Below are 57,671 nucleotides of genomic sequence, written 5' to 3' on the forward strand. Positions count from 1 at the left end.
GTGACGCTCAACGTGCCGGGCGATCAGGGCGTCGCGTTCCCGTCGGTGGCCGGCTGGGCAGGCAGCACGGATTTCTCGTTCGTGAGCCTGAACTGGTCGGATTCGAGCGATACGTTCTTCACCGAGTCCTTCGAGTACGACCGGTAACGGACAGCCGGGCCGATGCGTCCGGCGAACACGCGGCCGGCGGGACTTCGCCATCCCGTCGGCGCTTTCCGGCTCGCCGGCTTGGCGTGACGGCGACGCCCGTCCTTGCGCACGCTTGGCAGGGACGGGCATCGAGACGTTGGCGGATGAGTCGTGCTCCGACGCATGCTACCCGCGCCCCCCAACCCACCCCTTCAAACACTTGACCCACAGCCTCACCGCCCCGACTCCGCCCGCCACCGGAACCCGCGGCAGCAGAAACGGATCGTCGGCCGCACCGGCACATCCGCGCCGGGTCGTCGTCGCATTGCCGTACCCGGCCGCGATGACCTGGTCGCGCACGCGAGCGTCGAGATCACCGTATGGATAGCAGAACGATTCGACGCGCTGGCCACTGAGCATTTCGAGTTGCCGCTTCGATTCGGTCAATTGAAAGTCCGATACGGGCGCTGGCACATACGACAGCGCCACGTGATCGAGCGTATGCGAGCCGATTTCATGGCCGTGATCGCGCCACGCGAGCATGTCCTCGCACGTCATCAGCGGCGAGCGCGCGGTCGGGGCGCCCGCGTCCCAGTCGTTCGCGCCGCCGAACCGGCCGGCGACGAAGTAGCAGGTCGCGGTGAACCCGAGCGCGTCCAGCACGGGCATCGCATGCGTCAGCACGTTGAGAAAGCCGTCGTCGAACGAAATGCCGAAGACCTTGCCCCGCCGCTCCCCTCGCAGGTACGGCTGCAGTTCGCGCACGCTCAGGCCGCGGTAGCCGAGCCGCTTGAACAGCGTCATCTGGCGGCGGAATGCGTCGGGCGCGACGCTCAGGCCGCGCAGCCGGTCGGTCGGCGGTGGCAGCGGGCGGATCTGGTGATACATCAGGATCGGATAGCGTGAAGTGCGCGCAAGCATCGGCGGATCGCGGGAAAGCAGAAAAGCGGAATTACGCGGCCTTGCGGAAAATCCGCAGGGTCTTGAAGTCGCCGACTTCGGCGAAATCGGCATGCGCGGCCCACTGCGCGATGATCGGCTCGGCCTTCCGGTAGGCCGACGATCCCTTGTAGAGCAGCAGGTGACCGTTGGGCGCGGTATGGCGCGCGAACAGGTCGAGCACCGCTTCATCGGTCTTCGCGCCGTAGCGGCTGTTCGCTTCGTCGCGGAACTCGCATAGATCAAACAGCGTGACGGCGTCGAACGTCGGCAGCAGGCCCGAATTGCTCGTGTAGATATCGCCGAAATACGCGAGGTAGGTCTTGCTCACCTCGGGCTGGCGCGTGACGAGATCGAAATACGACTTATATTCCTTCGGCGACGCCGTCACGCCGAAGACGGCGTTGTTCAGGTGCGGCCGCGCGCATTCGACACCGACATGGTGGTGGCCGCCGGTGCCGAAGTGATAGATGCGGATGCCCTTGAGGCGCACGGATTCCAGCCATTCGACGAAGTGCACGTCGCACGGACATTCCTGCGTGCGCAGGTCCCAATACTTCTTCCAGATATTCATTGCCATTTAGTGGGTCTCAAGGCGGTCACCCAGCGGGAGGGGTTATGTCGAACCGATTTCTGATAGACGGACAAGGTCGCGTCGACGAACGCGTCGAACGAGAATTCGCGCTTGCCTTTCAATCGCGCGCTGCGTCCCATCGCACGGACGCAGCCGGGTTCCCTCACGATCGTGCGCAGGATCGCTTCGATCGCCGCGGGCTCGCGCGGCGGGACGACCCAGCCGTCCACGCCGGGCTCGACGTTCTCGGGCAGGCCGCCTACCCGTGTGACGATCGCGGGACAGCCGAGCGACATCGCTTCGCGGCACGCATACGACAGGCTCTCGTGGTACGACAGCACGAACGACACGTCGATGATCGAGAACGGTGCCCGCACATCGTCGAGCCGTCCGGTGAACGCGGTGCGTGATGCCATGCCGTGCCGCACGAGCTGCTCGCGCTGCTCGCCGGACGGCTGCGCGCCGACCAGCAGCACGCGAAACCGCTCGCGCTCGGTTTCGGGCAGGCGGCCGAGCGCCGCGATCAGGTCCATCCAGCCTTTTTCCGGCGCGGTGCCGGCGCTGCTGCCGAGCACGATCGCATCCGCGCCGGCCGCTCCGAACAGCGCGATCTTGCGGCGGCGGATCTCGTCGCCCGCAAGTCGTTCGGCAGCCGGCCGGCGCACGCCGTGCTTGACCACCGTGACGTTTCCGTACGGCGAGCGCAGCGCGAGCATGCTCGCGACGTAGTCGCTGACCGCGATCGTATGGTCGGTGGCCAGCCGGGCGCGCAACTGGTTGCCGAAGCTGTCGGCGCGATAGGTGTTGTGCTTGGTCAGCACGACCGCGGGCCGATGCCGGCACCCGAGCAGCGCCAGCATCACCTGCCGGTGATCGGCGGACCCGTTCACGTGGATCACGTCGAAGCGCTCGGTGACGATCCGCTGACGCAGCCGCAGGATCTCCCGGCACAGCCGGTTCCAGCGCGGCTTGAATTCCATGTCGAAGATGCCCACGCCGGGGCTGTCCTGCAGCAGTCGCGACAGGCGGCTCCCTTGCGGCGACGCCACGGTCACTCGATGATGGCGGCTCATCGCGACGGCCAGATCGCGAACGTAGGTGTCCTGGCCGCCGCCATAATCGCCGTGGAAGTTGGTGTACAGAATGTTCATCACGATGCCGCTTTTTCTCCGTCCTTCATTTCAAAGGAATACTGATGAAGTGAAGGACTCGACCTGATGGAAGGGAAGCAATGACGCGAACGCGGTGCCGCGTTTCCGGCTCGAGATTGCGAGTTGCCGTCAAGACATGGCGTCAGCGCGAATCATTTCCAAATATTACAGACCGGTTACGTGCCGTAGTGTCGAGGTCTGCGCATCTTTGTGCGAATGTGTCGCGATCACTGGATCGTGTCGCCTCGTGCGTGACGATCTCCCGCGATCGTGACCGGTACGGCGGAACCGGATTTGATCCCGACTGGTCTCTTACCTGCAACGCGAAATTCCCCGGTATCCGGCCGCGCGGGGAACAGGCCGGACTGCGACACAGCCCCTTCGCGGCGACACCAGGACGCAAATCAACCGATGTCGCTTTCAGATTTGTAAGCCGGCGCACCATTTGCGTTAGAATGCCCCCCTGTCCGCCCTGGCGACCGCCGAAGCGGACAGGTCGCCCGCATGGCGACACGGGTTTCGATTCGCAGCCGGACGCGAATGATTGGCCAGCCGTTGGCAACACATGCTTTGTAATTTGGATCACTAATGAAAAAGAAGCACAACATTACCAAGTACATCGTTGTCGCGATGATTTTTGGTATCGCCGTGGGGTACGCCTGCCATAGCGCGTTTCCCGACCCGAAGATGGCGAAGGAGGTCGCCGGTTACGTGTCGCTGCTGTCCGACGTGTTCCTGCGCCTGATCAAGATGATCATCGCGCCGCTGGTATTCGCGACGCTGACCGTCGGCATCGCGCAGATGGGCGACGGCGGCGCGGTGGGTCGCGTGGGCGTGAAGGCGTTCGGCTGGTTCTTCATCGCGTCGTTCACGTCGCTGCTGCTCGGTCTGCTGACCGCGACGCTCCTGCAGCCGGGCAGCCACCTGAGCCTGCCGTTGCCGGCCGCCGATGCGGCGCTCAACCTGAAGACGGGCGCATTCACGCTGAAGGACTTCGTGGTGCATCTGGTGCCGAAGTCGATCGCCGAGGCGATGGCGAACAACGAAATCCTGCAGATCGTGGTGTTCTCGATCTTCTTCGGCACCGCGCTGTCGGCGCTGGGCGAAGCGGGCAAGCGCCTGACCGCCGTGATCGACGATCTCGCACAGGTCATGCTGAAGGTGACGGGCGCCGTGATGGGGTTCGCGCCGGTCGCGGTGTTCGCGGCGCTGGCGTCGACGATCACGACCGAAGGGCTCGGCATCCTGCTCACGTTCGCGAAGTTCATGGCGAGCTTCTATCTGGCGCTCGCGCTGCTGTGGGCCGTGCTGACGCTGGCCGGCGTGACGTTCCTCGGCAAGCGCGCGTTCACGCTGATCCGGCTGATTCGCGAGCCGTTCCTGCTGTCGTTCGCGACGGCCAGCTCCGAGGCCGCGTATCCGAAGCTGCTGGACGCGCTCGACCGCTTCGGCGTGAACCGCAAGATCTCGAGCTTCGTGCTGCCGATCGGCTATTCGTTCAACCTCGACGGCTCGATGATGTACTGCACGTTCGCGGTGCTGTTCATCGCGCAGGTGTACGGCATCCATCTGCCGCTCGGCACGCAGATCACGATGCTGCTGATGCTGATGGTGACGTCGAAGGGGATGGCGGGCGTGCCGCGCGCGTCGCTGGTCGTGATCGCGGCGACGCTCAACCAGTTCAACCTGCCCGAAGCCGGGTTGCTGCTGATCATGGGCGTCGACATGTTCCTCGACATGGGGCGCTCGGCCACCAACGCCGTCGGCAACTCGATCGCGGCGGCCGTGGTCGCGAAGTGGGAAGGGCAGCTCGGCGACCCGCGCGACGACGCGGATTCGGATGGCGACGCCGGGATCAAGCAGGTGGAAGTGCGGGAGACGGCGACGTCCGCGTGATGTCCTCGTCCTGGTAAATGATGTAACCCGGCCGGGATTCGACATGAATTCTGGCCGGCGCGATACGCTCCGCTGGTCATTCCCCTGACCGCATCCGGCGATTTACCCGATTCGCCGAATCAACTCTCCGTTATCTCCGCCTTTGCCCTATCGATACGTCGCACCCGAATCAGCGGCGTTATTCCCGAACGCTAAAAGCATGGTTTTCCTGATATCGAATCGTGCCGTAAGTGAACATTCACTGCTTCGGAGACACGCGCGTGCGCGGCCGGTCCGCAATTTTTTTCGATTTATATGAAGTTATGCTCGGCGTGGCCAAGTATCGAATGCGCGCCCGATGTAATACCGACCGGGCCGGATGATTCAGCGGAAGTATTTACGCGTGACCGATTTTCAAACCATCCGGCCGCCCCTTCATGTGAATGACGCCACCATTCAGGAGAGCATCCGCCATGGTCGCCCGACAACCGATTCAGGCCGTGCTGCTCGCCGCCGCGATTGCTACGATCGCGCCGGCCGGATACGCGGGCAATACCACCGACTGGATCGCCAATACCTACGGCACGCTCGCCGCCCACGTCGGTAACGTCGCGCGTTCGATGTGGGTCGCGCCCGAAGGTGTGATCTACACGGCGTCGATGTGGGACGAATATGAGGGCGGCGTCGCGATCTACCAGAACGGCAAGAGCGTCGGCTCGATCGGCACGCATTCCGAGTTCCAGGGCAGCGCGATCACGGGCAACGCGACGTCGCTGTTCGTCGCGCTGCAGCCCGGCAGCGGATACGGCAGCGGCGCGGTCGGGCGCTACAGCCGCGCGACCCATTACCGCGACAAACTCATCCAGGTCACGGCGGCGACCAACCAGCCGCGCATCGACGTCGTCACCGGGCTCGCGACGGCCGGCTCTTTACTCTATGCGAGCGACTTCTACGGCAATCGCGTGCGCGTGTTCACCACCGATGGCGTGTGGCAGCGGGACATCGGCGTGTCGGCGCCGGGCGAGCTCGCGGTGGACGGCGCAGGCAACGTGTGGGTCGCGCAGAAGAGTGCGGGCTCGATCGTCGGCTTCAGCCCGTCCGGCGCGCTGCTGAATACGATTCGGATGCCGGCCGGCTCGCACCCGTCGGCGCTGTATGTCGATGCGGCGGCCGGGCAACTGCTGGTGGGCGACGAAGGCCCCGACCAGAACATCAAGCGTTATTCGATATCGGGCCGGCCCGCGCTGGCCGGCACGTTCGGCGTCCGCGGCGGCTATCTCGACACGACGACGGGCATCAAGGGACAGGTCGGCCCGCAACGCTTCACGCGCATCGTCGGGATCGGCAAGGACACCGGCGGCAATCTCTATGTGCTCAACAACCCGTGGGGCGGGAGCTGGGACCTCGGCCGCAACGGCGCGACCGACATTCATGCGTACGGCAGCAGCGGCAACCTGCGCTGGACGCTGCAGTCGCTGAACTTCGAAGGCATCGCCGCGCCGGACCCGGTCACGGACGGCGCGCTGTTCTACGGCGGCACGCACGTCTACAGCGGCAGCGCGGGCGGCAAGTTCGTCGCGAACACCGTCGACCCGTTCGCGTATCCGTCGGACCCGCGCATCAACATGAGCGACACGCAGCGCGACGAACATTTCGGGTTGCTCACGTCGGTCGGCGCGAACCGGATCCTCGTCGCGGCCGGCCAGAATCCGCCGGTCTTCTACTTCTATCACTTCAACGCGGCGAACGGCTACATCGCGATTCCGGATGGATCGATCCCGGGCGCCGCGTTCAACACGACGCGGCGCGTGTCGGCCGGCTTCAGCCTCGACAGCCGGGGCGGCGTATGGGCCGGCCTCGACAAGACCGGCGCCATTTATCACTATCCGCTGACCGGTTTCGACGCGAGCGGCAAGCCGTCGTGGGGGCCGGGCGTGCCGACGCCGATTCCGGCGAGCATCCAGCCGCTCACGCGGATCGTCTATCTCGCGGACAGCGACACGATGGTGCTCGCGCAGGGCGCCGTCGGCAGCAACGACTGGACGTCGATCGGCACGCGCATCGAGGTGTATCACGGCTGGCTCGCGGGCAACACGACGAAACCGAATCCGGTGATCACGCTGCCGCACAGCGGCGCGAAATCGATCGACGCGGCCGGCAACCACCTGTTCGTCGGCTACTGGTTCAGCAGCAGCGGGCCGCTGTGGCCGAACATCGATGCGTTCAACCTCGACACCGGGAATCTCGACACGACGCTCGTCAACGCGAGCCCGGCGACCGTGGATACGAGCAGCGCGATCGATGCGATGTACAGCGTGCGCGCGTATCGGCGCACGAACGGCGAATACGTGGTGACGAAGAACAACGTGAAGGGGAACAGCATTACCGTGTATCGGTGGACGCCGTGACGGGGAAGCGTCGATCCCGGCGATGACAGTACGAAGGCTGTCATCGAAACGCCTTCGCTGTAACGATGTGTAATTGTCCGGTCCGCAATGGAACCGGTCACGTGCTTGACATTGGGCGGCGATGTAATGCCGGCACGTCGGCGCTCGCCGACGCAACGTATTTCGATCGATTGGCACAGGCTCCCGCCGCCGTGCGATACGGCCAGACGACGCCAGGATCATGCCGGATACGTCAGACGATACTCGCCCCCACTAGTACAGAGGATTCCTATGAGAAATGTCCAGGTCAAGCGCGCGCTCCGGCTCGGCGCCATCATGTCGGCCGTGCTGCTCGCATTGCAGGCATACGCGGACGGGTTCAACGCCGCCGATGCCGCCCGCGTGCCGAGCGGCCAGTACGTCACGCCGCTGGCCGTGCGCGGCGCGGTCCAGCAGTTCCTGAATCCCGGGTTGCCGGCCTATCCGCATTTCGTCGCGGGCGAGGCCGTGCGCTCGCAACTGAGCCCGGACGGCAAGACGCTGGCGATCATCACGGCCGGCCAGAACTCGCTGTACAAGCCGGACGGTTCGGTCGATACCGCCGCGTCGACGCAATTCATCTTCCTGTATGACGTCGCGGGCGCGAACAAGACGCGTCCGGTGCTCAAGCAAGTGCTCCAGCAGACCAACGCGTTCGTCGGCCTGGTGTTTTCGCACGACGGCAGCACGCTCTATGCGACCGGCGGCAGCGACGATGCGGTCTACGTGTATGCGCAGCACGGCGGCGCGTGGGCGCTGTCCACCACGATCGCGCTCGGTCACGGCGGCAAGGGCGTCGGCATCCGCGTGCAGCCGAACGCAGCCGGGCTCGCGCTGTCGGCCGACGGCAAGACGCTCGTCGTCGCGAACAACTACAACGATTCGATCAGCGTGATCGATACCGCGACGGGCAGCGTGCGCTACGAGCACGACTTGCGCCCGTTCTTCTCCGGCAACGAAGGCCGCAGCGGCGATGCGGGCGGCACGTTCCCGTTCGCGGTCGTCATGAAGGGCAACGGCGTCGCATACGTATCGTCGGATCGCGATCGTGAAATCGTCGCGGTCGACGTATCGTCGCCGTCGCATGGCCGCCTCGTGAAACGCATCAAGCTGGATGGCAACGCACTCGGCATGACGCTCGACGCGTCGCAGTCGATGCTGTTCGTCGCGGAGGACAACGCCGACCAGGTCGCGGTGATCGACACCAACAGCAACGCGGTCGTGAACCGGATCGATGCACGCGCGCCGGCCGGCGTGCTTGCGCACGGCCAGGCACATACGGGCGCGGCAACGTACGCGGTGACCCTGTCGCGCGACGGCCGCACGCTGTATGCGACCAACGCCGGCGCGAACGAAATCGCCGTCATTCCGCTCGTCGGCGAGCGCGCGTATCGTGTCACGGGCTTGATCCCGACCGCGTTCGAGCCGCACGACGTGACGTTCAGTGCCGACGGCACGTGGATGTACGTCGTGAACGGCAAGAGTACGACCGGCCCGAACCCGGATCACCTGTTCGGCGCAACAGCGGCGCAGGCAGCCGCGTCGCGCGCATCGAACGAATACCAGTTCCAGCTCGAGCGGGCGTCGCTCGTGAGCGCGCCGGTGCCGGCGGCCCGTGAACTGCCGATGCTCACGCAGCAGGCCGCGCGCAACAACTTCTATCGTCCGGAAGACAACGACCGCGACAACGAAGTGATGGGCTTTTTGCGCCGTCACATCAAGCACGTGATCTACGTCGTCAAGGAAAACCGCACGTTCGACCAGGTGCTCGGCGACATCGGCAACGGCGCCGACGGCGATCCGCGGCTGGCCCAGTTCGGCCGCAACATCACGCCGAACTTCCATCGTCTCGCGAGCCAGTTCGTGACGCTCGACAATTTCATGAACCCGGGCGACGGCAGCATGGACGGCTGGTCGTGGGCGCTGCAGGGGCGCGTCACCAACACGGAGACGATCACCCAGCAGATCAATTACGCGGCGGTCAATCGCGGCCTGTCGTACGAGAGCGAAGGCACCAACCGCAGCGTGCCGGTCAACTGGGACACGGTTCAGCAGCGCGACGCGGCGGCCGGCCCGGCCGGCACGACGAACTACAGCAACGCGGCGGCGGCCCTGCCGGGCGGCGCGGCGAACCTGCTGCCCGGCACCGGCAACCATGCGTCGTCCGATGCGCCGTTCGGCCGCCAGCGCGGCTATATCTTCGACGCGGTGCTGGCCGGCGGCGGCACCGTCCGCAACTACGGCTTCCTGGTGAACAACATCGGCAGCATCGGCACGGCCGCGAACCCGATCGTCGATCCGCACGCGGCCGGCGTCGTGCAGGCCGCCGCGCTCGACCCGCGGCTCGCGCCGATGACCGACGTGTACTTCCGCGGCTTCGACCAGACGTATCCGGATCAGTGGCGTCTCAACGAGTGGAAACGCGAGTTCGACCAGTACGTCGCGAGCGGCAACCTGCCGACGCTGTCGCTGGTGCGCCTGTCGCACGATCACATGGGCGCGTTCGGCACGGCGTTCGCCGGCGTGAATACGCCGGAAACGCAGCAGGCGGACAACGACCTGGCCGTCGGCCGGCTCGTCGAGGCCGTGGCGAAGAGCCCGTATGCGAACGACACGCTGATCGTCGTGACCGAGGACGACGTGCAGGATGGTCCCGATCACGTGGATTCGCACCGCGGGCCCGCGTACATCGTCGGGCCGTATGTGAAGCAGGGCGCGGTGATCCGTACGCGCTACAGCCAGGTCAATGCGCTGCGGACCATCGAGGACGTGCTCGGCACGCAGCACATGAACCTGAATACCGCGTACCAGCGGCCGATGACCGACGTGTTCGACGTGCATGGCCCTGCATCGTGGAGCTATACGGCCGTCGCGTCGACGGCGCTGAAGGGCACCGGGCTGCGCGTGGCCGAAGAGGCGGGCGAGAACCCGCTGCGATACGCGGCCGGCCCGGACGTCACGCCGACGCATGACGCCGCGTACTGGGCGAAGGTGACGGCGAAGTTCGACTTCGACGATGCCGACGAGGTACCGGCGGATCAGTTCAACCGCGTGTTGTGGAAGGGGATGATGGGCGCGCGGCCGTATCCGAAGCTGCGCGGTGTGACGCAGAAGGTCGCGAGCCGCGACGACGACTGATCGTTCGAGCGGGCGATGTGGAAGCGGGCCCTTCCGGCGGGAGGGCCCGTGTTTTTTGCGGCGCGGGTGGCAACCGCAGGTATCGCCGACCGCTGACGGGGCCGCGCAACGTCATGCGCTCCCTATCAGCGTCGCACTGCGTTCCGTTTCCGCCGCAAGCCGGAAGCCGTGCCGTTCGTAGAGCCGCCGTGCGGGATTGCCGTGCAGCACGCCGAGCGATACGGGTACGTGCTCGCGTGCGGCTTCGACCGGCAGGTCGCGCAGCACGGCTTCGCCGATGCCGTGCCCTTGCCGCGACGGGAGGATCTGAATCCCGAACCTCCCGACGCACGAACGCGGTTCCGTGCACAATGACAGCGACCCCCGCGGATGCTACGCGGGCGTGCCCGATGAACGGGCGCGGCTGCCTCCTGCCGCGTTTCTCATGCTCGAAGTGACAACCCGATGAAAATGAAAACGACACCGAACCGCCTGTTGACGATCGTCGCGCTGGCCGGCGCGCTGAGCGGCCCCGTCCACGCACAGACGGCCGCGACCGTCGCGACCGTCAACGGCACGCCGATCACGCAGACCGACGTCGATACGTTGCTGCGCGCGTCCGGGCAGCCCGATTCGCCGCAGATCCGCCAGGCGATCAAGAATCAGTTGATCACGCGCGTGCTGGTTCAGCAGGCGGCCGAGAAGGCGAACTACGCGGACAAGCCCGAGGTCAAGGCGGCGATGCAGCAGGCGAAGGTGACGGCCGAGGTGCAACTGTATCTGCGCGACAACGTGAAGCCGGAGCCGGTGACCGACGAGCAGGTCAAGGCGCGCTACGACGAACTCGTCGCCGCGCTCGGCAAGAACGAATACAAACCGCGCGTGATCGTCGTCAAGGATCCGGTCGCGGCGGCGACCGTGCTGAGCGAGCTGAAAGCGGGCAAGTCGTTCGACGGGCTCGCGCGCCAGTACAGCGTGGCGCCGAGCCGCGATACCGGCGGCGAGCTGCCGTGGGTGAGCTTCAACACGCCGGCGGCGGAAGGCAAGACGGCCGGGTTGCCGCTGCCCGTCGCGCAGGCACTCGAGAAACTGACGGTCGGCGCGGTGACGAAGGATTCGATTCCGGTCGATGGCGTGCGGGCGATCGTGAAGCTGGATGCGAAGCGGCCGACGCAGGTGCCGGCTTTCGAAACCGTGAAGCCGACGCTTCAGCAGCAGTTGCAGGCGATCGCGGCCGAGAAGGCGAGTGCGCAGATGATCGGCAATCTGCTGAAGGACGCGAAGATCACGCAGTAACGCGACGGCGACCAATCGCCGGGCGTCACGCGTGCCAGATCATGTTCGCGCTCGTGTCGGTGTCCGACACGACGCGAAAGCCGAGTCGCTCGTAGAGCCGCCGCGCGGGGTTGCCGTGCAGCACGCTGAGCGATACCGGTACGTGCTCGCGCGCCGCGTCGGTCAGCAGTGCGCGCAGCACGGCTTCGCCGATTCCCTGCCCCTGGCGCGCGGGGAGGATCTGGATCTGATGGACGTGCCATTCGCCGACGGCGCGCGTCGCCTTCAGCAGGCCGATGGCGTCGGCGCCTTCGCAGACGATCATCGCGTCGTCGAAGTTCGCGCGGATACGCCGGTCGTGCGCTTCATCGTCGGTCGGCGCGCCGACGCGCTGCAGGTGCTCGGTCATCGTGAGCTGACGGAGCGTCAGCAGGAACGGGAGATCTTCCTGAGACGCAGCACGCAGATGGATCGCGGGTTTCATGAGTGGTGAGCGGTTGCGTCGGGCGCGAGGCTTCGACGTGGATCACAGGCCCGGCAACGGAATCTGCAGGCCGGCCGGGCGATGTTCGAGGACATTCGTGACCTCGTACTCGGTTTTTGCGCCGTCCGAAGTTTGCCACTGCTGCATACGGACATTGCACAACAGCACGTCCCCCTTGCTGAAACTGATCTGGCTGTTGTTCACGCGCGACAGGAAGCCGGCATCGGTGATCGTCGCGTGAATCGTCGACGTGCCGTCGTACAGGCGCCACTTGTTGTCGTCCTTGAACGCGAGCGACACGATCGAGAACGCCATCTTGCGATGCTCGTCGAGCAGGAGCGCATCGGTTGGCTCCGGCGCGTGAAACCATGCGATCTCGTTGCGGGCGACCGTCTCGTACACCTCGGTATCGGTGCCGGCCGCGAAAATCTCGATGCCTTCGCGCGCGAGCGGCGCAAGCACTTGCGCGGTTGCATGGCGAACGCGGACGTCGCGCAGCAGCGTGAGCACGGGCAGGTCGATTTCGAGTGCGTCGCCGTCGACGTGCAGCACCGCGGTGTGGTCCTGCATCCTCACGTGCGTGATCTCGCGCCCGCGCAGCCATTTGAGGACCGCGAAAAGCCCGTTCTTTGCTCTGGGCGCGGCGATGCCGAGCGCGGTCAGGATCGTGACCGCATTGGCGAGCGCCGCGCCTTCGTTGCCGCTCCGCATGTCGCGCATGCGGCCGAGCAGCGAGGTCGCGAGCGTGAAGTCGATGCCGAAGCTGCCGGTCTTGAAGCTGCCGCGCACATTCACTTGCGGCCGAACCTGATCGCCGCACAACGCGCGCGTGGACGCGTCGAGCAAATCGCCGAAGGCGAGCAGCGCGGGCGCGAGTTCGCGTACGTCCATCTCGGACGATTCGAGCGCGGGCCCGTCGTACGTGACGCGAAATCGGCTCATCGCGTCGCAGGGGCCGATATCGGCCGGGCCGGTACTGATTCCATTTGCGGTCATGTGGCGTGCTGGCAGAAGAGGTGGACGATACCCGAAACGAACGCTTTCGGATGTCCTTCATGTTGCACGTGAATGACCGTCTGCGCGCGATTTTGGCCATCCGGACAAGACGACTTGCCGACGTGTCCCGGTAGCGCCCGGCAGGCAACGAACTTGTCTGATCGCGTCGATCCGGATGCGAATCCATGTCAGGTTCCGGCGACGTCGAGGTCGATTTCTACCCGTTTGTCGCGTGCCATCATGTTCTCCGACGGACAGGTCGCGACAGGTTCATTTCCCGCTCCGCACGAAGCATGACGGCGCGCGCTTCCGGCCGCCGCGCAATTCGCTCCCGGACCTCCGGCGCCGCGAGGCATGTGGCCACCGCTTCATACCCCGGCGCGCCCGGGCAAGGCGCCACGCGCGCGGGCGGGCTGTGATTGGCCGGGCACAACAGGATGGTTTCGTCGGGGCCGACCGCTGCCAGATCGAGGATCGCCGTCGAGCGCGTCAGCAGGAACAGCGGCCGCATGCCGGCGGCCGCACATTCGCGCAGATGCGCGATCAATGCCAACTGCGTGGCGCGGTCGAGGCCCTGCTCGATCATGTCGACGATCCGCACGCGCGGGCCTTCCGCTTCGAGGCTGACGAGCAGGGCGGTCAGCGCCGCCGACGGTGTCGCGCCCTTGCCGGCGAGCAGCGCCGACGTGCGGTCGACGCGCGACTTCAGTGCCGGATCGGCACGCAATGCAGCGGATGCCGCCGCACGATCGTCGTCCAGCCGATCGAGGCCCACGAACACGGCGCCGGGCAGTGCGTCGGCCAGCCGAAGCGCGAGCCGCGTCTTGCCGCTCCCCAGCGAACCGATGATGTAGTTCAACGGCCGGATATCGCGACACTCGAACCGTTCCCCGCCCCACGGCCACGGCAGGTCGAACGCGACGCCCGTGCTGCCAGGGTCGACCAGCCGCGTCAGTTCGCCGTCGGCCGGCATCCGGCCGCGCGCGAGGCCGGCGCGCATCGCACGCACGCCGTCGAGCTTGCTCACGAGCGCCTGAATTCCGTGATCGAGCGCGGCTTCGTGAGCGGCCAGCGCGGCATCGAGACCGCGCGCGTCGCCGTCGAGCACGCTCGCCACCTGCGCGAGACCGAGGCCGAGCTTGCGCAGCGCCGCGATGTCGGCGGCACGCGCGAGGTCTTCCGGGCCATACGCGCGGTACCCGGCCGGCGTGCGCGCCGGCGTGACGAGGCCGTGCCGCTCGTACAGCCGCAGCGCCTTGATCGAGACGCCGAGCCGCGCGGCGGCGGTCGATGCGTTCAAACGGGGTGTGTCCGTACCCATCCGTCACCTCTTTGCCGTCGATTCGTTGCGGTCAGCATAAAGGCGATCCCAAGGGCCGGGTCAAGCGCGATCGCGCTGGCGCTCAGTCGGCGGCCGCGAACTCGTCCCGCAGCGCGCGATACAACCGTCGATAGCGCGCGAGCCGCCCCGCCAGCAGATCGACCGACGCGGCATCGGGCGCGACCGTCTCCGTGACGGGTGGCGCGACACAGACTTCCGCCAGGGTGTCGCCCGTCGCCGCGAGGCGCGCAAGCCGCGCGGCACCGAGTGCTGCGCCGACCGCGCCGTCCGCATGCCGCTGCATCGCGAGCCCGGTCGCATTTGCGCACAGCCGCGCCCAGAACGCGCTCTTCGAGCCGCCGCCGATGAACGACACCGCGTCGAGCGCCGTGCCGGCCGCGCGCAGCGCGTCGTAGCCGTCGGCCATCGCGAACGCGACGCCCTCCATCACCGCATACGCGAGATCGTCGGCGTCGTGTTCGTTCGACAGCCCGAAGAACACGCCGCGCGCATGCGCGTCGTTGTGCGGCGTGCGCTCGCCGCCGAGATACGGCAGGAACAGCGGCGCGCGGGCCGGATCGGCGCGTTCGGCGCGCGCCGCCAGCGCGCCGGCGGTCGTGCCCTGCGCGCGCGCGAGCCAGTCGAGGCTCGCGGCCGCCGACAGGATCACGCTCATCTGGTGCCAGCGCCCTTCGACGCAGTGACAGAACGCGTGCACGGCGGCGTCCGGGTTCGGCGCGAAGCGATCGTTGCCGGCGAACAGCACGCCCGACGTGCCGAGCGACAGGAAGCCGCTGCCGGCGCCCGTGACGCCCATGCCGATCGCGGACGCCGCGTTGTCGCCGGCGCCGCCGGCGATCGTCACGGGCCCGGCGATGCCCCATTCGCGCCGCAGCGCGTCGCGCAACTGCGCGGCGGCCGCGTTGCCTTCGACGAGCCGTGGCATCTGCGCGCGCGACAGCTCGGTCGCGGCGAGCATCCTGTCGGACCAGTCGCGGCGCGCACAGTCGAGCCACAGCGTGCCCGACGCGTCGGACAGGTCGGACACGAATTCGCCGGACAGGCGCCAGATCAGGTAGTCCTTCGGCAGCAGCACCTTGTGCACCGCGCGAAACACGGCCGGCTCGTATTTCGCGAGCCACAGCAGCTTCGGCGCGGTGAAGCCGGGCATCGCCATGTTGCCGGTGATCGCGCGCGATTCCGGCACCAGCGCTTCGAGCTGGACACATTCGGTGCCGGCGCGCGTGTCGTTCCACAGGATCGCGGGGCGCAGCACCTGGTCCGCGCGATCGATCAGCGTCGCGCCGTGCATCTGGCCGGACAACGCGATGCCGCGCAGCGCGGCGAAGCCGGCCGGGTGCGCGGCGCGCACCGACGCGATCGCGTCGAGCATCGCGTGCCACCACGCCTGCGGGCTTTGTTCGGACCAGTGCGGATGCGGCCGGCTGATCGACAGCGTGGCCGAGCCGGTCGCAAGCGGGACCGATCGGGAATCGGTGAGGAGAACCTTGACCTCGGACGTGCCGAGATCGATGCCGAGATATGTCACGTATGAAGCGTCCTGTCTGGGGCGCGCGGCGGCGCGCGTCGCGGGGGCGGCGCGTCGTCGCGGCCGTGCGGTTCGTTGAGCCGGTGCAGCGCGCGGAACTTCGACGGCGGCACCTGCTTCATCGCGAGAAACTGACGGTTGAAGTTCGACAGGTTGTTGAAGCCAACCCGGTAGCAGATGTCGGTCACCGTCAGGTCGGAAAACATCAGCAGCTCGCAGGCCTCGTTGATGCGCAGCCGGTTCAGGTAGCGCACGAACGACGAGCCGGTGTGACGCCGGAAAAACCGCGTGAAGGTGCTGACGCTCATGCCGGCGAACGCGGCGACGTCGGCTTCGCGCAGCATGCCGGGCAGGTTCTGCTGCAGGTACGACAGCACCTGGTTGATGGTCGACGACATGTAGTGCTGCGCGTCGCTGCGGTAGCCGGGGCCCGCGAGCACGCGCCGCTCGCGGCACGACGACAGCCGGTCGAACAGCGACATCAGGATCTCGACGCGCCGGCAGCCGTGCGCGTTCGCGAGTTCGAGCATCAGCGGCGCGACCTCGATGCCCACGCGATCGGGAAACTGCACGCCGCGCGCCGCGTCGTCGATCAGGTCGATCACCGGCTGCAATTCGCTGAACGCACCGACCATCTTCTCGATCGCATCGCGCGAGAACTGCAGCACGACGTCGCGCGACGGCACGCGTTCGCCGCCGGCGAGCTCGCTGACCCAGTTGTGCGGCAGGTTCGGCCCGGTGACGATCAGGTTGCCCGGGCCGAAATCGCCGATGTGGTCGCCGACGAACACCTTGCCGCGCGACGCCTGGATCAGATGAATCTCGTACTCGGGATGGAAGTGCCACTTCGCGACCGAATGCGGATAGTCGTGGACCCACGCGCGAAACGATTCGTCGCGATGGGTGGGAACGATCTCGAGATCCGGGTTCATCGTGTGCTCCGTCGGGGCATGCCGGCGTGCTACGAACGGGACATCGACCAGCCCGTCGCGGCAGGCGGCGTGGCGCGCGTCGCGGCCGCCGGCGCCGCCGCGTGCGCGATCGGGTTCGCATCCGGCAGCGTGACGTTGCGCTCGGTGCCGGCGTCGAACAGATGCAGGGCTTCTTCGTCGAAGCGCAACGCTACCACGGCGCCCGGCGCCGGTGCCATCGGGGCCGGCACGAGTGCTGCGCACGGCTGGCCGCGCCAGTCCAGCGTGACGAGGGCCTCGGCGCCGAGCAGCTCGACGAGTTCGACCGTGCCGGTCAGTGTGAGCGCGCCCGGGGTCGGATCGCCTTCGGGGACGAGCCGCAGGTGGTTCGGGCGAATCGCGGCCTTCACCTGCTGGCCGTCCTGCAGCCGCGCGAAGCGTGAAGACGCGAGCGGCCAGCGCGCGCCGTTGCAGTCGAGCAGCACGTTCGTGCCGACGCGCTCGATCGTGCCGTCCGCGAAGTTCATCGCGGGCGTGCCGACGAACCCGGCCGCGAACACGGTATGCGGCTGGCCGTACAGCTCGGCCGGCGTGCCGATCTGCTCGATGTGGCCGCCGCGCATCAGCACGACGCGGTCGGCGAGCGTCATCGCTTCGAGCTGGTCGTGCGTGACGTACAGCGTGGTCGTCTTCAATTGCCGGTGCAGCCGCTTGATGTCGCCGCGCAACTGCGTGCGCAGCTTCGCGTCGAGATTCGACAACGGCTCGTCGAACAGGAACACGGCCGGCGTCTTGATCATTGCGCGCGCGATCGCCGCACGCTGCTGCTGGCCGCCCGACATCGCGCGCGGACGGCGGTCGAGCAGCGCGTCGAGGCTCAGGATGCGCGCGACGTCGCGCACGCGGCGGTCGATCTCGTCGGCCGGCACCTTCAGGCGCCGCAGACCGAACGCGATGTTGTCGTACACCGTCATGTGCGGATACAGCGCGTAGTTCTGGAACACCATCGCGACGTTGCGCTCGCGCGATGGCAGGTCGTTGACGACTGCGTCGCCGATCACGAGCTCGCCGCCGGTGATCGCCTCGAGGCCCGCGATCATCCGCAGCATCGTCGACTTGCCGCAGCCGGACGGGCCGAGCAGCACGATGAATTCGCCGTCGGCGATCTCGAGGTCGAGCGGATGCAGCACGGCGGGGCCGCCGTCGTAGTGCTTCGACAAAGCCTTGCAGGTGATCTGGGCCATCGCTCAATCCATTTCGATCTGAATCTTGACGTCGCGCGGCTGCCCGCTCGCCGCTTCCTCGAACGCGCGCACGCTTTCGGAGAACGGGAACGTGCGCGAGATGAACGGTTTCACGTCGATCGCACCGGACGCGATCAGCGCGAGCGCGCGCGGGAAGATGTTCGCGTAGCGGAACACCGATTCGATGCGGCCTTCCTTTGCCTGCAGCGCGACCACGTCGAGCGGCACCGGCGCGACCGGCATCCCGATCAGCACCGCGCAGCCGCCCGGGCACATCAGGTCGACGAGGCCCGCATACGCGTTCGCGCTGCCGCTTGCCTCGAACACGACGTCCGCGCCCCAGCCGCCGGATGCGTCGGCCACCGCGTCGGCCAGCGGCTGCGTGCGCACGTCGACGGTCGTGACGGCTCGATTGGCGGCGAACAGCGCGAGCTTGTCCGGCACGACGTCGGCGAGGATCACGCGCGCGGCGCCGCCGGCCAGTGCGGCGAGGGCCGTCATCGCCCCGATCGTGCCGGCGCCGATCACGACCGCGAGGTCGCCCGGTTTCATCGCCGCCTTCTTCGCGGCCTGCAGGCCGATCGACAGCGGCTCGACGATCGCGCCTTCGGCGAACGACACGTTGTCGGGCAGCCGGTACGTGAACGCGGCCGGATGCACGACGAACGGCGTCAGGCAGCCGTGGATCGGCGGCGTCGCCCAGAAGCGCACGTCGGGATCGAGGTTGTAGAGCCCGCGCAGCGTCGCGGGCGAATCGAGGCGTGGCACGCCGGGCTCCATGCACACGCGGTCGCCGACGCGCAGGTGCGTGACGCCGGCCCCGGTCTCGACGACGGTGCCGGACGCTTCGTGACCGAGCACCATCGGCGCATCGACGCGGAACGGGCCGATGCCGCCGTGAACGTAGTAATGCACGTCGCTGCCGCAGACGCCGACCGTATGGACTTTGATCCGGACGTCGCCGGGGCCGACCGCTTGCGGCAGGTCGATGTCGCGCAGCGCGAGCTCGCGCGTGCGTTCGAGTACGAGGGCTTTCAACGTGTTCTCCTTATTTTCCCTTGACCATCGAATTGAGCAGCCGGCTCAGCATGCCGACGAATACGAGCGGCGGCAGCGCGAGCAGCACCGTCGACGCATTGATCACGCCCCACGGCACTTCCTGGCCGAGCGAGGTGAACGCGGACGCGACCACCGGCAGCGTCGCGCTGCGCGACGACGTGAGCGCGAGCGCGATCATCAGTTCGTTCCACACCAGCACGAAGCTGAACACGATGCCGCCGAGCAGCGTGCTCGCGCACACCGGCATCGCGATATGCCAGAACACCGCGTACGGGCCGTAGCCGTCGAGCGCGGCGGCTTCCTCGATCTCGCGCGGCAGCCGGCGAAATACGGGAATCGACAGCCACGTGATGGTCGACAGCGTGACGAGCAGGTACGTGACGATCATCGACAACTTGGTGTCGTACAGCCCGAGATCGACCCAGATCGCGATCAGCGGCAGCGCGACCGCGACGGGCGGCAGGAAGCGCAGCGACAGCAGGAAGAACTGGATGTCGCGCTTGCCGCGCACCGGGTAGCGCGCGATCGCATACGCGGCCGGCACGCCGAGCACCGCGCCGATCAGCACGGCCGCGCCGACGATCGCGATGCTGTTGCCGAGCCCGATCAGGACTTCGGGGCTCGACAGCACCTGTTCGTAGTTCGCGAGCGTCGGCGTGAAGAAAAAGCGCGGCGTCGGCGTGACGATGTCGAGCAGGTGCTTGAGCGAATTGAGCACGGCCCAGAACAGCGGGAACGCGGCGACGACCAGGATCGCGCCGGCGATCGCGACGGTGGACACGGTGGCGGCACGCCCGCGGAGGGCCATTCGGCGAGCCATCAGTCGTCCCATTTGTTGACCCTCTTCCAGATGAGCGTGAAGACGAGCGTGGTCGCGACCATCATCAGCACGGCCATGCCCGACGCATACGACACCTTGCCGGCGAGGCCGATGCCTTGCTGGTACGCGTAGAGATCGAGCGTTTCGGTCGCGATGCCGGGGCCGCCCTTGGTCATCACGTAGATCAGGTCGAACGAGCGCAGCGACTCGACCATCTTGATGAACACGAGGCTCACGAGCGGCGCCTTCAGCATCGGCAGCGCGATGTACGCGTGCACCTGCCACGTCGTCGCGTAGTCGAGCCGCGCGGCTTCGAGCGGCTCGGGCGGCAGCGTCTCCAGCAGCTTCAGGATCACGACCGCGAAGAAGAGGCCCCACTGCCACACGTCGACGAGCGCGACCGCGTACAGCGCGAGATGCGGATCGGCGAGGAACGCGGTGTGCTCGACGCCGAGCGTGCCGAGCAGCCAGCTCAGGATCCCGGTGAGCGGTGCGTACATGAACTTCCAGATGAACGCGGCCGACACGCGCGGCAGCAGCACCGGCATGATCAGCAGCAGCGACGCGAAGCGGCGCCAGCGACCGTGCACGCGCTCGAACAGGAACACCGCGAGCGCGATGCCGACCAGCACCGCGCCGGCGACCGTGACGACTTCCCACAGCACCGACACCTCGATCGCGTTCAGGAAGCGCCGGTCCGACGCAAGCCGGACGAAGTTGCGCAGGCCGACGTATTCGCTGTCCGGGTAGCGCAGCACGCGGTTGCGCAACGCGAGGTTGATCGCGGCGATCGTCGGGACGAGGCTCAGGACCGCGAGCAGCGCGAGCGTCGGCGCGAGGAACACCCACGGCAGGCTCGTGCGGTCGCGGCGCGCGCGGCCGCGCCGGGCCGAAGGCGGGGAAGGGGCCGGGCGGACGCCGAGCGTGCGTCCGCCGGCGCCGTCATTTGCGAGCGCCATGTTCGAGCGCGTCCTTCGCGTACTGGTCCGCGTCGTCGAGCGTGCCGCGGATATCCGTCTGCGTGCCGGTGAACACCTGTTCGAGCGCGATGCCGAGGTTGTCGCCGATATCCGGCCACTGCGGCGTGCGCCAGATCGTCACCTGCGTGACGGGGTTGGTGTCGTTCAGCCCGGCCTGGATCTGCGGCGCGACGTGCTGCTTGAAGTACGGGCTGGCGATCGTGCTCGAGCGGTTGTAGTCGCTGAACACGCCGTTGCGCAGCCGCGCCTGTTCCTGATCCTTGCTGGTTGCCCATGCGATGAAGCGGCCGGCGGCCATCCGCGTGCAGTCGTCCTTCGCGCCGACCGCCGAGATCGCGAAGCCGTGGCCGTACGCGGCCGACGGCAGCGGCGCGGGCGGCCGCGTGTAGCCGACCTTGCCGGCCACGCTCGACTTGCTCGTGTCCTCCATCCAGTCCGCGAACGGCGTCGATTCGATCATGAACGCGACCTTGCCGGAGCGGAACGCTTCGAGCGCGTTGCTCCAGTCGTAGGTCGTCGAGCCGGGCGGCGCGTACTTGAACAGGTCGCTGTACAGCTGCGTGGCCTTCACCGCGCCCGGCGAATTGAACGCGGGCTGGCCACCCTTGTCGGTCCATGCGCCGCCCATGCCGAGCATGAACGGCGACCAGCGCCACACGTTCATCCCCGAGCCGCGCTGGCCGCGCGCGACCCAGCCGTACAGCTTCGGCGGCGCATTGAGCTTCTTGATCGCGGCGACGAGCTGGTCGAGCGTCTTCGGCACCGGGATGTGCGCGGCGTCGAGCAGGTCGCGGCGGTAGAACAGGAAGTCGCCGCCGCCGATCAGCGGCGCGAAGTACGCGACACCGTTGTAGCTCGCGACCGCACGGCGGCCGGGCAGGAAGTCGTCGTAGTCGTATTCCTTCGGGTAGTACTTGAGGAGCGGCACGATCCAGTTGGCTGACGCGAATTCGGCGACGTTCGCCTCGTCGACGTAGTAGATCTGGTAAGAGCCCGCGCCGGTCGACGCGTCGAGCCGCGATTTCGCGCGGCGGTCGTTTTCGCCGAAATAGCTGATCTCGACCTTCGTGCCGCTCTTCTTCTCGTAGTCGGCCAGCGATTTCTCCATCACCGACAGGCCGAGGCTCTTCTGCGCGAGCACCCGAAGGGTCGGCACCTTGCAGGTTTGCGCGGCCGCGACGCCCGGCAGACAGGCGCCGAGCAGCACGCCGGCTGCGACGATTCGCATCTTGTTCACCCGTGTCTCCTTGATTCTGCTTGTTCGAATGCCGCCGATGACGGCAGGAACAATGGTGTGACGCGGGCGACGCCATCACCACATCAAAAGAGTTGGGGAACCGATACTTTTTGCTCACGGTTGGTCGTGCGGTGCACAAAATGTGGTGGGCGCTGTGGGACCAAATCCCCGTGTACAGCACACCAGATTAGGTTCTTCGGCCGACTTCCTGGTTCTCGCGTTATGCTGTATATACATACAGTACCCCAATCTTCCAGGACTTGGCGGGTAACAAATTTAGGTTTTTTCTTCCGTGTTCTTCGCTTTCGTCATAAACTTCGTCAGTTGGAAGATTGCGAGAATCTCCTGAATTTTGCTGTGAAAATCGGATAAGTGTGGTATGAGCGACGAAATTGACGATATTGAAAGGGATTTCGCTACTTTGGCGAGGCTTGCCGCGGCACAGTCCTACGAGGATGTGCGGTTGCTATTGGCCCGACTGGTGCGGAAGTACCGGCAGCGCAACCCTGATTTGGCAGCGGTACTCGATCAGAGCCTGAAGGCGACGCAAACGCGTAGCTCCGGCAGTTCAGTGTTGCGCCGGGACGCGTCGCCACTTGATGCCCCGCTGCCAATCGACAGGGATTCCCGTCTTGCGTTGATAAAGGAGTTCGATGATCGGGCGGGGCTTGAGGCCCCATTGCTTTCGGACTCGCTCAAGCGTCAGATCGAGGCCGTTGTTCTGGAGCGGCAGGAGCGCGAGAAATTGCTCGCGCGAGGAATTGCACCGACGCGCTCGGCCATCCTCGTTGGCAAGCCAGGCCTAGGTAAAACACTCTCTGCACGGTGGATAGCTAGTCAGTTGGGTAAGCCCCTATGGGTGCTGGATTTGACGGCAGTGATGAGCAGCCTATTGGGGAAAACCGGAAACAACCTGAGGGCGGCGCTCGACTATGCGAAGGCGAATTCCGCGATTCTTCTTCTGGACGAAATTGACGCGATTGCAAAGAGGCGTAGTGACGAATCCGACATTGGCGAGTTGAAGCGCCTTGTCACTGTGATCCTCCAGGAGGTAGATCAGTGGCCGGATACAGGGTTGCTGCTGGCCGCGACGAATCATCCCGAGCTGGTAGACCCCGCTTTGTGGCGACGGTTCGACGCAGTTTTGGAGTTCTCGGCCCCGGACGCGACAGCGACTGCCGCAGCGGTACGCCGCTTCCTTGGTCAGGACATCGAGGCGCTTGCTCCATGGGTAGATACCTTGGCATCTGGCCTGCAAGGAAAATCACTGTCGGATGTTGAGCGTGCTGTCACGTCACTTCGGCGTGGGCATGCATTGCTCCACGCGCCGATCGAAGTCCTTGTGGCACAAATTGTTGGCACCAATATTGAGGCCCAGCCCAGAACACAGCGGCTGCAATTGGCCATCCAAATGGCCAAGGACGGTCAACACTCGTATCAAGAGATCAGTAAACTGACCGGTGTGGCTCGAGACACGATTCGTAAGCATGCCGGACCATCGAGACGGCAAGGACGGGGGCTGAAGTAATGGTTGCAAGATATCTGATCGGTAAAGGCGAACTACTGACGTATCCTATTGACGCCCCAAAGAAGAATCCAGGCGATAAGGTTCATCCGTACACGTTGGAAGAGGCTAAGCGGGCGCTTTTGCCGCAGATTGACGCTACGAACGAAGCGTTCGCGAAATTGCCCGTCGCTGCTTGCCCTGATGAAGTGGCAGTAGCCTTGGTCACGCTCCATCCTGCATACATCGCAAAGTCTTATTTTCCGAGGCATCTACTTCAAGCGACGGGCCTCCAGCATCTGGGTAGCCGTACTCAGCGCGTGCGGCCGAGAAAGAAGGCTTCCACGAAAGCCCCACCCGAGGCTGATACCACGCAGCTTTTCGTTGCCGGGACGCGGTCAGCTCTTCGAAACCTTGGTGCGTATGCTCAACAGCTTGAGCCCGAGACTCGCGAGGGGATGGAGTTTGCTCAGATCGAGAGCATCGCTCCGATGAACCCAGTAGATCGCATCCGCCTCGGTTCGACTGCTGGGAAGCAAGTTTTTGAAGTCGGCCTGCATGTCCCATCCGATGAAGATCCCGCCCGATTACGTGCTCTGTTTGCCAAGTACGCGCGGACATGTGGTTTTGTCGTTAATCCTGCGTTCGACTTTCAAGCCGGCCAGCTATTGTTTCTGCCAGTCGAAGGGCAGCAAGAATACTTGGAGCAGCTCGCACTCTTCACGCTCATGCGAGTTATTCGTGAGATGCCTCGACTACGCGCTGCGAGACCACTAACGCGGAGTACTCCGGTTGCCGTGTCGTTTGACCTTCCCTCCGGCGAGCCTCTGTCCAGAGAACCAAGAGTGGCGGTTCTGGATGGTGGCCTACCCAATGTTCATGTTCTCGGCGACTACGTGCGGCGTTACTTCCTCTCGGATGAAGGTGCGGAAGATGTAGAGCCGTATTTAGCGCACGGACTCGGAGTGACCTCAGCGCTCTTGTTCGGCCCAATTGAGCCCGGTGGGCAAGCACATCGTCCCTATGCGGCGGTTGATCACCATCGGGTTCTCGACGCCAAATCTGATGAAGAAGATCCGTACGAGTTGTACCGCACGCTTGGCCATGTTGAGACTGTACTGCTTTCGCGGTCTTACCAGTTTGTGAATCTCAGTCTTGGTCCTGATCTCTGCGTTGAGGATAGTGACGTTCACGCCTGGACCGCAGTTATTGACGACATTCTCAGCGATGGTGAGACATTGATGAGCGTAGCAATCGGCAATAACGGGGAAAACGACGCCGAGGCTGGTTTGAATCGGATCCAGGTACCTGCTGACAGTGTCAATGCCTTGTCGGTAGGTGCAGTTAATCGAACCACCAGTGATTGGAGAAAATCCAGCTACAGCGCTGTAGGTCCAGGCCGCAGCCCAGGGCGGAGAAAGCCGGATTTGGTTGCATTCGGGGGATCACCGCACGAGTACTTTCACGTCGTTGCGCCGGGTAACCGGCGCGACTTGGTCGCGACTCTTGGGACAAGTTTCGCTGCCCCCTTTGCATTGCGCACCGCTGTTGGCATTAGCGCGATTCTTGGAAGCGCGGTCGCTCCATTGACCATCAAGGCTTTGATGATCCATGGGTGTGAAACTCAAGCGGGAGAGCGAGTTGACGCAGTGGGGTGGGGAATGGTGCCCATCGATCTGAATACGTTGATCACCTGTGGTGATGGCGTTGCACGCATTATTTACCAAGGGGAATTGCGCCCAGGAAAGTTTTTGCGTGCTCCAGTACCCCGCCCCTGACGCCGTTGGAAGGGATGGTGACCCTTAGCGCTACGTTTTGCTACGCCAGTCCTGTTGATCCTCAGGATGCCAGTGCTTATACGAAGGCAGGGTTGGGAATCACCTTCCGTCCGCACGTCGGTAAGCGTAAGCCGGGAGCGCAGCATGCGACTTCGCAGAGTTTTTTCCCGGCTAGCGAGTGGCGTACGGAAGCGGAACTACGCGCAGATCTTCATAAATGGGAAACGGTCCTGCATGCGGAACATACTTTCCGTGGGGCCAGCCTGAAGGAGTCGGTCTTTGATGTGCACTACAACGCACGTGATGCTGGTGGCGTGGCTCCAGGTGCAGAGCGGATTAGATACGCCCTCGTTGTGACAGTGAAGGCGCCGAAACATGCAGACCTTTATCAAGACATTTTGAATGCACATGCAGTTCTGCAGGCGCTCGAGCCGCAGGTAACTCTGCCGCTTCGTAGCTAATGGCGTGTAGTCGGTTCTTTGGCAATTGAAGGGATTGGCAGGGAAAGCGGTGTTACCCGCGCGCCGGCCACTGCGGCGTGTCGAGCGCGATCCGGTACACCCGCAGCGCGTTGTCGTGCCAGATTGCGCGGCGCGCGGCGCCGTCGAGATGCGTCATCGCAAAGGCGAACGTGCGCAGCAGCGCGGGATACGACACGCGCAACCCGGCCACGGGGAAATTGCTGGCGAACAGGCAGCGCTGCCAGCCGAAGATCGCGATCGTGTCGCGGATGATCCGCGCGTTGTCCGCGTCGTTCCACATCGCATCGCGCAGGCCGAGTTCGGAGATTTTCACGCTCACGCGCGGCAACGCGGCGAGCGCTTCCATTCCATGCCGCCAGCGTGCGAGCCCTGCGTCCGAGCGATCCCACGGCAGCCCCGCGTGTTCGAGCACGACGTCTACCGCAGGCGCATCGGCCAGCATCGCGGCCGCGTCGCCGAGATGCCAGAACGGCACGCGCAGATCCCAGCTCAGGCCGTGCGCGGCGACGCGTTCGAGCGCGGCCGGCCAGCGCGGATCATGCAGCGTGCCCGGCCCTTCGATGGACGCATCCGGCGCCGCCGCGGTGCGCGGCTTGAACCGCACGCCGCGCACGCGCGGCCACGCGGCCTGTTCGGCGAGCCTTTCGTCTGCGTCATCGGCCAGCAGGTCGACCCATGCGACGACCGCCGACGGCAACCCGTGCGCGGCCGCGACCTCGTGCAGCCAGCGCGTTTCCGCGAGCGCTTCGTCGCACGCTCGTTCCGCTTCGACGTGCACGCTGGCGACGATCGGCGCATCTTGCGCCGCGTGGCGATAGTCGTCCACACCGAAATCGCGGCACAGCGCCGCGTAGTCGCCGAACATGAAGCGCGCCGGGTCGTACTGCTCCTGCAGCCACGGATAGTGCGCACCCGCATCGAGTCGCCACAGATGATGATGCGCGTCGACGAGCGCATCGGGCAGGCCGTCGGGCGGCGGCGCGTCGTCGCGCATGTCAGCGGGCGCCGGCGAGCACGTACGACGCATCCGGTTCGCGCAGCGTCGCCAGCGCACCGACGAAACGCCACGCGTCGAGATCGAGTTCGCGCACGTAATCGTCCTGGAACGACACGTACGCGACGCGCCGCGACGGATGGAACGACAGCGCGGTCGGGTTGGCGGGCAGCGCGACGCGTTCGATCTCTTCGAGCTGCCGCGCGTCGAATACCGAGATCGACTGCTCGCCGGAGTTGGTCAGCAGCAGCAAATCCCGGCCATCCGGCGCGGTGGTGCGGTAGATGCGGTTCGGGTCGCTGCGCGTCTTCACGCGGCGGCCGCAAGCCATCGTCTCGGTGTCGATCTCGACCAGCGTGTCGTCGCCGCGGTTCGCGACGAACAGCGTGCGCTCATCGCTCGACAGCGCATTGCCTTCGGGGCGCGGTCCGGGCATGACCGCGCGGGGCGCGACCGTCGCGTCGCGCGGATGGAATTGCGTGACCGTGTTCGACAGCAGATGCACGCCGTACGCGGGGCTCGCGTCGCGCGTGAGCGTCACGAGGTGCGTCTTCACGCCGCCGGACGGCACGGCCATGTTCGGTACCGGCTGCCGGGTCGGCTCGTCGAACACGAGCAGCATGTCGTGCGCCTCGCTCATCGCGTACAGCCGGCCGTCACGGTCGCTCGCCATTCCGTGCGGCCGGTAGTACGGCCACAGGTCGAGCATGCGCGTGTGCGCGCGCTCGACGAGATCGATCTCAGCGATGCGGTGATCGCCTTCATGGCCGCGCGACCATGCGGTCTCGATCCCGAAAATGCCGACATACGCATGGCGCTCGGTCACGTCGACGGTGAATTCGTGCGGGAAGTTCGGCAACACGATGTGCTTGAGCGGCGCTTTCGTATCGAGGTCGTAGAAACTGAAAGTGTGGGCGCATTTCTGCACCAGCAGCAGGATGTCGTTCATGGTGTGTCTCCGGTGTTTCGTTCGCGTGGCCGCGAGTCGAGATGCTTCAGTCCTCGCAGCGGCGGGGCAGCGTCAGCGCGAGCAGGCCGGCCACGGCAAGCGTGACGGCGAGGCTGTACACGCCGGCCGCCGCGCTCACGTGCTGCGTCAGCACGCCGACCGCATACGGGCCGCAGAAGCCTCCGAGATTGCCGAGCGCGTTGATGAGCCCGCGTGCGCTGCCGGCCGCCTCGACGCTGCAGAGCTTCGGCGGAATCGCCCAGAACACGCCGGCCGCCGCCTGCAGGAAGAAGCCGCAACCGATCAGGAACGCGAACGACACGGCCATCGACGCATGCGTGAGCACCGACAGCGCGAGGCACGCGGCGAAGCCGACGAGCGGCAGCAGCACGAACAGACGCCGCTTGCCGGTCCGGTCGGACCAATACGACGTGACGAGCATTCCGATCACCATCGCGACGTACGGCAGCATCGCGAGCAGGCCGATCCTGCCCATCCCGCCGTGCGTGAGGTTTTTCAGCAGGGTCGGCAGCCACATCGTATAGCCGTAGATGCCGGCCTGATAGCAGAAGTTGATCGCGATGAGCAGCCAGATCGTTGGGTGGCGCAGCAGCGCGCCGAACGAGGCGGCCGCCGGCGTGCCGGCCGCGCGCTTGCGTTCGCGCTCGTCGCGCAGCGCGTCGAGGATGTACGCCCTCTCGCGCGGCGACACCCACCGTGCGGTCTCCGGGCCGTCGTCGGCGAACAGCATCCACACGACGAGGCACAGCAGCGACAGCGCGCCCGCGCTGAAGAACAGGTGATGCCAGTCGTACGCGGCGAGGATGAAGCCGGACAGCGGCGCGGTGATCATGCCGGCGAGCGGCACGAACAGGATGACCATCGCATTCGCGCGGCCGCGTTCGCGATCGGGAAACCAGTGGCTGACCATCGTCAGCACGACGGGCAGCATCCCGCCCTCGGCCACACCGAGCAGGAAGCGCAGCGTCAGGAGTTGCCACGTATGGGTGACGAGCCCGGTCAGCACCGACAGCACGGCCCAGCTCACGAGCGACCACGCGATGAAGGTCTTGCCGCTGCCGAGCGCCGCGCGCCGGCCGCCGGGAATCTGCAGGAACAGGTAGCCGAAGAAGAAGATGCCGCCGGCGAGGCCGGCCATCGTCGCATCCATGCCGAGGTCGGCGTTCATCCCGCCGGGCATCGCGAACGCGATGTTCACGCGGTCCATGTAGGAAATGATGCAGGCGAGCAGCAGCGGCGGGATCACGCGCAGCCAGCGGCGGCGTGGAATGGCTTCGCCGGCTTCGTATGCCGGGGTCGCGGGGTTCAGCAGGGTCATGGTGTCTCCGTCCATCCGATGAGCGGCGGCGGCCTTCTGTCGGGCCGCCGTCACGCCGATGCGCAACGCATGCGCGTTGCGGGTGCAAAAACGATGTCTAGCGCCCCCAGCGCAGCACGAGCGGGTCGAGCCGCCGCGCCGTGTCGAGCAGGCCGGCGCGTACCTGCGGATGCAGCTCGGGCCACGGCGAGCGCGGCCGGTCGCACGCGATCACGCCGCCCGCCTTCATCAGCGCCTTCGCGGTGAGGAAGCCCGACTGGCGGTTCTCGTAGTTGATCAGCGGCAGCCAGCGCGCGTACTGCGCGTACGCGTCGTCGCGGCGCCCGGCGAAATACGCATCGGTGATCCGGCGAATCCCGTCCGGATAGCCGCCGCCCGTCATCGCGCCGGTCGCGCCGGCATCGAGGTCGGCGAGCAGCGTGATGCCTTCCTCGCCGTCCCACGGCCCTTCGATCGCGTCGCCGCCGAGCGCGATCAGATCGCGCAGCTTCGACGCGGCGCCGGCCGTCTCGATCTTGAAGTACGACACCGCGTCGATCTCGTGCGCGAGCGTCGCGAGGAACGGCGCGGACAGCGCGACGCCGCTGGCCGGCGCATCCTGGATCATCAGCGGAATGTCGAGGCCGTCGGCGACTTCGCGGAAGTACGCGCGCACCTGCGCTTCAGGCACGCGGAACGTCGCGCCGTGGTACGGCGGCATCACCATCACCATCGCCGCGCCGAGCGCCTGGGCGTGCCGGTTGCGTTGCGCGCAGATCCGCGCGCTGAAGTGCGACGTCGTGACGATCACCGGCACGCGGCCCGCGACGTGCTCGAGCGTGGTGCGCGTGAGCAGATCGCGTTCGTCGTCGCCGAGCGCGAACTGCTCGGAGTAATTCGCATGGATGCAAAGGCCGTGCGAGCCGGCATCGATCATGAAATCGATGCAGCGGCGCTGGCCGTCGAGATCGAGCGCGCCGTGCGCGTCGAAGATCGTCGGCACAACCGGAAAGACGCCCTGGTAGCGTGGGTTCATGGCCAGCCTCACTCGACGATGTCGAACTGGTCGAGGAATTCGGTCTTCAGCGTGAGGCCGAGGCCCGGCACGTCGTCGCGCAGTTGCAGGAAGCCGTTCTCGGCCACCGGCTCGCCGTCGAAGATGTAATAGAACAGCTCGTTGCCGACCTCGACGTCGAACATCGGGAAGTACTCGCTCATCGGCGACGCGAGCGTGCTCATCGTCAGGTGGTAGTTGTGCATCTGGCCCGCGTGCGGAATCACCGGCACGCTGTACGCCTCGCACAGCGCGTTGATCTTGTGCGCCATCGTGATCCCGCCGACGCGGTTCGTGTCGTACTGGACGACCGACACGGCCTTGCGGTCGAGCAACTGCTTGAAGCCGTACAGCGAGAACTCGTGCTCGCCGCCGGAGATCGGGATGCGCGTGAGCCGGTTCAGCTGCGCGTAGCCGTCGAGGTCGTCGGCGATCACCGGTTCTTCCAGCCAGCGCGGCTGGTACTTCTCGAGCTTCGGCAGGATGCGCTTCGCATACTCGAGGTTCCAGCCCATGTAGCACTCGAGCATCAGGTCGTTGTCGTAGCCGATCACCTCGCGGATCGCCGCGACCGACTTCAGGTTCTCGACCACGCCCTGCTGCCCGTGCGCGGGCCCGTAGCCGAAACGCATCTTGAACGCGCGGAAGCCTTCCTTCAGGTACCGCTGCGCTTCCTCCTGCATCGCCTTCAGGTCGGTGCGGTAGAGCTTCGAGTAGTAGCAGGGAATCTTCTCCTTGGTGCGGCCGCCGAGCAGCTTGAACACCGGCTTGCCGACGCTCTTGCCGAGGATGTCCCAGATCGCGATGTCGACCGCCGAGATCGCGGCCATGCCGATGCCCTTGCGGCCCCAGGCGTGGGTCGCGCGGTACATCCGCTGGTTCAGGTACTCGTAGTCCCACGGATCCTGGCCGATCACGAGCGGCGCGAGGTACTGGTCGATGATCACCTTCGCGACGTGCGGCGCGAGCGCGACGTTGCCGAGGCCGACGATGCCGTCGTCGGTTTCGACCTCGACGACCGTCCAGGCATGGAAGCGGAACGTGCTCATCGTTTCCTGCGGCGCGTACAGCAGGTCCATCGCGTTCGAGCAGAAATTGCCTTGCGGCGGAACGGTCTTGCCTTTCCACTGGAATACGCGGGCGCGTACGGAGCGGATCTTCATGATGGTGTCTCCAGAATCGATGTCGTCGTGTGTGAAAGGCGTGCGGGCGTCACGCCGAAACGGTGGGCGAGCGCCGCGCGGCGCCCATCCGGCACGCGATCTGCAGCGCCTGCCAGGTCGCGCCGACATCGGCCGTGCCGCGGCCCGCGATGTCGTACGCGGTGCCGTGCGCGGGCGTCGTGATCGGCACGGGCAGCCCGCCCTGCACGGTCACGCCGCGCGAGAAGCCGAGCAGCTTGATCGCGATCTGCCCCTGGTCGTGATACATCGTGACGATCGCCTGGTAGTCGCCGGCCTGCGCCTTCAGGAAGATCGTGTCGGCCGGGAACGGGCCGTGGAACGGCGCATCGGTCGGCCAGTCGCGCGCCTGCAAGCGGCGCACGGCCGGCTCGATGACGTCGACTTCCTCGCGGCCGCAACTGCCGCCGTCGCCGCCGTGCGGGTTGAACGCGGCGATCGCGACCTTCGGCGCGGCGACGCCTTTCGCGAGCAGCGACCGGTAGATCAGCTCGGACGCCTGTTCGATCCGTTCGATGCTCAGTTGGGCTGCCGCATCCTTCAGCGGAATGTGCGACGAGATTCGCGCGGTCCACAGTTCGCCGAGCGTGTTGAATTCGCAGAAGTAGCCGGTCACGCCGAGCGCTTCGGCGAAGTGGTGCAGTTCGTCGTCGTGGCGCAGGCCGCCGAGCTTCATCGCGTACTTGTTCAGCGGCGCGAAGCAGATCGCGTCGATGTCGCCGGCGAGCGCGGCGTCGAGGCAGCGGTCGAGCACGGTCAGCGCCGAGCGGCCGCCGGCCGCCCCGGCCTGGCCGACCGTGACCTGCGCGGGATCGACCGTATCGACCGCGACGAACGCGGCGCGCGCGGTGGACGGCCGCGCGCGCACGGCGGCGAGCGACGCGACAGGCTCGACGTCGACCTTGACGCCGGCGACACGCTGGCCGGCTTCCCACAGCCAGCGATCGCCGATCAGTACGAGGTTCGCGCCGGCGGTTGCATCGGGGCGGGCGAGCAGTTTCGCGATCAGTTCGGCGCCGATGCCGGCGGGGTCGCCGAGCGTCAGCGCGACGACGGGGCGGGCGGCGGCGGGCGTCATGCGGCGGCTCCGGTGCGGGGCGTGCGGCGGGCGAGGGGGGATTCGAGGTTCATGTGGCGTCTCCGGTGGCGGCGTGCGGCCGTTGGTCTATGGGGTTGATGCTAGGTAGACGGAATGAGTCGGTAAATTGAAAACTCTTGATGAATCGATAACCTGGAGTAATCAAAGATGGGCTCGATCGACCGACGAGACTCGACTCCGCAACTGCTGAACCGGCTGCGGATGCGCCAAATCGCGCTGCTGCTGGCCGTGGACGAATGCTCGACGCTGCGCGCGGCGGCCGAGCAGATGGGCCTCACGCAACCGGCCGCGACGAAGATGCTGGCCGAACTGGAGAGCGCGCTCGGCCAGCGGTTGTTCGATCGCATCGGGCGCGGGCTCGTGCTGAACCCGGCCGGCGAGCGCGTGCTCGGCTATTTCCGCGGCATCCGCGGCAGCATGGAGGCGCTGAACCGCGAACTCGGCGAGCTGCAACTGGGCAGCGCGGGGCGGCTCGCGATCGGCAGCATCATGGCGGCGTCGCCGGGGCGGCCGACCGAGGCGCTGGTGCGGTTGAAGGCGCGTTATCCGCTGCTCGCGATCGACATCGCGGTGGATACGAGCGATCGGCTGATGCCGCAGCTTCGCGACGGCGTGCTCGAAGTGGTGATCGGGAGGAACGCCGGGGCCGACTGCGATTTCCGCGTGGTTGACGACGAGGCGCTCGCGATCATCGCGGGCCGCGACCATCCGCTCGCGGGCGCGGGGCCGGTCGAATTCGATGCGCTGCTCGATTACGCGTGGATCCTGCAGCCGGCCGGCAGCCCGGCGCGCGAGGTCGTCGAGCGCGAATTCCGCGCGCGTCACCAGCCGATGCCGCGCGGGCTCGTCGAAACGGGCTCGATCCTGACCACGATGAATCTCGTCGATCGTTCGTCGATGCTCGGCGTGATTCCGCTGACGGTCGCGCAGCGCAACGCGGCGCACGGGCTCGTCTCGATCGTCGATTACATGCTCGAACAGAAGCTGCCGTCGTACGGCAGCCTCGTGCGGCGCGACCGGCCGTTGAGCATTCCCGCCCAGCAGTTTCTCGCGCTGTTTCACCAGGACGCCGTTGGGGCGGACGGCGGTGCCTGATCCGGCGGCGCGTTGCCGCGCCGGTCGCGCGTCGCGGAACGCGGCGATGCGTGATGAGCGATGAGCGATGACGGCGCGGGCGGGACGACAGCGGCAGCGAAGACCGGCTTCAGTGCGCCGACGGCGCGGCGGGCGCGTCGGCGAGCGCCGGCATCGAGTCGGACAGCGCGTGGTCCGGCCGAATCCGCAGCGCGGCGACGATGCCGATCAGCAGCATCGCGACCGAGCCGATGAACGGCACCGTCCAGCTGCCGGTGCGATCGACGAGATAGCCGAACAGGATCGGCGACAGGATCCCCGCGATCGCGGAACCGGCGTTCATCATCCCGCTCGCGATGCCGGCATGGGCAGGCGCGATATCGCTCGGCACCGCCCAGATCGGCCCGATCGTCAGTTCGAGGCACAGGAACGATCCCGACAGGCACAGCGCGACGCCGGCCGTCGCGTGCACGAACGCGAGCGGCAGCAGGCAGACGAGTGCACCGACGAAGCTCGCCACGATCACGCTCTGGCGCGACAGCGCGAGGTTGCCGGTCTTCCGGTAGATCCGGTCGCAGAGCCAGCCGCCGAGTGTGTCGCCGACGACGCCCGCGAAGAACACGCCGGACGCGAACAAGGCGGTCGATTTCAGGTTCAAGCCCTGGCCGTTCAGGAAAAAGGTCGGCAGCCACGTGAAGAACAGCCACGCGGTCCAGCCGTAGCAGAAGTACACGAAGATGGTCGGCGCCATCCGGCGCAACAGCGGCCCCCACGGCGTGGGCCCGGAGGGTGCGGCAGGGCGGCGGCTGTGCGTGCGGCCGTCGTCGTCGCCGAGCGGATGCTCGCGGAAGCCGGCGATCCACCACGCGAGCCACACCAGCGTGACCGCGCCGATCACGAAGAACGCCGCGCGCCACGACAGCCACGTCATCAGCGCGGCGACGATCGGCGGCGTGACCGCGTTGCCGAGCCGGGAGAACGAATGCGTGAAGCCCTGCACGACGCCGCGCCGCTCGCGCGGGAACCACTGCGTGATCGCCCGGGCCTGGGCCGGCAGCGTCGCGCCTTCGCCGATGCCGAGCAACAGGCGCGCGGCGAACAGCAACCCGAGGCTGTGCACGAGCCCGGTCGCGAACGTGGAGACGACCCAGATCAGCCCGCAGCCGATCAGCGTGATGCGGGCGCCGAACCGGTCGGCGATCCAGCCCCCGCCGATCTGGCAAATTGCATACGAATATGCAAACGCGGAGAAGGCGACGCCGAGCTCGGTATTCGACAGCCCGAGTTCGGCCTTGATCGCGCCGGCCGCGGTCGCGAGGTTGACGCGGTCGACGTAAAGGATGAACGAAAGCGCGCACAGCAGCCACAGCGTGTGGCGCCGTTGACGGTGATCGGTGGGCATGTGTCTCACTCCATGTTCGTGCGCGGCGTTGCAATGACGCTGCGTTCACGGGCGAGCCCAGCATCGCGCGGCGGCGGAGACACTGTCCAATGAATCTTTGGGATCAATCGATAACCGCAGGTGTTCATTCGCTTGCCCGGCCTGGGCCGCCGCGCGCGCCGGCCGGCCGGGCGAGGCAACGCGATGCCCGGGCAGGTGAGACCGTGAACGATATCGACGAACGTTTGCTTCAACAGGACAGCCGCTTCTGGCGGTTGCCGCTGGTGAAATGGTGGATCCAGCGGGACGGCCGCGACGGCCATGCGTTCCGGCTGCTGCCGTTCCCGCTGGTCACCGTCTTCGTGCTCGAACCGCGAGCGTGACGCGGCGCGGCCCGCGCCGGCATCAATGCGCCGGAAAGCGCTCGTTTTCAGGCGCCGGCACGAGGTTGTCGGGCCACTGCACTTCGAACCGCGTACCACCCGCGCCGGTCGGCACGCAAACGGCTTCGCCGCCGTGCGCATGCGCGATCGCCGCGACGACGGCGAGCCCGAGGCCGCTGCCGCCGGGTTGCGACTCGTCGACGCGCCGGAATGCCTGGAACACATGCGGCGCGAAATCGGCCGGGATGCCGGGGCCGTCGTCCTCGACGCGCAGCCGGCACATGCCCTGTTCGACGCAGGTGCCGATGCGGATCGCGCCCGGCACCGCATGGCGGCGCGCGTTCTCGAGCAGCGCGAGCAGCGCCTGACGGATCCGGACCGGGTCGCAGCGCATCGGCCGCGCGTCGAGGTCGAGCACCGGGTGCTGGCCGGCGGCCTGCATCGCATGCGCGAACACGTCGACCACGGCCCGGATCTCCGCGGCGAGATCGGTGTCGCGAATCTCGATGCTCAGGTGGCCGCTATCCGCGAGGCTGACCACGCGCAGATCCTCGATCAGCCGTGTCAGTCCTTCGACCTGCGCGAGCAGGCTGCGGAACTGCGCTTCGCTGGGCGTGAACACGCCTTCGGCGAGCCCCTGCAGCCGCCCGCGCAGCACGGTCACCGGCGTGCGCAGCTCGTGTGCGATCGCGGCGTTCCAGAACGTCTGCTCGTCGGTCACGCGCTGCAGCTCGCTCGCGAGCGCGTTGAAATTGTCGGCGAGCAGTGCCGCTTCGTGCAGCGAACGATCGCCGGCCACGGCGCGTGCGCCGAGATCGCCGCGCGCGACGCGGCGGATGCTGTCCGTCACCGAATTGAGCGGCACGAGGATGCGGCGCGACAGGTTGACCGCGACGAACACGGCGAGTACGAGGCCGACCAGCGTGGTCGAGATCAGCCACACCCATTCCGGGCCCGTCGGCAACAAGCCCGGTTGGTTGAATTCCACGGGCCAGTACTTGAAGGCGACGTAGTAGAACACATAGGCCGTCACGACGACCAGCAGCGTCACGCCGAATGCCATCGCGCCCATCGTCAGCGCGATCTGGCGGCTCAGGCCATCGAGTCTCAATCGCCGCTCCACAGTTTGTAGCCGACGCCGCGTACGCTTGCCGGCACGCCTGCGACGCCGAGATCGTCGAGTTTCTTGCGCAGCTTGCTGACGTGGCTGTCGACCGTGCGCTCGAGCGCGTCGCCTTCCGGGAGGCAGGTGGTCATCAGTTCGGCGCGGCTGAACACGCGGCGCGGCGCGCGCGCGAGTTGCGCGAGCAGCTTGAACTCGGTGAGCGTCAGCACGAGCGTGTGGCGCGTGCCGTCGATTTCGACCGTCGCTTCGTGGTGCTCGAGGTCGATCTCGAACGGTGCGGCACGCAGCACGCGCTGTTCTTCCTGGCGCGAGCCCGCCATCGAGCGGCGCAGCACCGCCTGTGCGCGCGCGACGACTTCGGCGGGATTGAACGGCTTCACGACGTAGTCGTCGGCGCCGATGCGCAAGCCCGTGAGCTTGTCGATGTCCTGGTCGAGCGCGGTCAGCATGATGACCGGCGTGTCGCCGCGGTGACGGATCTCGGCGAGCACCTTCCAGCCGTCGACGTGCGGCATCTGCACGTCGAGCAGCACGAGGTCGGGCTTCAGCTGAAGATGCAGTTCCAGCGCGCGTCGGCCGTCGGTGGCATGCACGCTGCGCAGCCCGCTGCGTGCCAGATAGGCGATGAGGATCTCGGCGATTTCGGGCTCGTCCTCGGCGATGAGGACGAGCGCCTGGCCGGCGCCGGAAGATGAAGAAAGAGCGGGCATGGCCATTCGTTCAGGTTCGTCAGGGGATTTCCATCGAATCTCCATACTACCGCACGGGCCCGTTCATCGAACGGAGGCAGGCCGGCGTGCAGCGCCGGCGCGCATGATCGGTCAAGTCTTTCCAGCACCTTTCATTGCCGCCGGGAGACGCATCATGACAGGGGAATACCCTGTCTTTTTTTTTCAAACCTGTTTTATGTATCATGACCTAACTTTTGCAGCATGTACTAATTTAGGCGGGCGGCCGATCCTTGGCGATAAAAGGAAGATCGGCATCGGTACAGGAAGGACTGCGAACCGTGGATGCATGCGTATGCCGCGCGATCGACCGCGCGGTGCATGCAAGCCGGTGGCAGGCGAAGGGGTTTCAGGTCGCATTCAGTCGTCAGGTTCCGCACGAGCGCGGGGCGCACGCCATCGAGGCGCGCCATCGTTCGCATCATTTGCAGGCAGTCACCCATACACCATGTTCAAAAAGTCATCTCCCAACGCATCGGCCGACATGCAGCGCCGGCAGTGGCTCAAGGTCGCGGGCGCCTCCGTCGCGATGGGCGGCCTCGCGATCGGCGCGTCGCGCGCGAGCGCCGATGGCGCGCCCGGCGCCGCTGACGCGGGCGACGTGCTCGACGTCGCGATCATCGGCGCGGGCCTGGCCGGCCTGACGGCCGCGCGCGACCTGCGCTACGCCGGCTGCGAATCCGTCGTCGTGCTCGAGGCCCGAGATCGCGTGGGCGGCCGCACGCTCAACTACGACGTGGGCGGCGGCTACGTGACCGAAGTCGGCGGCCAGTGGATCGGCCCGGGCCAGACCGCGGTCGCGGATCTCGCCCGTGAACTGGACGTCGGCACGTTCCCGAGCTACTACGCGGGCAAGACGGTCATTCTCGGCGGCGACGGCCGCGTGGCGGTCGATCTGGAGGGCACCTTCGGCACCGACGAGGCGATGGCGGCGAAGCTCAGCCGGCTGTCGCGCGACGTGCCGTCGGGCGCGCCGTGGACGTCGCCGAAAGTGGCCGAACTCGACCGGCTGTCCGTCGGCGACTGGCTCGCGCGGCAGGACATCAAGCCCGAGGACCGGGTGAGCTGGAACGGCTCGATCGCGCTGTCGGGCGGCGTCATGCCGGCGAAGATGGGGCTGCTGCATTTCCTGTCGATGATCAATTCCGCCGACTGCGATTACACGCAGCTGGATTCGATCCGGCACAGCGCGCAGGAAACCCGCTTCGTCGGCGGCTCGCAGATTCTCAGCATCCGGATGGCGCAGCAGCTCGGCGACAAGGTGCGCCTGTCGACGCCGGTGCGCCGGATCACCGGCTGGGATCGCGACGTCGTCACGCTGCAGACGGATCGCGGCACGGTGCGCGCGCGCAAGGTGGTGATGGCGATCCATCCGGCGCTGTGTCATCAGGTGCAGTTCGATCCGCCGCTGCCGGCTCAGCGCGACGCGCTGCAGCGCGCATGGCCGGCCCACTCGCCGGCGCGCAAGACCGCGATGGTCTATCGCCGTCCGTTCTGGCGCGACAAGGGGCTGAACGGCCACATCTTCCAGCCCGACGGGCCGATCATCTGGGCGTACGACAACTCGCCGCCGGGCGGCGAGATCGGCGTGATCAACGCGTTCGTCCTGAACGCGATGTTGCCGTCGGACCTTCACGCCGCGAAGCAGATGCTCACCGGTTTCTACGCGCGGGCATGGGGCGACGACGCGCTGTCGCCGGTGTCGTACCACGATCGCGACTGGGGCAAGGACGGCCCGTGGACGCTCACTTGCGTGTCGGCGATTCCGCCGGGTTTCTGGAGTGCGCACGGCGAAGCGCTGCGCGCGCCGTGCGGGAACCTGATCTGGTCGGGCACCGAAACCGCGAACATCTGGGCCGGCTACATGGACGGCGCCGTTCGCTCGGGCCACCAGGGCGCGCTGCAGGCGCTCAACGCATTGCGTCGCGCATAAAGGAGAGCGGACATGAAGAAACGCATGCTGTTGCTCGCCGCGCTCGCGATCGTCGTCGCGCTGCTGGCCTTCCATGGCCCCGGGTTGCTCGATCTGTATCGGCTGCAGCGCCATGTCGCCGAGGCGGCGGAAGCCGACCAGGCCGACGGCGGCGCATGGCCGCGGCTCACCGACGTATGCATGGGCTGTCACGGCGCGAAAGGCACGTCGCTCAACGAGGCCTACCCGAGCCTCGCGGGGCAACCGGCGCAGTACGTCGCCGCGCAGCTTCACGCATTCGCGAGCGGCCAGCGGGCGAACCCGACGATGGGGCCGCTCGCGATGACGCTGAGCGAAGCGGAGATCGCGCATCTGGCCGACTACTACGCGAAGCAGGCCGCCGTCGACAACGGCTACTTCAAGCCGGACGCCCGGCTGCGCGCGAAGGGCGAGCAACTGGTGACGGGCGGCGCGTGCGCTGCGTGCCACGGCGCGCGGCTGATGGGGCAGGCGCAGTTCCCGCGTCTGGCCGGGCAAGGCTACGACTACCTCGTGGCGCAGCTCGACGCGTTTGCGAAGGGCACGCGCAGCGAGGCCACGGGCACTATGCAGCGCGTCGCGCAGGCGATGTCGGCGGACGATCGCGCGGCGGTCGCCACCTATCTCGCCAGCGTCAGCCCCGGCCGGCACTGAATCATCGAACGCAATCGATATCGGGAGTTTGGATCATGGATCTCAAGTCACTCATGCTTTGCTTTTCCAGCGTCGCGCTCGCGACGACGACCGGCCTCTACGGTTTGAAGTTCATTCGCAAGCGCAACTACCTGCTCGGCCTCGAGTGGTGGGTCGTCACGGTTTCCTCGACGAACGCGCTGATCTTCTTTGCAACCGGCTCGCCGTTTTTCTACGGCATCTCGCACTTCCTCGATGCGTTCTCGCGCGGTTTCGGGATGCCGCTCATCGCGGTCGCGGGCCTGATGACCGTGACGCACGGCTACCGGCCGTCGGCGTGGCAGGACGTGCTGCTGTTCGGAATCGCGACCGTCGGCACGATCGTGCTGGTGGCGGCCGGATTCGTGAAAGGCGTGCTGCCTTACTTCTATGTCGCGATGTGGGGATTGCTCGCGCTCTATCTCGCGTACTTCGTGGCGAGGCTGCTGCGCGCGGGGTTGCCGTTCCACGCATCGACGACGACCGTGGCGCTCGTCTCTTCGCTGGCGATCGCGTGCATCTACGACTTCTACAAGATCCCGGGCGAGGAAACCAACGTCGTATTCAATTTCTACGTGCTCGCGCTGCTCACATGGTCGTACTTCACGGTCGCGATCTATTACGCATACTGCGCGCTGGAGCGTGCGCAGGGGCGCATCAAGGCGGAAGCGGGCGTTTTGTCGTATTCGAAATGAATAGATATCCTGATCGAATGAGCGAATGGATACGACACGCCTGACCCGTGCGCAACGGCGGGACGCGACACGCGAACGCCTGCTCGACGCCGCGCGCACGATCTTCGCGGAGCAAGGGTATGCGCTCGTGAGCGTCGAGGCGATCGCCGCGGCAGCCGGGCATACGCGCGGCGCGTTCTATTCGAACTTCCGCGGCAAGACCGACCTGCTGTTCGAACTGATGCGGCGCGATCACGACGCCGCCGCGACGGAGTTGCGGCGGATCGTCGACGCGGACGGCACGTGCGAGGACGCGGAGTATGCGCTGTTCGACTACTGGCGGCGATATGCCGGCCAGCATGCATCGCGTCTGATGTGGATGGAGGCGCAGCTTCAGGCCGCCCGCGATCCGCGGTTCCGCGCGCGGTTCGGCGTGTTCCTGCGGGAGCGGCAGGAACAGGTGGCGGCGTGCCTGCGTGCGTTCGCGGTGCGCGCGGGCGCATCGCTGTCGTTGCCCGCCGAGGTGCTGGCGCTCGGTCTGACCGCGCTGTGCGACGGCGTGCAGTCGTGTCGTGCGGCCGATCCGCGCGGCGCGACCGACGCGCTGGCCGATGCGGTGCTGGCGGGCTTCCTGACGCGCGCGGTGTTCGACCACGGGTCGAAGCCGGGGCAGGACTTCAGCGTCGGCCTGTAGGCGGACGGAAAGCCCGTTGAAATCGTTGGGCGACACAGCAGACGAAACAGGGAATACCCCGTCTTTTACTTTCTATTATTTTTGTCATGATGACCTAATATTGTCACCATGTTCTACTGAAAAGGCCGGCAGCGAGCGATCGCGACCGACCGCCGTTGGACGAATTGGGAGATCTACGATGGATGCATCCACGCGCAAGGCTTTCTTCGAGGACGGCGCGGTCCTCATCGAAGGGCTTCTCGACGGCGAACAGCTGGCGCGCTGTCGCGCGGCGTTCGACTGGGGGCTCGAAAACCCGGGCCCGATGGCGGGCTCGCTGCTCGACGGCACGGAATACAAGTCGCACAACGACAACGCGAACCCATACGCGAAAGCGCGACTCGACGCACTCGTCGGCACGCTGTCGTTCGGGCCGTTGTTCGCCGATCTGTGGGGTTCGAAGCACGTGTGGTACTTCGCGGAAGAGCTGTTCCTGAAGACCGGCGGCAAGAGCGCCCGCTCGCCGTGGCACCAGGACACGTCGTATCTGCCGTGGGCAGGGATGCACTTCGGCAACGCGTGGATCAGCTTCGAGGGCGTGCCGAAGCGCAATGCGCTGGAGATCGTCCGCGGCTCGCATCGCGGCGTGCGCCACGACGGCACCACGTTCCAGAACGCCGAGGATCCGACCGATCCGCTGCACGGCGGCGACGCGTGGCCGCGCCTGCCGAACATCGAGGCCGAGCGCCACGCCGACCCGAAGGCCTACGACATTCTCTCGTGGGAAACCAAGCCGGGCGACGTGCTGCTGCTGCATCCGGGCGTGCTGCACGGCGGCGGCGCGGTCGATGCCGATTTCCCCGATCGTCACACGCTCGTGCTGCGCTTCTTCGGCGACGACGCGGTGTTCAGCCCGTTGCCCGACGAAAGCCGTTCGGGTTTCACGCCGGCCGGCGTGCTGTTCGTCGAGGAACTCGCCGGGCTGAAGGCAGGCGACCCGTTCCGCGCACCGTGTTTCCGTCAACTCGTCTGAACCAGGAGAACTTCCACCATGACTACGACCAGCAAGCGACAAGTGATCGTCCCGCCCGCCTTCCAGCCGTGGTACGACGCGTACCACTTCGCGCCGGCGACGCGCGTCGGCGACACGATCTGGGTATCGGGCCAGGTCGGGCTCGACGCGCAGATGCAACCCGCTGACGGCGTACAGGCGCAGGCGCGGATCGCGTTCGAATCGCTGAAGGGGATCCTCGAGGCGGCCGGCGCGAGCCTGGCCGACGTCGTCGAGCTGACGACGTTCCATACGGATCTGCAGCGCGAGACCGAAGGCTTCGCGGCGGTCAAGGACGAGTACTTCCCGAGCCGCTATCCGTCGTGGACGGCGGTCGGCATCTCGCAACTGGCGCTGCCCGGCCTGTGCGTCGAGATCCGCGCGGTGGCGGTGGCCGGGTCCGGCAAGGACTGACCGGGCAGCAGGCCGGGTCGGCCGGCGAGCCGATTCGAATCAATGCGTGTCGTCCGTGATGGGCGAACGAAGGCGGAGTGGGAAGGAGAATCGTGATGATGAAGCAAAAATTCGCAACGGCGTCCGTGATGGCGGCTGCCGCCTGTCTCGCGATCGGCACGGCAGTCGCGGCCGACGACCTGACGCCGTCGGGCGCCGAACGCGCGGCGAGCAAGGATGGCGCGGTGCCCGCGTATGCGGGCAAGCAGGCGCCCGACGCCGGCTGGGAATGGGGGAAGGTGCGCGCCGATTTCTGGAAGCACCGCAACGAGAAGCCGCTGTATTCGATCGACGCGGCGAATGTCGACAAGTACGCCGACAAGCTGTCGCCCGGCCAGATCGCGCTGATCAAGCAGAAGAAGGGCTACCGGATGGACGTCTATCCGTCCCATCGCGAGTGCCAGTTGCCGGATGCCGCCGAGCAGAACTCGAGGGCGAATCTCACGGCGGCGAAACTCGATTCGAGCGGCGTGAACCTCGCGGCGGCCGTGTTGCCGGGCGTGCCGTTCCCGCAGCCGAAGAACGGCGCGGAAGCGATCCTGAACTACGAGATGCGGTATCGCGGCGAAGGCATCGACTGGGCGCAGATGGTCACGACCATTGCGCCGCGCCCCGGCAGCAGCGACTGGATCGACGCGGTCGGCCCGCAGTCGTTCTACTTCCCGGCCGGCAAGCTCGGCAAGCGCTCGCCGCAGGACGTCGACCAGCTCAGCGCGGCCGTCTACTTCCAGATGAACTCGCCCGCGGCGCTGGCCGGGCAGGCCTTCGTGCAGCGCCAGTATTTCGACAAGGCGTCGGAGACGTATTACTACTTCCCCGGCCAGCGCCGGGTGCGGCGCATGCCGGCCTATACGCACGACGCGCCGCTGATCGGCTTCGAGAACCAGTACCTGATCGACGAAGCCAACATGATCAACGGCTCGCTCGACCGGTTCGACTGGAAGCTCGTCGGCAAGCGCGAGATGGTCGTGCCGTACAACGCGTTCGGCATGTACCGGTTCAAGAGCAAGCTGCACGACGTCGCGACGGCCGACGGCGTTGCCGCCGCGAACCGCCGCTACGAGACGCATCGCGTGTGGGTGGTCGAGGCGACGCTGAAGCCGAGCGCACGGCACGTCGCATCGAAGAAGGTGTTCTACCTGGACGAGGACAGCTGGCTCGCGCTGGTGGGCGAAGACTACGACGCGCAAGGCAAGCTGTGGAAGGTGCGGGAAAGCTACCCGATCCCCGCGTGGGAGCTCGGCGGCACCTGCGACAACGAGCCGCTCGCGCAGTACGACCTGGTCAACGGCCGCTATGTGCTCGACGCGACGTCGATCGGGCAGGGCAAGGACGTGCGCTGGCTTGAACAGGCCGACGATCCGCGCTTCAAGTCGGATTTCTACACGGCGGAATCGCTGCGCTCGGTCAGCGAGCGTTGACGGGCAACGGACGATAGACAAGAAGACCGGCGCGCGTGATGACGCGCCGGCGTCGAACAGGGGAGGAAACGGATCATGGAACCGGCACGAATAATCAGGAATGCTACGGTATCGATCGCCATCGCTGGCGCCGCGACGTCGAGCGCATATGGTTACGATTTCACGGTGGGGAACGGCGATCTGCAGGGGTCGTGGGTGACGAACCTGACGGCCGGCATGGGTATCCGCACCAAGAACCCGAGCTGCTCGCTCACCGGCGATCCGAATGCGTTCGGCTGCGGCGCGGCGGCCAATACCAATCAGTGGGGCTATGCGGACAACGGCGACCTGAACTACCGCAAGGGGCAGCCGTTCAGCACCTACGTCAGCGCGACCAGCGAGCTGCTGCTGAAGATGCCGAGCGAAGGGCTGAAGTTCATGGTGCGCGGCACCGGCATGTACGACTTCCTCGCCGGCAATACGAACCGCACGCCGTTGTCGAGCACCGCGGCCGCGCAGGTCGTCTACAACGCGCAACTGCTCGACCTGTGGGCGCAGAAGGATTTCACGATCGGCGGCCAGAGCGCGCACGTCCGGATCGGCAACCAGGTGATCAACTGGGGCGAGAGCATGTTCGCGCAGAGCGGCATCAATGCGACCAACTCGCTCGACGTGCAGAAGCTGCTGATTCCCGGGTCGCAGCTCAAGCAGGCGCTGCTGCCGGCGCCGATGCTGAGCGTTGCCGCGAACCTGTCGCACGGATTCAGCACCGAGGCCTATTACCAGTTTCAGTGGAACGGCAACCGCTATCCGCCGGTCGACTCCTACTGGTCGGTGACGAACGGCTTCGGCCGCGGCGCGGAGCCGTTCACGATCAACACGAACAACCTCAACCTGATCGGCCCGAGCGCGGGCACGATCGCCAACGCGATCGGCGGCTCCGGCGCGGCGGGCAACCAGGATACGCTCGACGCGATCAAGAACGGGCTCGTGAACGGCGCATTCGCGGGGCCGCCGTTCAACGACATCGGCCTGCCGAGCACGACGAACCCGCCGGCGAAATACCGGCCGCAGTTCGGCGTGAAGTTCAACTATGCACCCCGTTCCTTCGACGCGAACTTCGCGTTCTATTACCTGAACTACACGGACAAGTCGCCGGTGCTGGCGTCGCTCGCGAACGGCACCGAGCAATGGTCGTATCTCGGCCGGCGCCAGTTGTTCGGCGTCAGCGCGAACTTCGGGGTCGGCCCGTGGGCGATCGGCACCGAGCTGTCGTACCGGCCGCGCGACGCGGTCGCCCTGTCGGGCTGCTACGGCGCGGGCGGCCCGCTCGACATGAACACGAACGGCGTGCCGGGCGTCAATTGCCAGCAGTGGGTCGACAAGAAGAAGTTCCAGTACGACCTCAACGGCCTGCTCGCGCTGACGCGCAGCGAGTATCCGTTCCTGAAGTGGCTCGGCGCGGATTCGGCGGCCCTGACCTGGGAACTGACGTGGATCTACTACCCGGGGCTGAACGCCAACGGCGTCACGCGCACGATCGACGGACATACCGTCACGCAGGCGCCGGCGACCGGTTACCTGCCCTGGCTGAACTACGGCTCGGGGCTCGGTTATCCGATCGCGGCCGGGCAGGGCACGGCCAGCTCGGTCGGCGCGACGATCGATTTCAACTGGACCTATGACGGCACGCTGATTCACGGCTGGCAGGTGACGCCGGGCGTGACGTTCTCGGACGGCCTCTACGGCTATACGCCGACCTTCACCGCGAATTACATGCAGGGCGCGAAGTCGGTGAACGTCTACGTGCTGTTCAACCAGAACCCGCCGAACTGGCAGGCCGGCATCAATTTCACCGCGTTCTTCGGCGGACACCAGACGGTGGGGCAGCCCTACGCGGACCGGAATTTCGTCGGCCTGTTCGTGACGCGGAACTTCTGACGGGTGAATCGGTGCAAGGTGGCGCACGTCGTGCGCTGCCGGAATACATGAAGGGGTAACGTCGTGCTCAATCGTCTGGTCAGCCGCCTGGAAAGGCTCTTCTTCGGTCATCGCGCGATCGTGCTCGCGGCGATCGGCCTGTTTACCGTCGCGATGGCCGTGTTCGCCGTGCAGTTGCGCATGGATGCCGGCTTCGAGAAGCAGCTGCCGATCGGGCACGAGTACATCCGCACCTTCCAGCAATACCGGAACGACGTGCTCGGCGCGAACCGGATCACGGTGGTCGTGCGGGCGAGGCAAGGCTCGATCTGGACGCCGGCGGGGCTGACGCGGCTGTACAAGGTCACGCAGGCCGTCACCTACCTGCCGAACGTCGACCGGATCGGCGTGCGCTCGCTGTGGACGCCCAATGCGTTTGTCAACGAAGTGACCGACGAAGGTTTCCGTGCGGAGCCGATCATTCCGGGCACGATCACGCCGGACCAGCTGACGCCGGAAGTCGTCGCGCGGATCCGCCGTGCGACGACGCTCGGCGGCTACGTCGGCACGCTCGTATCGCACGGCGAGGACAGCGCGATGATCACGGCCGAGCTGAACGAGCGCGATCGCGCGGGCAAGGTGCTCGACTACGTGGCGTTCAATCACCTGCTCGAACAGCAGATCCGCAAACCGTTCGAGGATGCCGGCTACGAGATCCAGATCATCGGCTTCGCGAAGCAGATCGGCGACATCGCCGACGGCGCGACGGCGGTGCTCGGGTTCTGCGGTATCGCGCTGCTGCTGACCGCGCTCGCGGTCTACTGGTACTGCCATTCGGTGCGTTTCACGGTGCTGCTGATCGTGTGCTCGCTGACGTCGCTGGTCTGGCAGTTCGGTTCGCTGAAGCTACTCGGCTTCGGCCTCGATCCGCTCGCGGTGCTGGTGCCGTTCCTCGTGTTCGCGATCGGCGTGTCGCACGGCGTGCAGCAGGTGAACTTCATCGTGCGCGAGATCGCCCACGGGCAGAGTTCGTACGACGCGGCGCGCCACAGCTTCCGCGGCCTGCTGATACCCGGCGTGCTCGCGCTGATCACCGCGTTCGTGTCGTTCGTCACGCTGCTGCTGATCCCGATTCCGATGGTGCGCGAACTCGCGATCACCGCGTCGCTCGGGGTCGCGTACAAGATCGTCACGAACCTGATCCTGCTGCCGGTGGCCGCGTCCTGCTTCGACTTCACGAAGACCTATGCTGACAACTCGCTGAAGCGCGCGCAGCAACGGGCGAAGCCGCTGCGCGTGCTGGCGCGGGTGGCCGAGCCGAAGGTCGCGGGCGTCACCGTCGCGGTGACGGTGGCGATCTTCGCGCTCGCCGCGTGGCAAAGCCGCGACCGCGTGATCGGCACGCTGCAGCCGGGCGCGCCGGAACTGCGCGCGGATGCACGCTTCAATCGCGATGCGACGTCGATCGCCGGCAACTACGACATGGGTCTCGACTGGCTGACGGTCGCGATCGAATCGGCCGGCAAGGCCTGCGACAACCCGGCGGTCGGCCTGTATCAGGACGACTTCTCGGCCGCGATGCGCACCGAGCCGGGCGTCGTGTCCGTGCAGTCGTATTCGGCGATGCTGCGCGCGTACAACCAGGGCTACAACGAGGACTACCCGAAGATGAACGTCGTGCCGATCGATCCCGAGAACTACGGGGCGGTGTCGGTCGACGTGTCGCGCCTGAAGGGCTACATGAACCGCGACTGCGGGATGACGGCCGTTCACCTGTTCCTGACCGATCACAAGGCGACGACGATCAACCGGATCCTCGACGACGTGAAGCAGTACCGCACGTCGCATCCGTTCCCGGGCATCACGGTCCGCCTCGCGGCGGGCAACGCGGGCGTGCTGGCCGCGACCAACGACGAGGTCGCGAAAAGCGAGCTGCCGATGATGCTCTACGTGTACGCGGCGATCCTGATCCTCGTGTTCTTCGCGTACCGCGACTGGCGCGCGATGCTCGCGTGCTGCGTGCCGCTGTCGGTCGCGACCTTCATCGGCTACGGGTTCATGAAGGCGCTGCAGATCGGGCTGACCGTCGCGACGCTGCCGGTGATGGTGCTGGCGGTGGGGATCGGCGTCGACTACGCGTTCTACATCTACAACCGGCTGCAGGTGCATCTCGCGGGCGGGCAGGACATCGTGAAGGCGGTGCAGCACGCGATGCTCGAAGTGGGCGTGGCCACGATCTTCACCGCGATCACGCTGGCGATCGGCGTCGCGACGTGGAGCTTCTCGGCGCTCAAGTTCCAGGCCGACATGGGCAAGCTGCTCGCGTTCATGTTCATCGTGAACCTGGTGATGGCGATGACCGCGCTGCCCGCGCTGGCATCGGTGCTGGAGCGCTGGTTCCCGCGCCGCAAGCCGGCGCGCGCGCCGGGCCTGTTCAGTCACTGACTTCAGCCGCGAATACCCCTGAACACCACGGAGAACCTCCCATGAACAAGCCCCTTGTGTGCTGTACCGCGTTTTGCGTGGCCGCGGTGGCGGTCGCGCTATTCCATGGATCGATCGGCGGCCGGCCGGCGCCGACCCGCGTGCTGCTGACCAATCTCACGCGCGTGGGCACGCACATCGTCGCCGTCGACGAACACGGTGCGGTTCTTTTGTCGGACGACGACGGCAAGACCTGGCGGCAAACGTCGCGCGACGCGGCGTCGGCGATGCTGTCGGCCGTCGCACTCGGCGGCGCACCGTCCGGCTGGGTCGGCTTGCTCGCCCACTGACGCCAACGAACATCACTACAGAGGCCCTGCCATGATCAAGACGCTCGTTGCCTGTACCGCGCTTTGCGTTGCCGCGGCAGCCCTGGCGCAAACCGGCGACGGCACGGTTGCCGCGTGGGCCGCGAAGCCGGCCCGCGTGTGGCCCGCGCCGACCCACATGATGCTGACGGATGCGACGCACGCCGGCACGCGCATCGTCGCCGTGGGCGAGCACGGCGTGATCCTGCTGTCGGACGATGACGGTCGCACGTGGCGGCAGTCGCGGCGCGTGCCCGTGTCGGCGACGCTGTCGGCCGTCACCTTCGCCGATGCGAAACACGGCTGGGCGGTCGGCCAGTGGGGCGTGATTCTCGCGACCGGCGACGGCGGCGAAACATGGGAGAAGCAGCGCATCGACACGTCGGTCGACCAGCCGCTGTTCTCCGTGTTCTTCACGAGCGAACGCGACGGGATCGCGGTCGGCCTGTGGTCGCTGATGCTCGCGACGCACGACGGCGGCAAGACGTGGGCCCGCGTGACGCTGCCGAAGCCGCCGGGCGGCGGCAAGGCCGACCGCAACCTGTACCACGTATTCGCGGATGCGTCGCATGCGCTCTACATCGTGTCGGAACAGGGGATGGTGCTCAAGTCGACCGACGGCGGTGCGGAATGGACCTATCTGCCGACGGGCGGCAAGGGCACGTTGTGGTCGGGCGTCGCGATGCCCGATGGCCGCATCGTGGTCGGCGGCCTGCTCGGCAGCTTGTTCCAGAGCACCGACGGCGGCGCGACCTGGGCCGCCATGAACTCCGGCACGCGCAGCTCGATCACCGATCTCGTCGCGACCGGCGGCGGGCTGGTCGGCGTCGGACTCGACGGCCTGACGTTCACGCAGCGCGTGGCGGGCGGCCCGTTCGACGTCGCGCCGCGTGCCGACCGCGCGACGCTGACCGCGGCGCTGATCGACGCGCGCGGCAAGCCGATCCTCTTTTCGCAGGAAGGCGTGCTGGCCGCGCCGTGAGCGCGTATCGACGTCGGCAGGCGGATGAATCAACCCGAAGGACCGCGCAGGAAAGCGAGGATGAAGACGGATGGAGCATGCAAATGAATCGAAAACACCAACCTGACGCCCAGGGCCGGCGCCGGATATTGCGCGCGGCGGCGGCGGGTGCCGCCGCGCTGGCGGCGGGCGACGTGTCGTTCGCGGCAGCGTCCGCGGCGAAAGACACGGATCGCGGCGTGCTCGACGTCGCGATCATCGGCGCCGGGCTCGCGGGCCTGACCGCCGCGCGCGACCTGAAGCGCGCCGGCTGCACGTCGTTCGTCGTCCTCGAGGCGCGCGACCGTGTCGGCGGGCGAACCTACAACCACGACCTCGGGCACGGCGTGGTGTCGGAAGCGGGCGGCCAGTGGATCGGCCCCGGGCAGACGGCGATCGCCGATCTGGCGCGCGAACTCGGCGTCGATACGTTTCCGACCTTCTACGCGGGCAAGACCGTCGTGCTGGCCGGCGACGCGCGCGTCGCACAGGATTTCCACGGTGGCTCGGGCGGCGACGATGCGATCGGCGCGAAGCTCGGCGCACTCGCACGCGGTGTGCCGTCGCGCGAACCGTGGAGCGCACAGCACGCGGCGGAACTCGACAAGCTCACCTACGGCGACTGGCTGCTGAAGCAGGGCGTGACCTACGAGGACGGCTACTTCCTCGGCCTCGCGGCGAAGCTGTCGCTCGGCGGCGCGCCGGCGCAACTCGGGTTGCTGCACTACCTGTCGATGATCAACAGCGCCGATTGCGAATACGCGAAGCTCGAGTCGATCAAGGGCGGCGCGCAGGAGACGCGTTTCGTCGGCGGCTCGCAGGTACTGAGCATCAGGATGGCGGCCGAACTCGGCGACGCGGTGAAGCTGAAGTGCCCCGTGCGCCGCATCGCGGGCTGGGATCGCGACGTCGTCGAACTGCATACCGAGCAGGGCGTATTGCGCGCGCGGCGCGTGATCCTCGCGCTCAATCCGGCGCTCTGCAACCAGATCGCGTTCGACCCGCCGCTGCCCGACGGCCGCGCGCAACTGCACCGGAACTGGCCCGCGAATGCGCCGATGCGCAAGACGGTGCACGTCTACGCCCGCCCGTTCTGGCGCGACGCCGGCTACAACGGGCAGATCTTCGAGGTCGGCGGGCCGGTCTTCATGGCGTACGACAACTCGCCGCCGGACGGCTCGGTCGGCGTGCTGGCCGCGTTCGTCGCGCCGGGCGCGCTGCCCGCGGAACCGAAGGCCGCCGAGCGGTTGCTGTCGGCCGTCTATGCGCGCGCGCTCGGCGACGACGCGCTGCACCCGGCGCAGTTTCACGACTACGACTGGGGGCGCGTCGATCCGTGGACGCTGCAGTGCATTCACCCGTTGCCGCCCGGGTTCTGGACGACATGGGGCAAGTTCCTGCGCCCGGAGGTCGGCCGCCTGATCTGGTCGGGCACCGAGACGGCCGACCTGTGGGCTGGCGCGATGGACGGCGCGGTGCGCTCGGGGCACCGCGCGGCGCTGCAGGCGCTCGGCAAGCTGGCCGGCCGTGGCGAGGAGGCCTGAATGAAGCGGATATCGATGATCGTCGCCGCGCTGGCGGTAGCGGGCGTGGTCGCGGCTGGCGTGCTTTACGGGCCCGACCTGGTCGACGGCATGCGTTACCAGAAGGCGATGGCCGCGATCGGCGACGCGGACAAGGCCAATGCCGGCGCGTGGCCGCAGCCGCAGGAAACCTGCTTTTTCTGCCACGGCGCGCGCGGCCAGTCGCTGAACGCGGCGTATCCGTCGCTGTCGGGGCAGCCGGCGGCGTATCTCGCGGCGCAGTTGCGCGCGTTCGCGAGCGACCAGCGCCGCAACGCATTCATGGGGCCGCTCGCGCGGGAACTCGACAGCGCGAAGATCGACGCGGTGGCGGCCTATTTCGCGCGGCAGACGCCGGCGCGCAACGAGGCCGTGCCGGCCGACGCCGCGCTCGAAAAGCGGGGCATGGCGCTGGTCGCGGCCCGAAGCTGCCAGGCGTGCCACGGCGCGACGCTGATGGGCAAGGAGTCGGCGCCGCGCCTCGCGGGCCAGGGGCAACGCTATCTGGAAGACCAGCTCGCGATGTTCCGGTCGGGCGAGCGCCACGATCCGGGCGGCGCGATGAACGCGATGGCCGCCACGCTGTCGGGCGACGACGCGCGTGCGATCGCGCACTACCTGGCCGGCATGTCGCCGGGGCGCGTCGAGGGCGCGCAATGACGCGGGCAGCGCGGCAGAACCGGGAATACCCTGCCTTTTTCTTTATCCATTACTTTGTCATAGTGACCTAAGATTGATAACGTGTTCTATGAATGAAGTGCCGCCCGGATGGGCGGCGGCATCACCCGACGTTCGACCGAACCGATTTTCGACAACTGACGTTTCAGGAGACAACCATGGCTAAGCACCCCGTCGTCGTTTATGGCGCAAGCGGATACACCGGCATGTTGATCATGGACTGGCTGATCGACCAGAACATCCCGTTCACCGCGGTCGCGCGCAACGCGGGCCGCGCGAAGGAAATGATGGCGCAGCGCGTCGTCCGCCTCGAATCGGCTCAATACGAAATCATCGAGGCGGAGCACGACGTCGATGCGCTGGTGAAGGCGTTTCGCGGCGCGAAGGTGGTCTGCAACACCGTCGGGCCGTTCTCCAATTTCGGGCTCGTCGGCGTCGAAGCCGCGTTGAAGGCCGGCTGTCACCATCTCGATACGACCGGCGAGCAGTCGTATATCCGCGACGTGCGCGAGCAGTTCGGCGAGCTGTACCGGCAGGCCGGCCTGCTGGTGTCGTCGTCGAACGCGTACATGTACACGTTCGCCGAGATCGCCGCCGAGCTGGCGCTCGAAACGCCGGGCATCGATGCGCTGGAGACCGCCACGCTGACGCGCGGCCCGCGCGGCGCGGCCGGCGTGAGCGTCGGCTCGACGGCGACGATCTTCGACGGCTCCCGCCACGAGTCCTGCTACCTGTGGGAGAAGGCGCTGGTCCCGCACGCGCCGGACGCGTCGTTCACGGTGGCGACGCCCGAGCTCATGCAGCCGGTGTTCTGCCTGCCGTGGGGCGGCACGTCGCTGCCGGTCTACTTCGAGCACGACCCGCGCGTGCGCAGTTGCATCTCGTGCGTGGGCTTCTACGACAACAACGTGATGCAGCTGGTGCACCAGTTCGGGCAGAAGTGGGAAGCCGAATACAAGCATCTGCCGCGCGAGCAGCAGGACGCCGTGCTCAAGCAGGTCGTCGATTCGACCACGCCGTCGATGCCGCCGCGCGAGCGCACGACGATCCAGCGCAGCGTCGATTTCGCGATCGGCCGCGGCCAGCTCGCATCGGTGCGCGCGACCGTGCACGGCATCACGCCGTACATCTCGACGGGTGCGATTCATGCGGCCGGTGTGCTCAAGCTGCTCGACGGCGACGCGGCGAAGGTCGGCTTCGCGTCGGGCTCGAAGGCGTTCGGCCATCGCTACCTGCTCGGCTTCCTCGAACAGCGCGGGCTCGCGCGCGCGACGGTCACGCAACTGTGACGGCTGCCGCCGTGCCGGTACTGACTCAACGGAACTTGTGAAATGGCCATTATCGATTTCTACGACCGCGGGTGGCGCATCAATCCAGACGGCATCGCATATATCCAGGACGATCGCAGCTATACGTTCCAGGAAATCGGCGAGCTGTCGTGCCGCATCGCCAACGGGCTGATCGCCGCCGGCTTCGCGAAGGAGGCGAAGGCGGCGGTGTGGGCGGACAACGACGTGATCGGCTGGACCTGCGCGCTCGGGATGTGGCGCGCCGGTCTCGCGTATATCCCGGTCAACGGGCGCAACGCGCCCGCCGAGAATCAGTACGTGCTCGATGCGTTCGACTGCGAAGTGCTGTTCTTCCACCAGGCATTCGCGCCCGCGATCGACGCGCTGCGGCCGAGCTTGCCGAAGGTCCGGCTGTGGGTATGCCTCGACGCCGACCTGCCGTGGGCGCCGTCGCTCGCGACGTGGAGCGCGGGCCGGCCGGCGACGAGGCCGGTCGTCGATTTCGCGATGGACGACGTCGTGGCGCTGTCGGCCACCGGCGGCACGACCGGTTTGCCGAAGGGCGTGATGAACACGCACCGCTCGCTTCAGACGTATTTCGCGCAATTCATGATCGCGATGTCGTACGGTGCCGAGCGCCCGGTGAATCTCGCCGCGGCGCCGATGACGCACACGGCCGGCATGATGTCGCTGCCGTGCACCGCGCGCGGCGGCACGGTGGTCGTGCTGCCGAAGCCCGACCCCGCGCTGCTGCTCGGCGCGATCGTGAAGCACCGCGTGACCGAGTTCTTCCTGCCGCCGACCGTGATCTACCGGCTGCTCGACATTCCTGGCATCGACCGGGTCGATTTCTCGTCGCTGCGCTACTTCCTGTACGGTGCCGCGCCGATGTCGGTCGAGAAACTCAAGCGCGCGATCGACGTGTTCGGCCCGGTGATGACGGGCGGCTACGGGCAGACCGAAGCGCCCGCGTCGATCTCGTACTTGAGCCCGGCCGAGCATTTCGTCGACGGCAAGCTGGCGTCCGACGAGCGGCTGGCGTCGGTCGGCCGCCCGAATCCGCTGGTGCGCGTCGAGATCGTCGGCGAGCGCGGCGACGTGCTGAAGCAGGGCGAGACCGGCGAGATCTGCGTGCGCGGTGATCTCGTGATGAAGGGCTACTACAACGCGCCCGACAAGACGGCCGAGACGATCGTCGACGGCTGGCTGCGCACCGGCGACATCGGCCACCTCGATCCGGACGGTTATCTGCATATCACCGACCGCAAGAAGGACATGATCATCAGCGGCGGTTTCAACGTTTATCCGAGCGAGGTCGAGCAGGTGATCTGGGCGCACCCGGCGGTGCAGGACTGCGCGGTGATCGGCGTGCCCGACGACAAGTGGGGCGAGGCCGTCAAGGCCGTGGTCGAGCTCAATGCCGGCCAGAGCGTGAGCGCCGATGAGCTCGTCGCGCTGTGCAAGGAGAAGCTCGGCTCGGTGAAGGCGCCGAAGAGCGTGGACTTCATCGCCGCGCTGCCGCGCAGCACGGCCGGCAAGGTGTTGAAGAAGGACTTGCGCGAGCAGTACTGGCAGGGCCGGCAGCGCCGGATATGAGCCAGATCGATAGGGATTGCAAACGATGAACGATATCTACATCGCCGGCATTGCGATGACCGTGTTTGGCCGGCATCCGGATCGCGGCATCGACGATCTGGCGCGCGAGGCGTTGCAGCGCGCGCTGCGGGACGCCGGCTGTCATGCCGACGCGATCCGCGCGGCGTTCTACTCGGGCATCACCAACGGCGCGCTGCAGGGGCAACTGTCGATTCCCGGGCAGGTGGTGTTCAGCAAGATCGGGATCGAAGGCGTGCCGGTGTTCAACGTCGAGAATGCGTGCGCGTCCGGCAGCACCGCGGTGCACCTGGCCGTGCGGCATCTGCAGTCGGGCGCATGCGACGTTGCGCTGGCGCTCGGTGCGGAGAAGATGAACGTCGCGGACAAGGCCCGCGCGTTCGCGCTGTTCGAGGCGGGGTGGGACGTGTCCCGCGTCGACGAGAACTTCGCGACACTCGAGAAGCTCGGCGAAGGGATCGAGCCGCCGCCCGGCTCCGAATCCGAGCGGCCGTACAGCCGCTTCATGAAGATCTATGCGGCCTTGTGCCGGTATCACATGCGGACCTACGGCACGACGCAGCGGCAGATCGCGGCCGTGTCGTCGAAGAATCACCGGCATTCGGTGCACAACCCGTATTCGCAGTTCCGGCAGCCGTTCACGGTCGACGAAGTGCTCGCGGCGGCGCCGATCACGTATCCGATCACGCTGCCGATGTGCGCGCCGCTGTCGGACGGCGCGGCGGCCGCGATCCTCTGCACCGAGGAAGGGCTGGCGCGCATCGGCGCCGATCGCAGCCGCTGCATCCGGATCGCGGCGAGCGTGATCCGCAGCTTCACGCGCCGGCGCATCGACGAGCCGCACAAGCATATCGGCCGGCTCGCGGCGCTGCAGGCGTATGAGCAGGCGTCGCTCGGCCCCGACGACATGCACGTGGCCGAGGTGCACGACGCATCGGCGATGGGCGAGATCATCCAGGCCGAGAACCTCGGCTTCGTACCGTTCGGCGAGGGCGGCCCCGCTGCCGAGCGCGGCGATTTCACGCTCGGCGGGCGCATTCCGATCAACACGTCGGGCGGCCTCGAATCGAAGGGCCATCCGCTCGGCGCGACCGGCATCGGACAACTCTACGAGCTGGTCACGCAATTGCGCGGCGAGGCGGGCGCACGTCAGGTGCAGGGCGCGCGCCATGCGATCCAGGAGAACGGCGGTGGCTTGCAGGGCGTCGAGGAAGCCGCGCTGGCGATCCATATCTTGAGCAAGGACTGACGGAGGCGGACATGAGTGACGCACAGGGCGTGATGCCGGCCGGACAGGCGGGCGTGGCGGCGCGGCACGGCCGCGATGGCGCGGGCGGCGTCGGCGTGGCGGCTTCGATGCAGACGGCGGGCACGAGCGCGGACGGGCCGCTTGCCCGGTGGGGCGAGGCCATCCGGGCCGACGCGGCGCTGCGGACCTACCGCCCCGTGGGCGGATGGATCGAATCGCCGCACGACTTGCAGCCGCCGCTCGAAGACGACGTCCAGGCCGACGCGATCGTCGTCGGCGCCGGCTTCGCCGGGTTGTCCACGGCGCTCGAGCTGACCGCGCGCGGCGCCCGCGTCGTCGTGCTCGAACGCGAGTTCGCGGGCTTCGGCGCGAGCGGACGCAATGCCGGCTATCTCGGCGGCGGCCAGGCGCTCGAGTACGAACTGTTCGTCAAGCGGGTGGGGCACGAGCAGGCGAAGCGGATCATCGGCTTCTACGACGAAGGCGTCGCGTACGTCGAGCGCAAGCTCGTCGAATACCGGATCGACTGCGATTACCGCGCGTCGGGCATCATTCGCGCGGGCGTGCATCCGTCGCAGGAGAAGCGCTTGCGCGAAAGCATGGAGACGGGCATCGCGCTCGGCTCGCCGGCCCGGTTTCTCGATGGCGCGGCAATGCGCGAGCGCGGCATCCCGCCCGCGTTTCTGTTCGGCGCGTACTTTCCCGGCGGCGGCACGCTCGATCCGGGCAAGTACGTGACGGGGCTGCGGCGCGCGGCGCTGGCCGCCGGCGTGACGCTGTACGAAAACACCGGGCTGCTCGATTTCGACGCAGGGACGACGGTGCGCGTGCGCACCGCGCGCGGCAGCGCGAGCGCGCCGGTCCTGGTGCTCGCCACCAACGCGTACACGCCGCAACTCGGGCTGCTCGGCGACAAGGTGATCCCGGTGCGCGTGTCGGCGCTGGAGACGGAGCCGCTGTCCGATGCGCAACTGGCGGCACTCGGCTGGCCGAATCGCGAAGGCATCATGACGTCGCACCTGACGATGGAAAGCCATCGTCTCACCGCGCGCAACACGCTGCTGCTGACGACGAAGCGGCTGCACTACGTATACGGGTCGCAGACGCCGAACGTGCCGGACGACGCGGCGTACCGTGCGCTCCTGCAGTCGCTGCACGAACGCTTTCCGCAACTGGGCAACTTGCCGGTGCGTGCCTGCTGGAGCGGTTACGTTTCGATGGCCGGCGATGCGTTGCCGGTGGTCGGCGCGGCCGGCGCGCACGCGAACGTGTTCTACACGGCCGGCTGTTCGGGGCACGGCGTCGGCACGCAGTCGCTGATCGGGCGCGTGCTGGCCGAGCGGATTCGCGACGGCGCATCGCCGCTGCTCGACGCGCTGACGCACAAGACGCCCGCGATGCCGCCCGAGCCGGTGCGATGGTGCACGGTCAACGCGCTGCTAGGCGCGGCGAACCTTCTCGACGAACGGGTGAACCGGAAGGTACGACGGCGGTAGCGGCGCACGCGGTCGTCGCGACGAAGACCTCTCCGCTCGCCTGGTCCGCCGGGCGCGGG

49 protein-coding genes and 1 pseudogene (1 of these 50 running past the window's edge) are annotated in these 57,671 nt (G+C 66.8%); 27 read left to right on the plus strand and 23 right to left on the minus strand.

What is annotated here, in order from left to right:
* A protein-coding gene (locus CFB46_RS19640; RefSeq protein ID WP_089500926.1) for a hypothetical protein crosses the window boundary here: on the plus strand, positions 1 to 147 show its final stretch. 1,938 nt of this gene lie to the left of the window's left edge; only the last 147 of its 2,085 coding nucleotides appear in the window; the start codon falls outside the window, past its left edge; the stop codon is at positions 145 to 147.
* Between the two features lie 168 nt (positions 148 to 315).
* Here CFB46_RS19640 and CFB46_RS19645 read toward each other — a convergent pair whose 3' ends face one another.
* The 3 genes from CFB46_RS19645 to CFB46_RS19655 are packed head-to-tail and all read right to left on the minus strand — an operon-like array spanning position 316 to position 2,793.
* Positions 316 to 1,050 (minus strand): polysaccharide deacetylase family protein, encoded by a 735-nt coding sequence (locus CFB46_RS19645; protein WP_089500927.1) that lies wholly within the window; start codon positions 1,048 to 1,050, stop codon positions 316 to 318.
* A 31-nt stretch (positions 1,051 to 1,081) separates the two neighbouring features.
* Positions 1,082 to 1,642 (minus strand): hypothetical protein, encoded by a 561-nt coding sequence (locus CFB46_RS19650; RefSeq protein WP_089500928.1) that lies wholly within the window; start codon positions 1,640 to 1,642, stop codon positions 1,082 to 1,084.
* Complete coding sequence (locus CFB46_RS19655) at positions 1,639 to 2,793, minus strand: glycosyltransferase (RefSeq protein ID WP_089500929.1); 1,155 nt, start codon at positions 2,791 to 2,793, stop codon at positions 1,639 to 1,641. The genes CFB46_RS19650 and CFB46_RS19655 overlap by 4 nt, the downstream gene beginning before the upstream one ends.
* A 588-nt stretch (positions 2,794 to 3,381) precedes the next feature.
* On the opposite strand from CFB46_RS19655, the gene CFB46_RS19660 reads away from it, so the two are divergent.
* The 3 genes from CFB46_RS19660 (at position 3,382) to CFB46_RS19670 (ending at position 10,232) form a co-directional block, all read left to right on the plus strand.
* Positions 3,382 to 4,689 carry a dicarboxylate/amino acid:cation symporter gene (locus tag CFB46_RS19660; protein WP_089500930.1) on the plus strand — a complete coding sequence of 436 codons (1,308 nt, stop codon included), beginning with the start codon at positions 3,382 to 3,384 and terminating at the stop codon, positions 4,687 to 4,689.
* Between the two features lie 452 nt (positions 4,690 to 5,141).
* Positions 5,142 to 7,076 carry an SMP-30/gluconolactonase/LRE family protein gene (locus tag CFB46_RS19665; RefSeq protein ID WP_089500931.1) on the plus strand — a complete coding sequence of 645 codons (1,935 nt, stop codon included), beginning with the start codon at positions 5,142 to 5,144 and terminating at the stop codon, positions 7,074 to 7,076.
* A 270-nt stretch (positions 7,077 to 7,346) separates the two neighbouring features.
* Positions 7,347 to 10,232, plus strand: a complete 2,886-nt coding sequence (locus tag CFB46_RS19670) for a beta-propeller fold lactonase family protein (RefSeq protein WP_089500932.1) — start codon at positions 7,347 to 7,349, stop codon at positions 10,230 to 10,232.
* Between the two features lie 111 nt (positions 10,233 to 10,343).
* Here CFB46_RS19670 and CFB46_RS19675 read toward each other — a convergent pair.
* A pseudogene (locus tag CFB46_RS19675) lies at positions 10,344 to 10,544 on the minus strand (GNAT family N-acetyltransferase); the annotation flags it as partial.
* 132 nt (positions 10,545 to 10,676) lie between these two features.
* On the opposite strand from CFB46_RS19675, the gene CFB46_RS19680 reads away from it, so the two are divergent.
* Entirely contained in the window at positions 10,677 to 11,507 is an 831-nt protein-coding gene (locus tag CFB46_RS19680) for a peptidylprolyl isomerase (RefSeq protein WP_089500934.1), read from the plus strand.
* Between the two features lie 25 nt (positions 11,508 to 11,532).
* Here the strand turns inward: CFB46_RS19680 and CFB46_RS19685 are convergent, their stop codons facing one another.
* The 10 genes from CFB46_RS19685 to CFB46_RS19730 all read right to left on the minus strand — a co-directional run bounded on the left by CFB46_RS19685 (position 11,533) and on the right by CFB46_RS19730 (position 22,078).
* Positions 11,533 to 11,970: a GNAT family N-acetyltransferase gene (locus CFB46_RS19685; protein WP_089500935.1), complete on the minus strand. Its 438-nt coding sequence runs from the start codon at positions 11,968 to 11,970 to the stop codon at positions 11,533 to 11,535.
* Between the two features lie 42 nt (positions 11,971 to 12,012).
* Positions 12,013 to 12,966 carry a hypothetical protein gene (locus CFB46_RS19690; RefSeq protein ID WP_089500936.1) on the minus strand — a complete coding sequence of 318 codons (954 nt, stop codon included), beginning with the start codon at positions 12,964 to 12,966 and terminating at the stop codon, positions 12,013 to 12,015.
* A gap of 238 nt (positions 12,967 to 13,204) precedes the next feature.
* Complete coding sequence (locus CFB46_RS19695) at positions 13,205 to 14,287, minus strand: MerR family transcriptional regulator (protein ID WP_089500937.1); 1,083 nt, start codon at positions 14,285 to 14,287, stop codon at positions 13,205 to 13,207.
* Positions 14,288 to 14,369: 82 nt separating this feature from the next.
* Entirely contained in the window at positions 14,370 to 15,836 is a 1,467-nt protein-coding gene (gene xylB / locus CFB46_RS19700; protein WP_089500938.1) for a xylulokinase, read from the minus strand.
* Positions 15,833 to 16,768, minus strand: coding sequence for an AraC family transcriptional regulator (locus CFB46_RS19705; RefSeq protein ID WP_089500939.1), 936 nt, complete (start codon positions 16,766 to 16,768; stop codon positions 15,833 to 15,835). The genes xylB and CFB46_RS19705 overlap by 4 nt, the downstream gene beginning before the upstream one ends.
* Positions 16,769 to 16,797: 29 nt before the next feature.
* Positions 16,798 to 17,991: an ABC transporter ATP-binding protein gene (locus tag CFB46_RS19710; RefSeq protein WP_089500940.1), complete on the minus strand. Its 1,194-nt coding sequence runs from the start codon at positions 17,989 to 17,991 to the stop codon at positions 16,798 to 16,800.
* A gap of 3 nt (positions 17,992 to 17,994) precedes the next feature.
* Complete coding sequence (locus CFB46_RS19715) at positions 17,995 to 19,029, minus strand: NAD(P)-dependent alcohol dehydrogenase (RefSeq protein ID WP_089500941.1); 1,035 nt, start codon at positions 19,027 to 19,029, stop codon at positions 17,995 to 17,997.
* Between the two features lie 10 nt (positions 19,030 to 19,039).
* A complete protein-coding gene (locus CFB46_RS19720; protein WP_089500942.1) occupies positions 19,040 to 19,882 on the minus strand; it encodes a carbohydrate ABC transporter permease in 843 nt (280 codons plus the stop codon).
* Positions 19,870 to 20,829 carry a carbohydrate ABC transporter permease gene (locus CFB46_RS19725; RefSeq protein ID WP_227789588.1) on the minus strand — a complete coding sequence of 320 codons (960 nt, stop codon included), beginning with the start codon at positions 20,827 to 20,829 and terminating at the stop codon, positions 19,870 to 19,872. Before CFB46_RS19725 ends, CFB46_RS19720 begins: the two co-directional genes overlap by 13 nt.
* Positions 20,813 to 22,078: an ABC transporter substrate-binding protein gene (locus CFB46_RS19730; protein ID WP_152777610.1), complete on the minus strand. Its 1,266-nt coding sequence runs from the start codon at positions 22,076 to 22,078 to the stop codon at positions 20,813 to 20,815. Before CFB46_RS19730 ends, CFB46_RS19725 begins: the two co-directional genes overlap by 17 nt.
* 388 nt (positions 22,079 to 22,466) lie before the next feature.
* Here CFB46_RS19730 and CFB46_RS19735 point away from each other — a divergent pair, with 388 nt between their 5' ends.
* The 3 genes from CFB46_RS19735 to CFB46_RS36480 all read left to right on the plus strand — a co-directional run bounded on the left by CFB46_RS19735 (position 22,467) and on the right by CFB46_RS36480 (position 25,830).
* The gene (locus CFB46_RS19735) at positions 22,467 to 23,615 is read left to right on the plus strand and encodes an AAA family ATPase (protein ID WP_089500944.1); all 1,149 of its coding nucleotides are present in this window, start codon (positions 22,467 to 22,469) and stop codon (positions 23,613 to 23,615) included.
* A 434-nt stretch (positions 23,616 to 24,049) separates the two neighbouring features.
* The gene (locus tag CFB46_RS36475) at positions 24,050 to 25,369 is read left to right on the plus strand and encodes a S8 family peptidase (protein WP_227789587.1); all 1,320 of its coding nucleotides are present in this window, start codon (positions 24,050 to 24,052) and stop codon (positions 25,367 to 25,369) included.
* A 14-nt stretch (positions 25,370 to 25,383) separates the two neighbouring features.
* Complete coding sequence (locus tag CFB46_RS36480) at positions 25,384 to 25,830, plus strand: hypothetical protein (RefSeq protein ID WP_227789586.1); 447 nt, start codon at positions 25,384 to 25,386, stop codon at positions 25,828 to 25,830.
* Between the two features lie 52 nt (positions 25,831 to 25,882).
* On the opposite strand, the gene CFB46_RS19745 is transcribed toward CFB46_RS36480, so the two are convergent.
* From CFB46_RS19745 to CFB46_RS19770, 6 genes are all read right to left on the minus strand, one after another.
* Entirely contained in the window at positions 25,883 to 26,845 is a 963-nt protein-coding gene (locus CFB46_RS19745) for an amidohydrolase family protein (RefSeq protein WP_089502262.1), read from the minus strand.
* A 1-nt stretch (position 26,846) separates the two neighbouring features.
* Entirely contained in the window at positions 26,847 to 27,794 is a 948-nt protein-coding gene (locus tag CFB46_RS19750; protein ID WP_089500945.1) for a YVTN family beta-propeller repeat protein, read from the minus strand.
* A gap of 46 nt (positions 27,795 to 27,840) precedes the next feature.
* Positions 27,841 to 29,133, minus strand: a complete 1,293-nt coding sequence (locus CFB46_RS19755; RefSeq protein WP_089500946.1) for an MFS transporter — start codon at positions 29,131 to 29,133, stop codon at positions 27,841 to 27,843.
* 97 nt (positions 29,134 to 29,230) lie between these two features.
* The gene (locus tag CFB46_RS19760) at positions 29,231 to 30,148 is read right to left on the minus strand and encodes a dihydrodipicolinate synthase family protein (protein WP_089500947.1); all 918 of its coding nucleotides are present in this window, start codon (positions 30,146 to 30,148) and stop codon (positions 29,231 to 29,233) included.
* Positions 30,149 to 30,156: 8 nt separating this feature from the next.
* Positions 30,157 to 31,329 carry an L-rhamnonate dehydratase gene (locus CFB46_RS19765; protein WP_089500948.1) on the minus strand — a complete coding sequence of 391 codons (1,173 nt, stop codon included), beginning with the start codon at positions 31,327 to 31,329 and terminating at the stop codon, positions 30,157 to 30,159.
* Positions 31,330 to 31,378: 49 nt separating this feature from the next.
* Positions 31,379 to 32,425, minus strand: coding sequence for a 4-hydroxythreonine-4-phosphate dehydrogenase PdxA (locus CFB46_RS19770; RefSeq protein ID WP_089500949.1), 1,047 nt, complete (start codon positions 32,423 to 32,425; stop codon positions 31,379 to 31,381).
* 168 nt (positions 32,426 to 32,593) lie between these two features.
* On the opposite strand from CFB46_RS19770, the gene CFB46_RS19775 reads away from it, so the two are divergent.
* Positions 32,594 to 33,541 (plus strand): LysR family transcriptional regulator, encoded by a 948-nt coding sequence (locus tag CFB46_RS19775; RefSeq protein WP_089500950.1) that lies wholly within the window; start codon positions 32,594 to 32,596, stop codon positions 33,539 to 33,541.
* A gap of 109 nt (positions 33,542 to 33,650) precedes the next feature.
* Here the strand turns inward: CFB46_RS19775 and CFB46_RS19780 are convergent, their stop codons facing one another.
* Complete coding sequence (locus tag CFB46_RS19780) at positions 33,651 to 34,922, minus strand: MFS transporter (protein ID WP_089500951.1); 1,272 nt, start codon at positions 34,920 to 34,922, stop codon at positions 33,651 to 33,653.
* 203 nt (positions 34,923 to 35,125) lie between these two features.
* On the opposite strand from CFB46_RS19780, the gene CFB46_RS35965 reads away from it, so the two are divergent.
* Positions 35,126 to 35,284 carry a hypothetical protein gene (locus CFB46_RS35965; protein WP_179235087.1) on the plus strand — a complete coding sequence of 53 codons (159 nt, stop codon included), beginning with the start codon at positions 35,126 to 35,128 and terminating at the stop codon, positions 35,282 to 35,284.
* Between the two features lie 22 nt (positions 35,285 to 35,306).
* Here the strand turns inward: CFB46_RS35965 and CFB46_RS19785 are convergent, their stop codons facing one another.
* Positions 35,307 to 36,395, minus strand: coding sequence for an ATP-binding protein (locus tag CFB46_RS19785; protein WP_089500952.1), 1,089 nt, complete (start codon positions 36,393 to 36,395; stop codon positions 35,307 to 35,309).
* On the minus strand, positions 36,392 to 37,120 hold the full coding sequence (locus CFB46_RS19790; protein WP_089502263.1) for a response regulator: 729 nt from the start codon (positions 37,118 to 37,120) through the stop codon (positions 36,392 to 36,394). The genes CFB46_RS19785 and CFB46_RS19790 overlap by 4 nt, the downstream gene beginning before the upstream one ends.
* A 466-nt stretch (positions 37,121 to 37,586) precedes the next feature.
* On the opposite strand from CFB46_RS19790, the gene CFB46_RS19795 reads away from it, so the two are divergent.
* The 17 genes from CFB46_RS19795 (at position 37,587) to CFB46_RS19875 (ending at position 57,612) form a co-directional block, all read left to right on the plus strand.
* Positions 37,587 to 39,071, plus strand: coding sequence for a flavin monoamine oxidase family protein (locus CFB46_RS19795; RefSeq protein ID WP_089500953.1), 1,485 nt, complete (start codon positions 37,587 to 37,589; stop codon positions 39,069 to 39,071).
* A 12-nt stretch (positions 39,072 to 39,083) separates the two neighbouring features.
* Positions 39,084 to 39,743, plus strand: a complete 660-nt coding sequence (locus tag CFB46_RS19800) for a c-type cytochrome (RefSeq protein WP_089500954.1) — start codon at positions 39,084 to 39,086, stop codon at positions 39,741 to 39,743.
* A gap of 35 nt (positions 39,744 to 39,778) precedes the next feature.
* Positions 39,779 to 40,456, plus strand: a complete 678-nt coding sequence (locus tag CFB46_RS19805) for a hypothetical protein (RefSeq protein WP_089500955.1) — start codon at positions 39,779 to 39,781, stop codon at positions 40,454 to 40,456.
* Between the two features lie 25 nt (positions 40,457 to 40,481).
* Positions 40,482 to 41,129 carry a TetR/AcrR family transcriptional regulator gene (locus CFB46_RS19810; protein WP_089500956.1) on the plus strand — a complete coding sequence of 216 codons (648 nt, stop codon included), beginning with the start codon at positions 40,482 to 40,484 and terminating at the stop codon, positions 41,127 to 41,129.
* A 178-nt stretch (positions 41,130 to 41,307) separates the two neighbouring features.
* On the plus strand, positions 41,308 to 42,141 hold the full coding sequence (locus CFB46_RS19815) for a phytanoyl-CoA dioxygenase family protein (protein WP_089500957.1): 834 nt from the start codon (positions 41,308 to 41,310) through the stop codon (positions 42,139 to 42,141).
* A gap of 18 nt (positions 42,142 to 42,159) precedes the next feature.
* Positions 42,160 to 42,573 (plus strand): RidA family protein, encoded by a 414-nt coding sequence (locus tag CFB46_RS19820; RefSeq protein WP_089500958.1) that lies wholly within the window; start codon positions 42,160 to 42,162, stop codon positions 42,571 to 42,573.
* A 95-nt stretch (positions 42,574 to 42,668) separates the two neighbouring features.
* Positions 42,669 to 44,033, plus strand: coding sequence for a DUF1329 domain-containing protein (locus CFB46_RS19825; protein WP_089500959.1), 1,365 nt, complete (start codon positions 42,669 to 42,671; stop codon positions 44,031 to 44,033).
* A gap of 75 nt (positions 44,034 to 44,108) precedes the next feature.
* The gene (locus CFB46_RS19830) at positions 44,109 to 45,953 is read left to right on the plus strand and encodes a DUF1302 domain-containing protein (RefSeq protein ID WP_089500960.1); all 1,845 of its coding nucleotides are present in this window, start codon (positions 44,109 to 44,111) and stop codon (positions 45,951 to 45,953) included.
* 63 nt (positions 45,954 to 46,016) lie between these two features.
* Complete coding sequence (locus CFB46_RS19835) at positions 46,017 to 48,377, plus strand: efflux RND transporter permease subunit (protein WP_089500961.1); 2,361 nt, start codon at positions 46,017 to 46,019, stop codon at positions 48,375 to 48,377.
* Between the two features lie 41 nt (positions 48,378 to 48,418).
* A complete protein-coding gene (locus CFB46_RS19840) occupies positions 48,419 to 48,706 on the plus strand; it encodes a WD40/YVTN/BNR-like repeat-containing protein (protein ID WP_143751635.1) in 288 nt (95 codons plus the stop codon).
* Positions 48,707 to 48,737: 31 nt separating this feature from the next.
* Positions 48,738 to 49,706 (plus strand): WD40/YVTN/BNR-like repeat-containing protein, encoded by a 969-nt coding sequence (locus CFB46_RS19845; RefSeq protein ID WP_089500963.1) that lies wholly within the window; start codon positions 48,738 to 48,740, stop codon positions 49,704 to 49,706.
* 83 nt (positions 49,707 to 49,789) lie between these two features.
* Positions 49,790 to 51,268, plus strand: a complete 1,479-nt coding sequence (locus tag CFB46_RS19850; RefSeq protein WP_089500964.1) for a flavin monoamine oxidase family protein — start codon at positions 49,790 to 49,792, stop codon at positions 51,266 to 51,268.
* Positions 51,269 to 51,946, plus strand: coding sequence for a c-type cytochrome (locus CFB46_RS19855; RefSeq protein WP_089500965.1), 678 nt, complete (start codon positions 51,269 to 51,271; stop codon positions 51,944 to 51,946).
* Positions 51,947 to 52,122: 176 nt separating this feature from the next.
* Positions 52,123 to 53,253 (plus strand): saccharopine dehydrogenase family protein, encoded by a 1,131-nt coding sequence (locus CFB46_RS19860; protein WP_089500966.1) that lies wholly within the window; start codon positions 52,123 to 52,125, stop codon positions 53,251 to 53,253.
* Positions 53,254 to 53,295: 42 nt separating this feature from the next.
* Positions 53,296 to 54,849 (plus strand): AMP-binding protein, encoded by a 1,554-nt coding sequence (locus CFB46_RS19865; RefSeq protein ID WP_089500967.1) that lies wholly within the window; start codon positions 53,296 to 53,298, stop codon positions 54,847 to 54,849.
* 25 nt (positions 54,850 to 54,874) lie between these two features.
* Complete coding sequence (locus tag CFB46_RS19870) at positions 54,875 to 56,116, plus strand: thiolase family protein (protein ID WP_089500968.1); 1,242 nt, start codon at positions 54,875 to 54,877, stop codon at positions 56,114 to 56,116.
* A gap of 11 nt (positions 56,117 to 56,127) precedes the next feature.
* Positions 56,128 to 57,612, plus strand: a complete 1,485-nt coding sequence (locus CFB46_RS19875) for an NAD(P)/FAD-dependent oxidoreductase (RefSeq protein WP_089500969.1) — start codon at positions 56,128 to 56,130, stop codon at positions 57,610 to 57,612.
* Positions 57,613 to 57,671: the final 59 nt, after the last annotated feature.

It is taken from the genome of Burkholderia sp. HI2761 (assembly GCF_002223355.1).
GTDB lineage: Bacteria > Pseudomonadota > Gammaproteobacteria > Burkholderiales > Burkholderiaceae > Burkholderia.

Bases quoted from the DNA above. Each gene is read 5' to 3' on its own strand.
- CFB46_RS19645 (WP_089500927.1), bottom strand. From the start codon at position 1,050: ATGCTTGCGCGCACTTCACGCTATCCGATCCTGATGTATCACCAGATC.
- CFB46_RS19650 (WP_089500928.1), bottom strand. From the start codon at position 1,642: ATGAATATCTGGAAGAAGTATTGGGACCTGCGCACGCAGGAATGTCCG.
- CFB46_RS19655 (WP_089500929.1), bottom strand. From the start codon at position 2,793: ATGAACATTCTGTACACCAACTTCCACGGCGATTATGGCGGCGGCCAG.
- CFB46_RS19660 (WP_089500930.1), top strand. From the start codon at position 3,382: ATGAAAAAGAAGCACAACATTACCAAGTACATCGTTGTCGCGATGATT.
- CFB46_RS19665 (WP_089500931.1), top strand. From the start codon at position 5,142: ATGGTCGCCCGACAACCGATTCAGGCCGTGCTGCTCGCCGCCGCGATT.
- CFB46_RS19670 (WP_089500932.1), top strand. From the start codon at position 7,347: ATGAGAAATGTCCAGGTCAAGCGCGCGCTCCGGCTCGGCGCCATCATG.
- CFB46_RS19680 (WP_089500934.1), top strand. From the start codon at position 10,677: ATGAAAATGAAAACGACACCGAACCGCCTGTTGACGATCGTCGCGCTG.
- CFB46_RS19685 (WP_089500935.1), bottom strand. From the start codon at position 11,970: ATGAAACCCGCGATCCATCTGCGTGCTGCGTCTCAGGAAGATCTCCCG.
- CFB46_RS19690 (WP_089500936.1), bottom strand. From the start codon at position 12,966: ATGACCGCAAATGGAATCAGTACCGGCCCGGCCGATATCGGCCCCTGC.
- CFB46_RS19695 (WP_089500937.1), bottom strand. From the start codon at position 14,287: ATGGGTACGGACACACCCCGTTTGAACGCATCGACCGCCGCCGCGCGG.
- CFB46_RS19705 (WP_089500939.1), bottom strand. From the start codon at position 16,768: ATGAACCCGGATCTCGAGATCGTTCCCACCCATCGCGACGAATCGTTT.
- CFB46_RS19710 (WP_089500940.1), bottom strand. From the start codon at position 17,991: ATGGCCCAGATCACCTGCAAGGCTTTGTCGAAGCACTACGACGGCGGC.
- CFB46_RS19720 (WP_089500942.1), bottom strand. From the start codon at position 19,882: ATGGGACGACTGATGGCTCGCCGAATGGCCCTCCGCGGGCGTGCCGCC.
- CFB46_RS19725 (WP_227789588.1), bottom strand. From the start codon at position 20,829: ATGGCGCTCGCAAATGACGGCGCCGGCGGACGCACGCTCGGCGTCCGC.
- CFB46_RS19730 (WP_152777610.1), bottom strand. From the start codon at position 22,078: ATGCGAATCGTCGCAGCCGGCGTGCTGCTCGGCGCCTGTCTGCCGGGC.
- CFB46_RS19735 (WP_089500944.1), top strand. From the start codon at position 22,467: ATGAGCGACGAAATTGACGATATTGAAAGGGATTTCGCTACTTTGGCG.
- CFB46_RS36475 (WP_227789587.1), top strand. From the start codon at position 24,050: ATGGAGTTTGCTCAGATCGAGAGCATCGCTCCGATGAACCCAGTAGAT.
- CFB46_RS36480 (WP_227789586.1), top strand. From the start codon at position 25,384: ATGGTGACCCTTAGCGCTACGTTTTGCTACGCCAGTCCTGTTGATCCT.
- CFB46_RS19745 (WP_089502262.1), bottom strand. From the start codon at position 26,845: ATGCGCGACGACGCGCCGCCGCCCGACGGCCTGCCCGATGCGCTCGTC.
- CFB46_RS19750 (WP_089500945.1), bottom strand. From the start codon at position 27,794: ATGAACGACATCCTGCTGCTGGTGCAGAAATGCGCCCACACTTTCAGT.
- CFB46_RS19755 (WP_089500946.1), bottom strand. From the start codon at position 29,133: ATGACCCTGCTGAACCCCGCGACCCCGGCATACGAAGCCGGCGAAGCC.
- CFB46_RS19760 (WP_089500947.1), bottom strand. From the start codon at position 30,148: ATGAACCCACGCTACCAGGGCGTCTTTCCGGTTGTGCCGACGATCTTC.
- CFB46_RS19765 (WP_089500948.1), bottom strand. From the start codon at position 31,329: ATGAAGATCCGCTCCGTACGCGCCCGCGTATTCCAGTGGAAAGGCAAG.
- CFB46_RS19770 (WP_089500949.1), bottom strand. From the start codon at position 32,425: ATGACGCCCGCCGCCGCCCGCCCCGTCGTCGCGCTGACGCTCGGCGAC.
- CFB46_RS19775 (WP_089500950.1), top strand. From the start codon at position 32,594: ATGGGCTCGATCGACCGACGAGACTCGACTCCGCAACTGCTGAACCGG.
- CFB46_RS19780 (WP_089500951.1), bottom strand. From the start codon at position 34,922: ATGCCCACCGATCACCGTCAACGGCGCCACACGCTGTGGCTGCTGTGC.
- CFB46_RS19790 (WP_089502263.1), bottom strand. From the start codon at position 37,120: ATGCCCGCTCTTTCTTCATCTTCCGGCGCCGGCCAGGCGCTCGTCCTC.
- CFB46_RS19795 (WP_089500953.1), top strand. From the start codon at position 37,587: ATGTTCAAAAAGTCATCTCCCAACGCATCGGCCGACATGCAGCGCCGG.
- CFB46_RS19800 (WP_089500954.1), top strand. From the start codon at position 39,084: ATGAAGAAACGCATGCTGTTGCTCGCCGCGCTCGCGATCGTCGTCGCG.
- CFB46_RS19805 (WP_089500955.1), top strand. From the start codon at position 39,779: ATGGATCTCAAGTCACTCATGCTTTGCTTTTCCAGCGTCGCGCTCGCG.
- CFB46_RS19810 (WP_089500956.1), top strand. From the start codon at position 40,482: ATGGATACGACACGCCTGACCCGTGCGCAACGGCGGGACGCGACACGC.
- CFB46_RS19815 (WP_089500957.1), top strand. From the start codon at position 41,308: ATGGATGCATCCACGCGCAAGGCTTTCTTCGAGGACGGCGCGGTCCTC.
- CFB46_RS19820 (WP_089500958.1), top strand. From the start codon at position 42,160: ATGACTACGACCAGCAAGCGACAAGTGATCGTCCCGCCCGCCTTCCAG.
- CFB46_RS19825 (WP_089500959.1), top strand. From the start codon at position 42,669: ATGATGAAGCAAAAATTCGCAACGGCGTCCGTGATGGCGGCTGCCGCC.
- CFB46_RS19830 (WP_089500960.1), top strand. From the start codon at position 44,109: ATGGAACCGGCACGAATAATCAGGAATGCTACGGTATCGATCGCCATC.
- CFB46_RS19840 (WP_143751635.1), top strand. From the start codon at position 48,419: ATGAACAAGCCCCTTGTGTGCTGTACCGCGTTTTGCGTGGCCGCGGTG.
- CFB46_RS19845 (WP_089500963.1), top strand. From the start codon at position 48,738: ATGATCAAGACGCTCGTTGCCTGTACCGCGCTTTGCGTTGCCGCGGCA.
- CFB46_RS19850 (WP_089500964.1), top strand. From the start codon at position 49,790: ATGAATCGAAAACACCAACCTGACGCCCAGGGCCGGCGCCGGATATTG.
- CFB46_RS19855 (WP_089500965.1), top strand. From the start codon at position 51,269: ATGAAGCGGATATCGATGATCGTCGCCGCGCTGGCGGTAGCGGGCGTG.
- CFB46_RS19860 (WP_089500966.1), top strand. From the start codon at position 52,123: ATGGCTAAGCACCCCGTCGTCGTTTATGGCGCAAGCGGATACACCGGC.
- CFB46_RS19865 (WP_089500967.1), top strand. From the start codon at position 53,296: ATGGCCATTATCGATTTCTACGACCGCGGGTGGCGCATCAATCCAGAC.
- CFB46_RS19870 (WP_089500968.1), top strand. From the start codon at position 54,875: ATGAACGATATCTACATCGCCGGCATTGCGATGACCGTGTTTGGCCGG.
- CFB46_RS19875 (WP_089500969.1), top strand. From the start codon at position 56,128: ATGAGTGACGCACAGGGCGTGATGCCGGCCGGACAGGCGGGCGTGGCG.